Below are 57,671 nucleotides of genomic sequence, written 5' to 3'. Positions count from 1 at the left end.
ACCTCCTAATTGATAAGTTATATTTTACAACATGAGGTTTATTTTGGATATTATTAAAAATATATGGATTTCGATAGAGTTTCTAGGTTTGAGAGGTTAGAAAAACAAATCGCCATTATATAATCATAATGGCGATTTGTTTAATAAAAGAAAGAAGACGTATTGATAATGATATGAAGTAGCATAGCTGGAATGATAGATTTTGTTTGTTTATATAATAATGAGGCAAATAGTCCCGTCACAAATGCACTCACCATAATGCCAACTGAATACGTATGAGCGATGCTAAATAATAGACTGGATAAAAGTGCAGCCGGCCAAAATGTAAATTTCTCTTCAAAGAAACGCAAAAGGAGTCCTCTGCATACAAGTTCTTCATAAAGAGGTGCAAAGATACCGACTGCGAGAACTAATAGGAATTTATAGTTCTCTAAAGTAGCAAAATCTAACGCATCTAGTTGCTCTTGTAAGGATTCAGGGAATAATTTATCTAATATATAGAAATCGATAAAAACCCCAATCGCATAATAAATTAGTACATAGATGTACATGCGAAAAGTTTTTAAACATTGAAAATCAATAGCTGGTAAAATCAATTGTCTAAGTGGCTTATACTTCAGTATGTATAGTACGAAAAAGAGTAAAGCCACGAATTCATAGCTAATATTTTTTATCGACTCAAGTAAAGCTGTATTTGTATTTGGATTAGCTTGTTCATACAGCCAAATTGGAAGTATGGTCAAAGCGGAATTAATGAGTGGGAAACAGAAAAAGAGAACTGACAAAATCCCAAGAAACAGAAGCCATGATGTTTTAATCCGATGATCTAACTGTGTATGTATTTGCAAAGTTATACTCCCTTTTTATTTTATAGGTTAAAGTTTCACGTTATAAAAACGCAAGTGTATTATTCATAATATGAAATAGCATGGCTGGAAGAATGGAGTTTGTTCTTTTGCATAAAATCGCCATCAATAGTCCCATAAGGAAAGTTACAACCATGACTCCAAGTGAGTATGTATGAGCAATTCCAAAGATCAAGCTTGTTCCAATTGCTGCGATCCAAAACGGAAAGCGCTCTGAAAAGAAACGAAGGATGATGCCGCGGAAAATGATTTCTTCAAAGATAGGAGTAAATATCGCAAATCCAACAATTAATAACATTCGATACTGTTTTAAAAGATCTAAATTTAAAGCAGATGATTGCTGCTCGGTCGCGTCTGGAAACAGATGCGTAATGATAAGAGAATTTAAGATGATATTTAAAGCAAAGAATAGAAGTAAGTATACGTAGGTACTCGCTTTTTTGAGTGCTTGAAAGTTGAAAGCGGATAATAATAGTCTTTTCACCGGTTCATATTTATAGATGAATAATAATAAAACGAGTAGTTGTAATAAAGTACTTGCAGCATTTCCAAGTGATTCATATAGAGCGATTGTCTTTTTATTCGTAATGCCTTCACTATAAATCGTAAGCGGGAGTAATATAAATAAGCCGCTTAGTAGTCCTGTTCCAAAAAAGGCAAATAAAGCAGAACCAATAAATTGTAACCAGGACATAGGTTGTTTCTGATCATATGTAAGTTGTGTAGTCGATTGCATATATCGAGTCCTTCCTTTTTATTTGTATATATAATTATACATATTTAGTTGATGAATGTCATTTTTAAATATTACATAAATAGAAGGTTTAAGTTGGGGATTAGTAAGAGATATATGAATTTTGATGGAAATGGATGATTAGGAAGCGAATGAATAAGTGCAGGAAGTGTTTGAAAATAATAAAAGAAGTATCGCTATGTAGCGATGCCTCTTTTTGTAATATGAAATAAAATCGCTGGGGGAACAAAGTTTTATAGTTACCCTAGTTCCATTCACTTACACGTGTTATAGGTGTTGTATCAATTGACAATCCGGGACGTAAAAAAAATGCTACTGTTTAACAAATTCGCCCTGTTTTTTTCCTTTATCTGAAAAAATATGAGTATGGGACGCGGGTTGTTGTTTTTGTAATTCACGATCAACCATTCGATCCAATCGCTTAATTGCTTGCAATGCTTTTTCATAAGAAATCGTCCGGTAGTGATGTGCTCCCCCTGGTTCTTCATCTGCTTCGTCTGCCCACTTAATAATATTTTGTAGAGTCGTTCTTTCAAGTGTTTGTTCTAGTAAAAAGGAATCCGTGTGCAAGAGAATTGCGACAGAAATTTCCTTTGCTTGATTCGGGTGTTCTCCTAATCGGATTAGTAATTTATGAGCTCTTTCCGCTCCTTTAATGGCATGGATATCATTTTTTTTATACAATTCATAGTCCCATTCTCCATTACGATACCATGTGTGATGTCCTATATCATGAAGAAAACCAGCCTTTGTTGCCGCATCGACTGAGGCGTGATGCTTTTTTGCTAGATGAAACGCATGGTAAGCGACAGCGATCGCGTGGACCATTCCAGAACGGTTTACATATTTTTGTGTAATGTGATGCTTAAAAATTTGTTCAAGCGTGATACGGCGCATAAAACATTCACTCCTTTTATTTATTGATGTGTATGATGGAAACAAACAGATAGACATAAATATATTTTGAACATTTTACTCCATCATGCCTGTGTTAGTAAAGTAGAAATGTTTAGGAAAGAGGAAGTAACAGTTTCTAAGAATGGAAGAATAGAGAGGATTATCGCTAACATAAAAGCCACCTTAGCTCAGGCTAAGGTGACTTTCTCATTCTTTATTTTTTTAACCCTTGTTCAAGAGTCTCTAACATCTCATGTTTTCCATTTTCGTCAGCATTTTGCCAAATCACTTCAAATAAAACACCAAGCCCTGGAAGCATTTTTTCTTCACCGCTTTGAATTGCTTCTACAATTGTCTCTTGTAATTCGCCTTGTGTATTTCCAGCAACGTTTGCTAATACAGCGCCGCGTAAATTAAAATTCATTCTTTTCACCTCTTCTTCTGAATTGAAACTGACGTTAGTTTTTGTTCTTTTTTATGTAAATATGTATAAAAAATAGGCTATAATGAGAAGACAAGAAGAGAGGGAAATACATATTATGAAAAACATTGATTCAGTACAAAATCCGCGGGTTAAGCAGTGGAAAAAGCTGCAGACGAAAAAAGAGCGCGATAAAAAAAGTTTATTCTTTGTAGAAGGATTCCACTTAGTTGAGGAAGCTTTAAAGGCTGGAGTTATAACAGAACTTATTGTCTCAGATCAGACAGATCTTCCAAAAGATTGGACGGTTACTGATGTTGAAGTGTATATTGTGCCTGAAGCAATTGTAAAGGTACTTCGCGAGACAGAAACGACGCAAGGAGTGTTTGCTGTTTGTGAGAAGCATGAGAAAGAAATTGCTCTTACAGATGGGAAATTTCTATTATTAGATGGCTTGCAAGACCCAGGTAATTTAGGGACAATTATTCGTACAGCAGATGCAGCCGGTATTCATGCTGTTGTGCTTGGAGAAGGATGCGTGGATGCTTATAATAGTAAAGTGCTCCGCTCTACACAAGGTTCTATCTTCCATTTACCGATTGTAAAAGGAAACTTAGAAGAATGGGTAGATAAGTTAAAAGAAAAGAACGTTCCTGTATACGGAACAGCTCTTGAAAACGGAGTTCCGTATGGAGAAGTAACGCCGACAGGAAGTTTTGCATTAATTGTAGGAAACGAAGGAAATGGTGTACGCCAAGAAATTCTTGCAAAATGTGATCAAAACTTGTATATTCCGATTTACGGCGGGGCAGAATCATTAAATGTTGCGGTTGCTGCTGGGATTTTAACGTATTATTTACAAAGCCCGGTTGCGAATTGATAAAAAACTTCTTATAATAAATTGAAGTACATGTTCATGATGAACATATAATAAAAGTAAAATAATGAAAAACGTTGATAGAGAAGAGTAGCTTGCAAAATCGCCATATAGGGAGAGAATGCCGTAGACTGAAAGCATTCTTATGGTAGACGGAAGTGAATTCACCTCTGGAGTTGACGCCAGGACCATTATATGTAAAGGCGTTCCGGCCTAAGCTGGCCGTTATAACTAATTGAGTGGACAGACTTGTTCTGTCAATTTAGGGTGGTACCGCGAATTTACCTCGTCCCTTTTTAGGGAGCGAGGTTTTTTTATTTTTAAAATTAGGAGGGTTTCAAATGGAAGCACGTTTAAAAGAGCTAAAGCAAAAAGCGTTAGAGCTGATTGAAGAAGCGAAAGAGCTAAAGAGCTTAAACGATGTACGCGTAGCGTATTTAGGAAAAAAAGGCCCAATTACTGAAGTATTACGCGGCATGGGGAAATTATCTCCAGAAGAGCGTCCACGTATGGGAGCATTAGTAAATGAAGTGCGTGAAGCAATTCAAACGCGTTTAGAAGACAAAATTAACAATATCGAAAAAGCAGTAATCGAAGCGAAATTAGCATCTGAAACAATTGATGTTACATTACCAGGTCGTCCTGTCGAAACAGGGTGTCACCATCCATTGACAGCGGTTGTGGAACAAATTGAAGATGTATTTATCGGTATGGGATATGAAGTTGCAGAAGGAACAGAAGTAGAGAAAGACTACTACAACTTCGAAGCATTAAACCTACCGAAAGATCACCCAGCGCGTGATATGCAAGATACTTTCTACATTACAGAAGAAACATTACTACGTACACATACATCTTCTGTGCAGGCAAGAACAATGGAAAATAATAAAGAAAAAGGCCCAATTAAAATTATTTGCCCTGGTAAAGTGTATCGCCGTGATGATGACGATGCGACGCATTCACACCAGTTCATGCAAATTGAAGGTCTTGTAATCGACAAAAACATTCGCATGAGTGATTTAAAAGGTACACTGCAAGTATTCGTGAAAAAGATGTTCGGTGAAGATCGTGAAATCCGTCTTCGTCCAAGTTTCTTCCCGTTCACAGAGCCATCTGTAGAGATGGATATTTCTTGTATGATGTGTCACGGCAAAGGTTGCGGCACTTGTAAAGGAACAGGCTGGATTGAAATTTTAGGTGCAGGTATGGTTCATCCAAACGTACTTGAAATGGCTGGTTACGATTCAAAAGAATATCAAGGTTTCGCATTTGGTATGGGTGCAGAGCGTATTGCAATGTTGAAATACGGCGTTGATGACATTCGTCATTTCTACACAAATGATGTACGTTTCTTACAACAATTCAAACGAGCGTAAGGGAAGGAGAGGATAAATATGTTCGTATCATATCGTTGGTTACAAGAGTATGTAGATATTAAAGATATAACAGCACAAGAGCTAGCAGATAAAATCACAAAAAGTGGTATTGAAGTAGAAGGCGTTGAAGTATTAAATAAAGGTGTAAAAGGTGTTGTAGTTGGTCACGTATTAGAGTGTGAAAAACACCCAGAAGCTGATAAATTAAGCAAATGTTTAATCGACATCGGTGAAGAAGAACCAGTACAAATCATTTGCGGTGCTCCTAACATTGCAAAAGGTTTAAAAGTACCAGTTGCAAAAGTTGGCGCTGTACTTCCTGGTAACTTTAAAATTAAAAAAGCAAAACTACGCGGTGAAGCTTCTCACGGTATGGTTTGTGCACTGCAAGAGCTTGGCATTGAAGGGAAACTAGTTGCGAAAGAATATGCAGATGGTATCTTCATCTTCCCAAGTGATGCAGAAGTTGGTGCGGATGCACTTGAAATTTTAAACTTAAACGATGAAGTACTTGAACTTGGTTTAACACCAAACCGTGCAGATTGCTTAAACATGTTAGGTGTTGCATACGAAGTGGCTGCTATTTACGGCCGTGAAGTGAAACTTCCAGCTGTAGACTTACAAGAAACAGCAGAAAAAACGTCTGACTATATTTCTGTAAGTGTAGAAGCAACAGAGCAAAATCCATTATATATTGCAAAAATGGTGAAGAACGTAAAGGTTGGTCCATCACCAATGTGGATGCAAACTCGTCTTATGGCAGCTGGCATTCGTCCAATTAGCAACGTAGTTGATATTACAAACTATATTTTAATTGAATACGGTCAACCATTACATGCATTTGATTATGATAAATTAGGTTCAAAAGAAATCGTTGTTCGTCTTGCAAAAGAAGGCGAAAAAATTCAAACATTAGATGATCAAGAACGTACATTACAAGCACATCACCTTGCAATTACAAACGGTACAAAAGCATTAGCTGTTGCAGGTGTAATGGGCGGGGCAGAATCTGAAGTTGATAACGATACAGTAAACGTTCTAATTGAATCTGCATACTTTGCAGGTCAAACAGTGCGCCGCGCATCAAAAGACTTAGGTCTTCGCAGTGAATCAAGTGCACGTTTTGAAAAAGGAATCGACCCAACACGTACATTTGAAGCAATTCAACACGCAGCAGCTTTAATGGCGAAATATGCTGGTGGAGAAGCACTTGAAGGCGTGGTAGAAGTTGATAACTTACAAGTACAAGAGCGTACAGTATCCGTTACAGCTGAAAAAGTAAACCGTGTATTAGGTACAGAAATCACTGCTAGTGAAATGGGTACAATCTTTACAAACTTGAAGTTCCCATTCACAGAAGTAGAAGGAACATTCCATGTAAACGTGCCAGCACGTCGTCCTGATATTACAATCGCAGAAGACTTAGTTGAAGAAGTAGGTCGTCTATACGGCTACGATCATATTCCGGTTACCTTACCAACTGGTACAATGACGCGTGGTAAATTAACAGTGGCACAAACAAAACGCCGTAAAGTACGTCGATTCTTAGAAGGCGCTGGTTTATATGAAGCAATTACGTATTCATTAACAAGTGCTGATAAAGCGAAACAATATATGGTTGAGCCAAACGAAAAAGCTCCTGTAAATCTTGCACTTCCAATGAGTGAAGAGCGTAGTCAACTTCGTTTAAGCCTAGTGCCACAATTGTTAGAAGCAGTTTCATATAACAACGCTCGTAAAAACGATAGTGTTGCATTATATGAAGTAGGTTCTATCTTCCTACCAACAGAAGAAGGTGCACTTCCGAAAGAAGAACAACATCTTGCTGGTGTTATGACAGGTCTTGCTCTTCACCATGCATGGCAAGGTGAGAAAAAAGTTGTTGATTTCTTCGTTGCAAAAGGTGTGTTAGAAGGATTATTCGACGTACTTGGTGTCGCAAGCAGCATCACATATGCTCCTGCAAAACGTGAAGGCATGCATCCAGGACGTACAGCTGACATTTTACTAGACGGAGAAGTAATTGGTTTCATCGGTCAATTACACCCTGAAGCGCAAAAACAATTAGATGTGAAGGATACATTCGTATTCGAATTGTCTCTAGTAAAAGTATTTGCTGCTGAGACAGAAGAGACTTACTACTCAGCAATTCCACGTTTCCCATCTATGACACGTGATATGGCAGTTGTGGTAGCGAAAGAAGTAAAAGCTGGCGAAATGAAGCAAGTAATTGCGGAAGCAGGCGGAGAACTGTTAAAAGAAGTAACACTATTCGACTTATACGAAGGTGAAAAAATGGAAGAAGGCAAGAAATCACTTGCATTCTCTATGAACTACTTCGATCCAGAACGTACATTAACAGACGAAGAAGTAACAGAAGCACATAATCGTGTATTAACAGCGGTTGAAGAGAAGTTTGGTGCGGAGTTACGTAAGTAATAAAAAAGAAATGCTGGAATTTTTCCGGCATTTCTTTTTTTGTAGGTAAAATTCGTGTCGTATATTGTAGAAGAGTCGATATATTATAAAAATCGCTGATATATCGAACGACACCTTGCATCTTTCTCATGAATGTAGTACATTAATTTTAGTTTAACAAAATGAAAAACGATGATAAGGAAAAGTAGTATATACTATAATCCATAGCGAGTCAGGGACGGTGAGAGCCTGATGAGGCGGTATATGTGAAGAACACCTTGGAGTTGCTAACCGAAATTGAATCTTATATTCAAGAGTAGACTTAGACGGGAATCCGGCCTGTTACAAACCGGGAAGTATGTATTACATACGAGTTAAAGTTGGTCTTTATGACAAATTGGGTGGTACCGCGAAGTTTAACCTTTCGTCCCTTTATGGATGAAAGGTTTTTTTGTATTCAAATATATCAGCAAAGGAGAATTTCACTATGGAAAACACATTAGTAAAAAGTCTGTATAGAGATACAGATAAATACGTAGATCAAACAGTACAAGTATCAGGTTGGATTCGTAACTTACGTGATTCAAAAGTATTTGGTTTTATCGAATTAAACGATGGTAGCTTCTTCAAAAGCGTGCAAATTGTTTTCGATACAGAGTTAGATAACTTTAAAGAAATTGCGAAGCTTCCGCTTAGCTCTTCAATTAAAGTAGAAGGTAAACTAGTTGCAACGCCAGGGGCAAAACAACCATTTGAAATTAAAGCAGAAAAAATCGACGTTGAGGGCTTATCAGATTCTGATTACCCACTTCAAAAGAAACGTCATACGTTTGAATACTTACGTACAATCGCTCATTTACGTCCAAGAACAAATGCATTCTCTGCAACATTCCGAGTGCGTTCTATCGCAGCGTTTGCGATTCATCAATTCTTCCAAGAGCGTGGTTTCGTACATGTTCACACACCAATTATCACGGGTAGTGATACAGAAGGTGCAGGCGAAATGTTCCGCGTAACAACGCAAGATCTGAATAACTTACCAAAAGGTGAAGACGGACAAGTTGACGAATCAAAAGACTTCTTCGGTAAAGAAACAAACTTAACAGTAAGTGGACAACTTAATGCTGAAGCTTATGCATTAGCGTTCCGTGATGTATACACATTCGGACCTACATTCCGCGCAGAAAACTCAAACACAACTCGCCACGCAGCGGAGTTCTGGATGGTTGAGCCTGAGATTGCATTTGCTGAACTTGAAGATGTAATGGATCTGACAGAAGATATGCTGAAATATGCAATGAAATATGTACTAGAGCATGCACCAGAAGAAATGGAATTCTTCAACAGCTTTGTTGATAAAACAGTTCTAGAGCGTATGAACAACGTAATCAACTCTGACTTTGGTCGCATCACATATACAGAAGCAATTAAAGTACTTCAAGAATCAGGTGCTGACTTCAAATACCCAGTAGAATGGGGTATTGACTTACAAACAGAGCATGAAAGATACTTATCAGAAGAAATCTTCAAACGCCCTGTATTCGTAACAGATTATCCGAAAGACATTAAAGCATTCTACATGCGTATGAACGAAGATGGCAAAACAGTAGCTGCTACTGACCTTCTAGTTCCTGGCATCGGTGAATTAATCGGCGGAAGTCAACGTGAAGAAAGAATGGATGTTTTAGTAGATAGAATTAAAGAATTAGGCATGAACGAAGAAGACTACTGGTGGTACTTAGAACTTAGAAAATACGGCGGTACAAAACACGCTGGATTTGGTCTAGGCTTCGAGCGTTTCCTAATGTACATCACTGGTATGGCAAACATCCGTGACGTAATTCCATTCCCAAGAACTCCAGGTTCTTCGGAGTTTTAAGATATGCAAAAAGCGAGAGGGGAATCCTCTCGCTTTTTTGTGCCGTATACTTTCTTACCTCTAAGTAAAAAGTAACACTAAGGGGTGAGTATAATGGGCAAAAAAGTGAAAAAGGACCCTTCCAGAGCAAGCCTTGGTTCTCCGGAAGTCGAAGGACAGGGAACTACTACGCATGAAACGGGTTCTTATAAAGTACCTTCATCAAATAAGAAGCAAAAACGAAGCTAAACATATAAAGAAGAGTAGCTAAAATAGCTACTCTTCTTTATATGTTATTATTTGGCTTATTTTCAATTAGTTATTACTTCGTAATGATTTCCTCAATCTCTTTACAAAATTGTCCAAGCTTTTTAGGATTGTGAATTAGTTCGTAAGCATCGTACGTACCAATATGTTTACGAACTCGAAATTTGAACAGGAACAATCTACCATACCGTTCTATTAATTCGTTAAATTTAGGTTCATCATTTAATAATCGGATATTTTCTCTAATCCTGCTTTGTTTTTCATGTGGTTTACCCATTAAAACATTCAAAATCATTTGTAGTAATAACAAAGTAATCCCCTCTTTTATATAGTTTTATAATGAGTATGTATAGAATTAAAAATGAATAAAACGAAATTTCTGTATATTTAAATTATAACAAAAAACAAGGCGAAAAGAAATAGGGATTCTTTTCGCCTTGTTTAGTTCATTTATATATTGTCGATACTAAAAAATAGCTATTTTTTCAATAAACGAAATGCCTTTTCTGTATTTGCAAAGTGAAGTTTCACAAACTCAGGAAGTCGTTCTTTGCCTAGCTTTTGAATCAATTTTGCTGCGGCGATATCAACTTGCTTGCCTGCTCCTTTCGGAAGTGGCATACCCGCTTTTTTGCTTAATTCATCAAACTGTTTTACGAATGAGTAGCGAGCTAAAATGGAAGCTGCGGCAACTGCTAAATGGACACTTTCGCCTTTTGTTGCAAAATACACGTTTTCGCGCTGTACCTGTTTTTGTTTTGCTAAGTATTTATAGTATGTATCAGGCTGCGTGAATTGATCGATTAAAATACCTTCTGGCTTTGTCGGCGCAATCTTTGCTAGTAAATTTGTAAGAGCCTTATTATGTAAGAGTGCTTTTAGCTTACCTTGATTGTTTCCTTTTTCGAACAGCTCGTTATATTTTTCATTATGCAAAACAAGAGAGCTATAAGGAACAACAGCAAGGAGTTGTTTTGCAATTTCAGCGATTTGCGTATCATTTAAGTTTTTAGAGTCTTTTACCCCAAGTTCTTTTAACAACGGAATTTGCTTCGCATCGACATATACAGCAACAACTGTCATCGGTCCGAAGTAATCTCCAGTACCTACTTCATCGGATCCGGCTATAGACATTGTTCCAATGGAAGAGGGCGGGGCATAGCGGTGTGAATTTGCCGTTTTCTTAACAGAAGATTTAGGTGCTTGAGAAACATTTTGCCAACGTGCTGATTCTTCCTCTGCACGAATACCTTGAAACATTACTTTGCCTGATTTATAGGCCGTAATTGTACAAGATGGGACTTTTGCCATAAAGACACCGCCCTGTGGGACTTTCGGTGCAATTGCTTGTTTATACTGCTGCCGCATGTCTTCAATTGTTGCAGGATTTGTTTGGATTACGATAGAATTTGACAAAGTAGTCGCTCCTTTTTTATATTGTTATTTTTATCATATCGGATTGTTCTTTCTGTTTCCATATTATGATGGTTCATGGTATGATAAACTTTAGGATTCTGTACGTGATTGGAGGCCGGTGAGTTGTCACAACAAAAGGGAAATAAAAGTCGAATTAATGTAGAAATCTATGGTCAACAATATTCAGTTGTTGGCGATGAAAGTACAAGTCATATCCGCATGGTAGCAGCGATTGTGGATGATAAAATGCGCGAACTCAATGCCAAGAATCCTTCGCTTGATACGAGTAGACTAGCGGTATTGACGGCGGTAAACGTCATACACGATTACATAAAATTAAAAGATGAACATGAAAAATTGAAAGAAAGTATGACAAAAAAAGGAATGGAATAACATGATTGATATTATTATCATTGTACTGCTTGTTATGGGATTTTTCCTCGGTTTAAGAAGAGGGTTTGTCCTGCAACTCGTAAAGTTAACAAGCTTTATTATCGCATACCTTGTTGCATACTGGTACTGCAAAGATTTAGCGCCAGCGCTTGAGAAATTTATTCCGTATCCATTTGATAAGAACGTATCTGTTCCGGAATGGATTGATGCGAATAATATCGAAGCAGTCTTCTATCAAGCAATTGCGTTCATTGTATTATTTATTATTACAAAAATCGCACTTTCATTGCTTGGTAATTTGCTGAATATGTTTACAGAAATCCCAGTTTTAAAGCAGGTAAATGCGTTTGCTGGGGCACTTCTTGGCTTTTTAGAAGTGTATATTATTTTGTTTGTCTTAATTATTATTGGAACAATCCTTCCGATTGAACAAGTACAAACGCCACTGCAAAAATCATCAATTAGCAAAATAATTGTAGACGATACACCGATTCTTTCTGAAAAGGTGAAGGAACTATGGCAGACAGGTAGCAGAGTATAACTTCTCTTTTTTCGGAAAGAGAAGTTTTTTTCTATGAAAGAAAGGCGGGGCAAGAATGAAAGTAAATAAAAAACAAGTGATTAAATTACTGGAGACAATCGGCCTTTTTATGGAGCTTAAAGGCGAAAATCCATTTAAAATATCCGCATTTCGTAAAGCGGCAGCAGCATTAGAAAGCGATGATCGTAGTCTTTCTGAGATTGAAGATTTCACAAAGATTCCAGGCATCGGAAAAGGAACAGCAGCAGTGATTCAAGAATATATTGAAGGCGGAACTTCAGAAGTATTAGAGGAGCTTGAAAAAGAAGTACCAAGCAGCCTATTACCATTATTAAAATTACCAGGGCTTGGCGGTAAAAAAGTAGCAAAGCTGTATAAAGAACTGGGCGTAATTGATATGGAAACATTGCAAAAGGCCTGTGAAGAAAATAAAGTGCAGGCACTCGCAGGATTCGGTAAGAAAACGGAAGAGAAAATATTAGAAGCGATTGCTCAAGTTGGTTCTCGTCCAGAACGTTTACCGATTGCATTGGTCTTGCCTATTGCCGGGGAAATAGAGAAGAAATTGTCGAATATCCAGGAAATTTCTCGATTCTCGCGCGCTGGCAGTTTGCGCCGCGTTCGCGAAACAGTGAAAGATTTAGATTTCATCATCGCAACGACAGAGCCAGCAGTGGTACGTGAGCATTTATTGCAGTTTGATAATATGATTGAAGTCATTGCGAGCGGTGATACAAAGGTATCGGTTCGTCTGCAATATGAATATGATATTTCAATTGATTTCCGTCTTGTAAAACCTGAAGAATTTATTACAACTCTTCACCACTTTACAGGCTCAAAAGATCATAACGTAAGAATGCGCCAAATTGCAAAAGATAAAGGTGAAAAAATTAGTGAGTACGGTGTGGAAAACTTAGAAACAGGTGAAGTGAAAACATTTGAAACAGAAGAAGCATTCTTTGCTCATTTTGGTTTGCCATTCATTCCGCCAGAAGTACGTGAAGACGGAAAAGAGATTGAATTAATTAAAGAATATCCAAATTTAATTCAGTTCTCTGATATACAAGGTGATTTACATATGCATACAACATGGAGTGATGGTGCCTTTTCGATTGAAGAAATGGTACAAGCGTGCCGCGCTCGTGGGTATAAGTTTATGGCAATTACCGACCATTCACAATACTTGAAAGTAGCGAACGGTTTAACGAAAGAGCGCCTTCGTGAACAAGGAAAAGAGATTGAGCGCATTAACGAAAAATACCCAGATATCACAATTTTACGTGGAATCGAAATGGACATTTTACCAGATGCAATGCTAGATTTTGATGATGAAGTATTAGCGGAGCTTGATTATGTCATTGGTGCAATCCACTCTAGTTTCTCACAAGATCGTGAAACGATTATGAAACGCTTGCGCGCAGCAATTGAAAATAAGCATGTTACAATGATTGCCCATCCAACAGGTCGTCTTCTTGGACGCCGCGAAGGGTACGATGTAGATACAGATTTACTCATTGAACTCGCAAAAGAAACAGATACAGTTTTAGAATTAAATGCGAATCCGAACCGCTTAGATTTAAGTGCAAAACTATTAAAGCAAGCACAAGATGCTGGTGTAAAAGTAGCGATTAATACGGATGCTCATACACTTGAAATGTTAGAAGATATGGAAACAGGTGTAGCGGCAGCACGTAAAGGCTGGATTCAAAAAGATACCGTGATTAACACATGGAATATTGAACGTTTATTAGACTATATTAAACGGAATAAGTAACACAAGGGGGACAGGCAACTTATGTTAGAAAGAACGTTGCGTGTATTAGAATATAACAAAGTAAAAGAACAATTACTTGAGCATGTTGCTTCTTCACTTGGTCGTGATAAAGTGAAGAGCCTACTGCCTAGTACAGATTTTGAAGAAATTGTAGAAATGCAAGAAACAACGGATGAAGCAGCGAAAGTCATTCGCTTAAAAGGGCATGTACCGCTCGGAGGGATTTTTGATATTCGTCCGAATGTAAAGCGTGCGAAAATTGGAAGTATGCTGAGCCCACATGAACTTCTTGATATTGCGAGTACGATGTATGGTAGTCGCCAAATGAAGCGATTTATTGAAGATATGATCGATAATGGTGTAGAGCTTCCAATTTTAGAAACGCATGTGGCACAAATTATGTCTTTATATGATTTAGAAAAGAAAATTACAAGCTGCATTGGTGATGGTGGCGAAGTTGTTGATAGTGCAAGTGATAAACTGCGCGGCATTCGTAACCAAATTCGCACTGCAGAAAGTCGTATTCGTGAGAAACTTGAAAATATGACGAGATCTTCTAATGCACAGAAGATGTTATCAGATGCAATTGTAACAATCCGTAACGATCGCTATGTAATTCCTGTAAAACAGGAATACCGTGGTGCATATGGTGGTATTGTCCATGACCAATCCGCGTCTGGACAAACGTTATTTATTGAGCCGCAAGTCATTGTGGAACTAAATAACGCGTTGCAAGAAGCACGTGTGAAGGAAAAACAAGAAGTAGAACGCATTTTAATGATGTTAACAGAAGAGGTAGCAGTAGAAGCTGATACTGTGTTAGCGAACGTAGAGGTTATCGCAAATCTCGATTTCATTTTTGCGAAAGCATTTTATGCGAAACGAATTAAAGCAACGAAGCCAATTGTAAATAATGAGCGATATATGGATTTACGACAAGCTCGTCATCCACTTATCGATCCAGAAGTCATTGTTCCAAACGATATTATGCTTGGTAAAGACTTCACAACAATCGTTATTACAGGACCGAATACAGGTGGTAAGACGGTTACATTAAAAACAGTCGGCATCTGTGTATTAATGGCGCAATCTGGCCTTCATATCCCTGTATTAGATGAATCAGAGATTTGTGTATTTAAAAATATCTTTGCTGATATTGGTGATGAACAATCGATTGAACAAAGCTTAAGTACGTTCTCCTCACATATGGTGAACATTGTAGATATTTTAGAAAAAGCTGATTTTGAAAGCTTAGTGTTATTCGATGAATTAGGTGCTGGAACAGACCCACAAGAAGGGGCAGCACTTGCGATTTCCATCTTAGATGAAGTATATAACCGCGGAGCACGCGTTGTCGCAACGACGCATTACCCAGAGCTAAAAGCATATGGTTACAATCGTGAACAAGTGATTAACGCGAGTGTGGAGTTTGATGTAAACACATTAAGCCCAACTTATAAGTTATTAATCGGTGTACCAGGACGCAGTAACGCCTTTGAAATTTCAAAACGCCTTGGTTTATCTGATCGCGTGATTGATCGTGCTCGTAATCATATTAGTACGGATACAAATAAAATTGAAAATATGATTGCAAAGCTTGAAGAAAGCCAAAAAAGTGCAGAGCGCGAATGGAATGAAGCAGAAGAGCATCGTAAACAATCTGAAAAACTTCATCGCGAATTACAACGTCAAATTATTGAATTTAATGATGAACGCGATGAGAGGTTATTAAAAGCGCAAAAAGAAGGGGAAGAAAAAGTCGAAGCTGCGAAGAAAGAAGCAGAAGGCATCATTCACGAACTTCGTCAATTACGTAAAGCTCAGCTTGCAAACGTGAAAGATCACGAGTTAATCGAAGCGAAAAGCCGCCTAGAAGGGGCAGCGCCAGAACTTGTGAAAAAACAAAAAGTAAAAGTGAAAAACACAGCGCCAAAACAACAATTACGAGCAGGTGATGAAGTAAAAGTATTAACGTTCGGTCAAAAAGGACAGCTGCTGAAAAAAGTAAGCGATAATGAGTGGAACGTTCAAATTGGTATTCTGAAGATGAAAGTGAAAGAATCCGATATGGAGTACATTAATACGCCACAACAAACTGAGAAAAAGGCAGTCGCGACTGTTAAAGGAAGAGACTACCACGTTTCCTTAGAGCTTGATCTTCGTGGTGAACGCTTTGAAAATGCAATGATGCGTGTAGAAAAATATTTAGATGATGCACAGCTTGCAAATTACCCGCGCGTATCCATTATTCACGGAAAAGGAACAGGAGCACTTCGCCAAGGTGTACAAGATTACTTGAAAAAACATCGCGGCGTAAAAAACTACCGCTATGGTGATATGGGCGAGGGAGGCCTCGGCGTAACAGTTGTCGAATTAAAATAGCAAAAAACCAAGCAAAAGGGGTAAACACTATGTTTATGGACAAACTTGCAAAAGTATTGTTAGCTTGTTGCGGCATATTTTTTGTGATTGGGGTTATTTATTTAGTGGTTTTTGCGAAGTAAGAGAGCGTCAATCTCGGCATAAGTATACCGCCTGAGATTGACGCTTTTTCTTTTCGGATAATCTATAAGAAAAAGGAATACGACATGAAAATTAACCAATTTATAAGCGAAGCATTATCCTGCTCAAGGCGAGAAACAGACCGTCTTATTAAAGCGGAACGTGTGGCAATTAACGGTGAAGTTTGTGCGCATGGTACGATTGTTACACCTAATGATACTGTAACGGTTGATGGAAAAGTGATTGAAAAGGAAAATAAAGAAAAAATCTATATTGCCTTCCACAAACCAGTGGGAATCACTTGTACCGCTGCAGAACATATTGAAGGGAACATCATTGATTATATCAATCATCCAGAGAGAATCTTTCCAGTTGGTCGTTTAGATAAGGCGTCAGAAGGACTGATTTTGTTAACAAATGACGGAGCGATTGCCAATCAAATTTTACACGGAGATCATGAGCATGAAAAAGAATATGTAGTGACAGTTGATAAGCCATTTACAGATTGGTTTATTGACGGAATGTCTCGTGGCGTGAAGATTAAAGATGGGATGACGAAGCCGTGTAAAGTAACAAGGGTAGATGGCAGTACATTTCGAATTATTTTAACGCAAGGAATGAATAGGCAAATTCGCCGGATGAGCCGGGCTTTTGGATATACAGTAACGAAGCTAAAACGCGTGCGCATTATAAATATTAAGCTTGATGGATTAGAAGCTGGGAAGTGGCGAAATGTTACAGAGCAGGAGTTACAGGAATTATTGAAGCAGTTGTAAGGAGAGGAGGAGCTATCGCTTTCTCTCTTTTTATTTTTTTGTCAGAAAAAATAAAACTATTGATTTTTTAAAAAATAGCCCATATAATAAAAAACAACAAGATTCGACAATATATTTTATAAAAGTAATGATGAGGACATGAGTTATTTTTTACGATTCTCAGAGAGGGGAGCCTTAGGCTGTGAGCTTCCTAATACGAAAAGATATACTTACCACCTCTAAACTTCAAGAGTGAACTGCATGATGCATTGTAATTCTTGGCGGATAAAACCGTTATCAATTTGCACGAGCTATAAAATGAGTTTATTTTATTATACATTCATTTTATTAGAATAAGGGTGGAACCACGATTTCAACACTCGTCCCTTTATTAGGGACGGGTGTTTTTTGCGTTCTTTTGTAAGGGAAGTAGGATTGAAAGAGGAAATGTAACGGGCTTTTATTTCTGAATATTTTGTCTATTTATAAATTTTTTAGGAGGTAAATGAAAGTGAAATCATCTTTAAAGTTATCTGAGATGTTTGCAATAAGTTTAATGTTATTTGCGCTATTCTTCGGTGCAGGAAACATGATTTTCCCGCCAGCATTAGGACAAGGTGCTGGAACGGATGTATGGATTGCGTTGTTTGGTTTTATTATTACAGGAGTAGGTCTTCCTTTACTGGGGGTTATTGCCATTGCCTTAAAAGGAGATATTAATGAATTAGCAGGTCGTGTGCATCCGTTATTTGCACTTGTTTTCATCGTTGCGATTTATTTATGCTTAGGTGTATTTGTAAGTGTACCGCGTACAGGAACTGTTGCTTATGAAATGGCGGCTGCTCCATTTTTATCAAGTTCAGTAGCGGGCCAAGCATATTCACTTGTTATCTTTACATTTATTTTCTTTGCAGTTACTTTCTACTTAGCGTTAAATCCTTCGAAATTAGTAGAACGCATTGGGAAAGTATTAACACCAATTTTATTAGCTGTCATTGCAATTATTGTTATTAAAGCACTTATTACACCAATTGGAGAGTTCGGTGCACCAACAGAAACGTACAAAGATCCACTTTTCAAAGGATTTATTGATGGATATTTAACATTAGATGGATTAGCGGCACTTGTTTTCGGAAATGTGGTTATCAATGCTTTAAAAGGGAAAGGGATTACAAATAAGAAAAGTATTGCAAAAGTAACAATCTTTGCAGGAATTATTGCAGCACTTGGCTTACTTATTGTTTACTTAGCGCTTGCTTATCTGGGGGCTTCTAGTGTATCTCTTGGAATGGGAGAAAACGGTGGTGTTATTTTAACAAACGTTGTTCATCATTTATTTGGTAGCTCCGGTACTTTATTACTTGGTGTAGCAATTGCGGCTGCATGTTTGACAACTTCTGTTGGGATTGTCGCAGCTTGTGGAGAGTTTTTCTCAGCATTATTACCGAAGTTTTCTTATCAAAAAGTTGTTTTCATTTTCTGTGTGCTAGCATTTATGGTAGCAAACCTTGGCTTAACACAGCTAAATGCATTAGCATTACCAATCTTAATTGCAATCTATCCAATTGGAATCGTGCTAATCGTATTATCATTAGCTGAAAATTATATTCGTATTCCGTTATCGATGTATGTAGGTGGAATTATTGGAGCATTTGTTATTAGCTTCTTCGATGGATTAAATCATGCACACATTCAAATTGCAGCACTAGCACCTATTTTAGAAAAAATTCCATTCTATAGTGTTGGCATTGGATGGTTGATTCCAGGATTGATAGGTATGTTTGTTGGATATATCGTTTCTATCTTTCAGAAACAAGAAGTTGTTATTGAAAAATAAATTAGAAAGGCTTTCCTAAAAGAGGAAAGCCTTTTTGTTTTTTAGCCAGGTGATGAGCTGGTTGTACTAGCAAAGCAATAATATGGTATAGTGAAACGAGGCTGTTTTTTCAGTCTCGTTTTTTAAATGCTTCCTATAGATAGAAAGCATTCAAATGGAAAGGAAGACATTGCATGCGAGCAGAAGTAATTGTAAAGATAAAACCGAAATTTATAAAAGAAATTAAAAGTGGTTATCCACTTATTTTAAAAGATGCAATTCAAAATTTAAACGATGTGCGTGAAGAAGGATCAATCATCAAAATTGCTGATGAGAAGAACCAATTTCTTGGAAAAGGATACTATGGAAAACAAAATAAAGGATACGGCTGGATTTTGACGAGAAAAGAGCAGGAGCATATTGACCAAGCTTTTTTTGAGAGAAAAATCAAATCGGCATTACATAAACGAAAAGGCTTTTATAAATCGAATGATACAACGGCATTCCGCGTCGTAAATGGTGAAGGTGATGGCCTTGGTGGTTTAATCATTGATTATTATGATGGTTATTATGTAATAAGCTGGTATAGCGAAGGGATTTATTCATTCAAAGATGAAATCATTGGAGCTCTTCAAAAAGTAGCAAACTTCAAAGGAATCTATCAAAAGAAACGCTTTGATACAAAAGGAAAATATATTGAAGAGGATGACTTTGTGACGGGAGAACGCGGTGAGTTCCCAATCATCGTGAAAGAAAATGGAGTAAACTTTGCGGTGTATTTAAATGACGGGGCGATGGTCGGTGTATTCTTAGATCAACGTAACGTTCGAAAACAAATTCGCGATACATATGCGAAAGGGAGAACGGTATTAAATATGTTCTCTTACACAGGTGCATTTTCTGTATTTGCAGCGCTTGGCGGAGCAACAAAAACAACAAGTGTTGATTTGGCCAATCGTAGCTTAAGTAAAACAATTGAACAATTCAGTGTAAATGGAATTGATTACGAAGCACAAGACATTATCGTAGAAGACGTATTCCATTATTTTAAATATGCAGCGAAGAAACAAATGAAATTTGATATGGTTGTACTAGACCCACCAAGTTTCGCGCGTTCGAAAAAATATACATTTAGTGCGGCAAAAGACTATAAAAACTTATTAAAAGAAACAATCGCAATTACAGAAAACAACGGTATTATCGTTGCTTCTACAAACTGCAGCACATTCGATATGAAAAAATTTAAAGGCTTTATCAGTGCAGCATTTAAAGAAATGAATGGGAAATATAAAATATTGGAAGAACATTCCTTACCAGAAGATTTCCGTACAATTGACCAATTTAAAGAAGGCGACTATTTAAAAGTAGTCTTCATCGAAAAAATCAAAGGGTAATCACAATTATCGGTGTTTCGACAAAGAATATCGACTTACAGAAAAAACGACATGAATTATGAATAAAAAAAGGAGCTCAATTTCAAATGAGCTCCTTTTTCTATTCCACAATGTGCTGTACTCTGCCAACTTGTCCATCTTGCAGTCGCACTTTAATGCCGTGCGGATGAGACGGTGAGTTTGTCAAAATATCTTTTACAATCCCTCGAGTGAGTGTGCCAGTACGTTGATCTTTCTTTAGTACGATATCAACTTCCAGGCCTGGTGAAATATTAGCTCTTTTTTGCCCGTTCATTTACACACCTGTACGTCTACGTTGGTTGTTTGTTTTCTTTGTTTGCTGACTTTGTAGTTTCTTCGTTGCTTGATTTTGGTTTTTAGCATTTGCGCCATTTCCATTTCCTTGCTTTTTCTTCGCAAGTTGCTCACGCATTAAATCAGCTAAACTTACTTTTTTATTTTCTGACATGGTAAATCTCCTTTATATAAAGTGAATTGTGAACAATAGTAGTGAATTCCATCATAACATTGTTGTGGAAAGAAATGAAGTCAGATTGAATTTTCATATAATTCTTTTCAGTTTTATCTACTTCAGTTACAATTGAATTGTTAATGATTGTAAAAAAAGGGGATAGAAACATGTCACATCATATTTTACTAGTAGAAGACGACATTTCGATTCAAGAGATGGTTGAAAAATATTTAACGAAAGAAGGCTTTCAAGTTACAATCGCACCTGATGGAGAAGAAGGAGTTCTAGCGTTTTTAAAAGGTTCATTTGATTTAATTATTTTAGATATTATGATGCCAAAGCTAGATGGTTTAGAAGTGGTGAGAATTATTCGAGAAAAAAGTGCTGTTCCGATATTAATGATGTCTGCGAAGGATACGGATGTTGATAAGGCGGTCGGTTTAGGCCTTGGGGCAGATGATTACATTTGTAAGCCATTTTCTATGATTGAGCTATCAGCGCGAGTAAAGGCAAGTATTCGAAGATCAACCAAGTATTCAGCCACGGAGAAGAAAGAAGAAATGATTGAGATTGGTGATTTGAAAATCGATCCAATCAACTTTACTGTGCAAAAAAACGAAAAACAGCTAAAACTTACTTTGAAAGAATTCGAGATTTTAAAGCTATTTGTGAAGAATCAAAATCGTGTATTTACAAAAGCACAAATATATAATCTCATTTGGAATGAAGAATACTATGGCGATGATAACGTGATTAATGTTCATATGAGACGGTTGCGTGAGAAAATTGAAGATGATCCTTCTAATCCGGAATATATTAAAACACTATGGGGAATTGGCTATAAGTTGGAAGTGATATAGTATGGTCCCTCTTTTAACAATTGTTATTGTTATGTTATTAGGTATTATTTATTTTCAATATCGAATACAGAAAAGTAAAAGTGCAAATGTGCGCTATACATATGAAAAGTTACAGGATATTGTAAAGCAGCAAACAGGTGAGAAATTATTAGTTGTAACGGATGATAAAGAACTGCAAAAATTATTAGTAGCGATTAATCATTTATTAGATGCGAAGCAAAAAACGAATGCCAATCATGCGAAGGTTGAGATTTCCATGAGGAAGATGCTTTCTAACATCTCACATGATTTAAAAACGCCGCTTACTGTTATTCTTGGGTATATAGAAATGTTAAATGCAGATAAAACGATGAGTAAAGAAGAGCAACAAGCATTGCTAGAAAAGGTGCATTTGAAAACACTGGAAGTAATGGAACTGATTCATAAGTTTTTTGATTTGGCGAAATTAGAATCTGGAGATAAAGCAATCGAAATGACGAAGGTGAATATGAATGAAGTGTGCCGGGAAAAGATTTTATCATTTTATGATTTAGTAACGACGAAAGGGTTTGAGGTTCATATTGATATACCGGAGAAAAATGTATATGCACTCGGAAATGCAGAAGTGTTGGGTAGGGTATTAAATAATTTAATATCAAATGCAATTGCGTATGGATATGATGGGAAAACACTCGGTATTACATTAAGAGATGATGATAGGTGCATATATGTTGATGTATGGGACCGCGGCAAAGGAATTGATGAATCTCATATTGATAAAGTATTCGAACGCATGTATACGTTAGAAGATTCGAGGAACCGATTGTATCAAGGAAGCGGTCTTGGACTTACGATTACAAAACGACTTGTGGAAGCGTTAGGCGGAGAAATTCATCTTTCTAGTACGCCATATGAGAAAACGGTATTTACAATTATGCTGAAAAAAATGGAGTTTTAGCTTGTAGAAAAGGATGTTCTACAAGCTTTTTTTTGAACGTAAGAAATTTGTAAGGAATGGGTAAGAAAAAAGAGACGTTCATTGTCTATGATAGAAATATAAACTGGAAGCGAAAGGGGAAATTGATATGTCATATATATTAAAAACAAATGGGTTAACAAAAGTATTTGGGGGAAAAGAAGTGATTTCAGGGGTCAACATGCACGTGAAAAAAGGAGAAATTTACGGCTTTTTAGGACCCAATGGTGCTGGTAAAACAACAATTATGAAGATGATTACAAATTTAATAAAACCAACGAGTGGGGATATTGAAATTTTCGGTGAGAGATTAACAGATACATCATATGACGTGTTAAAACGAATGGGAACAATTATCGAATATCCAATTTTTTATGACAAATTAACAGCTAAGGAAAATTTATATCTACATTGCGAATATATGGGTTACTACGACAAGAAGGGGATTGAGCATGCATTAGATCTTGTTAATTTACACAACGTGGAGAATAAAAAAGTAAAAGATTTTTCGCTTGGGATGAAACAAAGATTAGGAATTGCCAGAGCGATTTTGACAAAGCCAGAGCTATTAATTTTAGATGAACCAATCAACGGTCTAGATCCAATCGGGATTAGAGAATTGCGCGACCTATTTAAAATGCTTTGCAAAGAATACGGAATTACCCTATTAGTCTCTAGCCATATTTTAGGAGAAATGGAGCAAATGGCAGATACGATCGGCGTTATTCAAAATGGGAAATTGATAAAAGAAGTTTCAATGAAGAGCATTAATGGAAAACAAACAGAGTACATTGAAATTCATGTTCAAGATGTGAAACGTGCGGCTTATATTTTAGAAAATAAACTTAGCATAACAAATTACAAAATTATGAGTGAAAGTATGATTCGCGTGTATGAAATGACAGCTACACAGCAAGCAATTTCTAAAACGCTGATCATGAATGACATAGAAATTGAAAGTATAAACAAAAAGCATAGTTCGTTAGAAGAGTATTTCTTAAATCTTGTAAATGGAGAGGGAATTCATGCTTAATTTAATGAGGCTTGAGCTTATGAAATTTAAGTTGTGGCCGACTATTAGAGGGGCACTCATTGCAATCTTTATCGTTTCTATATTTATTCCAGTGATTATTTTTGATGGGGAACTTGATAGTTATGATAGTGCATTTCAATTTATTGATCATTTTTCACGAGGGGTATTTATGATTTTTGCAGCAAGTTTAATTGCAAAATTTATTATTCAAGAGTTTCAAAATAAGACGATGACAGTCATGTTCATGTATCCGATTAATCGTAAAAGAATGATGGCAGCAAAAATGCTCATCATTATACTGTTTACGCTATGCGCTATTATCATTTCAGAGATTATTATGTTTAGCTTCGTCTATGTTTTAAATTTATATCATCCAGTAATCATGGAACCGTTAACGGTGGCGATTCTAACTCAGAACGCAGCGGAACTATTTGTGAATGCTTTAGCATCAACAGGAATCAGTTTAATCCCACTTTACTTTGGAATGAAAAAGTACTCAGTGCGGACAACATTCGTATCTGCAATTATTATTACGTGTTTATTTGCTTCTAGTTTGAATGGTGAAATTTCGTTATTCAGCTTTATTGTGATACCTATCATGATAGCGTGCGTTGGTCTATTTATTGCTTATATGGCCATAAGAAAAATCGAACAAGTGGATTTGTTTAAATAAGGACAAACAAGTACAGCAAAAAATGTAGTAGATGGGGGAGAAGCACCATGCTTAAATTGATGAAATTAGAATGGAAAAAACATCGCTTATCTAGGTATTTTAAAGGAGTAGTAATTTGTATCATAGCAATTTTCGCTTCTGTTGGTCTTATGGCATGGGGTTCTAAAGCAGAGAGTGAGCAAATGTTTTTAGATTATGCAGGGTTCATGTCTTTAACAAATATTTTTATTCGAACAACGTTTATGATTTTTTCAGCTGTCATTTTATCACGTTTAGTTATTGATGAATACAAGAACAAAACGATGCAATTATTGTTTAGCTATCCATTAGAGCGAAAAAAAATAATGCAGGCTAAGTTAGCAATTGTCTTTGGATTTTGTTTTGTGAGTATCATTATCTCTACTTTTATTATTAGCACGTTAACGTTCTTCTTAAATCCAATGATAGGATTCTTTGAAACAAGTGTTACTATGGGACAAATCATTGCCACCATTCCAGCTACTTTTCTTACTGCATTTATGATGGCTGGAATTAGCTTAGTTCCTTTATATTTTGGCATGAGAAAAAAGTCAACTCCTACAACGATTACCTCGTCTATAGTAATTGGATTATTGATTAACTCAACTGTTTCTAATGGGGGAGGACAGATGAGTTTGTTTGACTTCATTATAGTACCAATTGCGTTTTGTCTATTAGGTCTTGCAATTGGCTATCTGTCTTATTATAAAGTGAATAAAATGGATGTGGCTTAAATACAGATACAATTTTGAATGAGATGTAGATTTCAAATGAACTGGGGAGTAAAAAATGAAGAAAACGATGTTAGCTTCTATTTTAATAGTTCTAGTTGCAGGAGTAGTTTTTGGTCTCAAGGAAGTAGGGGCAAAGAGTTTTGAAAAAGAAACTTCTTTTACAGTAGATAGCGTAGAAGAAATAGAAATAAATAACGAAAATTGGGATGTTGCGTTCAAAAGTGCGGAATCAAACAAAGTAACAATCGCAGCTGAGGGAAAGCAGGAAGATAAGAAGAATGATCCTGTAACAATGAAAAAGGATGGAAAGAAAATTGTCGTGGATCAGAAAGAGCAAAAGGAAGGTTTTGCGGGAGGATTCAGTTTTGGAAAGAAAGGTACTATTTATATTTCCATCCCAAAAAATGGAGTAGATACGATTACATTGAATAATAGCTCTGGTGATATAAAAATGAATGATGTAACGACTAAAAATATTGTATTTTCAAACGGATCTGGTGCTGAAAAGATTGAAGGACTATCAGCAAAAAAAGGTAATTTTACATCAAAAGGTGGGGAACTAAGTTTGAAAAATAGTTCGTTACAGGAACTATCTGTAGCTTCTACTACCGGTGATAACTACCTTACAAATGTAAGGAGCCCTAAGACAAAAGTTACTTCGACAGATGGTGAAGTATTGATTAAAGAGACGATAGAAGGAAAGGCATTACTTGTAGAAACAAAATCAGGAGATATTGGTGTCTCTTATAAAGAAGCTCCAACTTCATTACAGCCTGCTGCTAACAGCGACTCATCCGATATAGTAGTGCGTTTAAATGGATTTAAGAAAAGAACGAATATGGAAAAAACAAAAGAAGGCGTAATTGGTGATGCATCAAATAAGGTGGAGCTTTTAAGTAAAAAAGGTACTATATATATCAAATAATAATCAGAAGAGGTGAATATATCATGCAGAAAAAATCAACTCGTTCCGTCAGTGACGTATTGGCTATGCTGTTTTTTTATTGTACGACGGGACTATTAAGCGTTATTGTTGTTCCAGTTTTGGCAACGATTGCGTACGGTTTCGGTTTTTGCACTGTACTTATATTTATTGCGGGTATTATTCGTTCCTTTGGAGCTACATGGGTACAAATGGATATTGGCCCTGGTTTATCAATCCCTCAGGAGTGGAGCATGGTTTGGGCTCTGGGTATAGGTGGAATCGTGGGAAGTATCGCCTATTTTAGTTGGAAGTATCTTCGTATTTATTTGAATTTTCTATCTAGAAGTTATCGTAAAGTATTACCAGCGAATAAGCAATAAAATCGAACAGGAGGATTTATTTAAATAAAACAGATGAACTAGGGAGGAAAATAAAATGTTGCAACTCATGAAGCTAGAAATGAAGAAATTTAAGCTTGGATGGTATGTGAAAGGTGCGATTATCGCAAATATATTGATGGTTGCAATGTTGTTTTGTGTAAGCTATGTGTCACAGATTGAAGGGGATATAGAACTAAGAAATTCTCAAGGGATTCTTTTAATGGCTAGTGCAATGGTGCGAGGGACATTTATTGTCTTTGCGGGAGTATTAATTGCGAAGTTAGTAATCGAAGAATATAAAAACAAAACAATATTGCTCATGTTTTCGTATCCGATTAATCGAAAAACAATCATTGCTAGTAAGTTATTAATTACAGCAATGCTAACATTTATAACAGTCTTATTATCTAACATTTTTGTAGTGGGTGTCTTCTTTACATTAAATAGCTATATGTTAGTTATTCCGAATACAATAACGATAGATGAGTTGATTCAAGAAGGTATAAAATTGGTTCCTTTTGCCGTTGCAGCTGCAGGGGCAGGGTTAATCCCGTTATACTTTGGTATGCGTAAATACTCTGTTCCAACAACGATTGTTTCTTCCTTAATTGTTGTGATGATTGCATGTCAAAGTCAGCCAGAGTTCTCATTAGCAACCTTTTTACCACTTCAATTAGCGCTTGCGGCTATTGGTATTATGATTGCTTATTATGGAATTAGAAATATTGAGAATGAAGATGCACTATAAAGTTTCACATGAAACAAGTTACAGAGAAAGACAAGGTGGTAAATCACCTTGTCTTTTTTGTTATTACATTTTCGGAGCTTCCATCCCTGCAGCTGCCCATTCTTCTTTAGCAGGTCCATAAATACCTGGAACCTTGAGACCAGCTTGACGCATTAAAACAGTCATTTGGCCGCGATGGTGATTTTGGTGATTAATAAGGGTCATTAAAAATATAGAATTCGGCATTGGACGTCCAAAGAAGTCATTGATTGTTGCTAAATCTTTATCAGTCCACTCTGTTTGAAGTGCTTCAACAAAATCCGTATTTACTTTACGATAGCCTTCCGCAATCGTCTTCGCGGAAGTTGGAACAGGATAATCTTTTGTTTCCCCCTCAAATTGTAAACCTGTTCCTGACAGCATCACAGGAATTGCAGTAACGATATGCCAAGCAACTCTGCCTAAAGTCCAATGACCAGGAGCAATTTCTTGCTTCAATGATTCATCAGTTAATGCATCCAATACCTTTTGTGTAGACTCAGACTCGTATTTCCACGTTGTTAGAAAGCCTTCAATGGTTTGGTACATGTTATCCCCCCAATGGTTATATTCATAGAGTAAATTCGTGAGAGTAGGTGTTTGTCCTGCTTTTTTATTTTGTATATTTACATTGATATAATATGAAATATACATAAGTAAATTTTGTATTTGTGTCAGAAAACTAACATTATAATTCGTATATTAAGTAAATAGAGAATGAAGCAAAGAGTGGTGATAGGGATGCGAGAAACTGAAATAGTAGAAGGATTGCGAAAGAAAGATATGAAGGCACTACATGCTGCAATTGATCAATATGGGGATTTAATTTATAAAGTAGTTCACAGTATATTGGATACATCGCACAGTAAAGTATTAGTAGATGAATGTGTGGACGATATTTTATTAATCATTTGGTACAACATTGAAAGTTATGAAGAGAAGCGCGGGAAGTTTAGAAATTGGCTTATATCTGTTGCGAAGTTTAAAGCGATTGATTTTAAGAGAAAGAGTAATCAGGCTTATCGATTACAAGAATTTCAGCAGGATATATATGAAGAGATAAAAGATACAAATCAAACAAATGAGGAACAAGAGGAAACCTTCTACCTTTTAATTGAAGCTTTAAATAATAAAGATAGAAAAATCTTTATAAAGAGGTATTTAGATGAATATAGTGTGCAAGAGATTGCTTCTGAATTAGGGCTGACAACAGATAATGTTTATAGCAGACTCTCAAGAGGACGGAAAAAACTAAAAAAGATAATAGGAGGGGAAAAGGATGCGCAAAGAGGAGCTGTTGCAGGGATTAAATAATTTACAATATAGCGATGAAGATTTGGCGGAATATACTGATGAAATAAAAGTTGATAAACAGAAAATAAAACGTGCCAAAAAGGTAGTCACAAGAACTATTTTAATGCAGCGTTGTTATCAGGAAGTACACAGTGATTTACAGAAAAATGAAGAGATCTTATATAGTATGATTGCATCTAATCCTCGTGTAAAGGGATCACAAACAGGAACAGCAACTATGTTAGGAATAGGCGCTCTCGCTATGCATTTTGGCATTAATAGCGTTTTGGTTGTTACAAATGAAAGATTATATGTTTTCTTTGTAGACCGGTATTATAATGATGTTGATTTAAAAGTATATCAATTAGATGAAATTGTTTCTATGAAAACAGTATTAGATCGTAAGGGAGGAAGTGAGTTTTTATATATAAAATATACAAATGGTAAAGAGTACTTATTATTAGGAATTGATGATGAATATCGTGAATTGTTTCAAGTGTTACGTCAAGTGAAAAAGGCAAGTGGAATAGAACTATCATTACAAGATAAGAAATTAACATGGGCATTAAGAGGGAAAAGAATGGTATTTTATGTATTGATGTATTCATGTGTAATATATTTCTTTTATAAAGCTTATATTAATTTTATGCCGCACTATTGAACTACCCCCACCTTCACTTCGTTTAGAGGAGGGGGTCTTCTCGGTTAAAATGATAAAAAGCGAGGGCTTCCAAACAAAAGAAGCCTTCGCTTTTTTAATTAACTTTCTTCCCACTCTTTCTCATCAACCAAAGGAAGTAGGGCGCGCCAAGTACAGCAACGACAAGCCCAGAAGGAATTTCTTTCGGATAGGCAATTGTCCGTCCAAGTAAGTCAGCGATGCAAAGAAGAATCGCTCCAAACAGTGCTGAGCAAATAAACAATCTTTGGTGATTCATCCCGGCAACAATGCGTGCTAAGTGCGGTGCAACGAGTCCTAAGAAGGCGATTGTACCAACAGCGGCGATGTTTACTGATGCGAGCAATGTCGCTAGGATAATAAGCGCAAAACGTGTTTTGTTTACACGTTGTCCAAGACCTGTTGCTAGGTCATCTCCGAGCACGAGAACATCAAGCTGTTTCATTAAGAAGAAGATGATTGGTACGAGAATAAGAGATGGATATAAAATTATATTTTCTAAGTGATTCCAGCCTCTTGCGTAAGTACTACCCGATAACCAAGTTAAGGCAGCGGCTACGTTTAAGTTTGCTCTCACGATAAAGATTTGAATAATCGCTGAGCCGAGTGCTGATACACCAATTCCGATTAATGCAAGTGCCGTTGGGCTAAATCCTGACTTCCATGAAAAGAAGAGGACGATTCCAACTGCAAGTAATCCACCAATAAATGCACCGATTGGTAGGAAGATTCCTGGAAGTGCAGGGAAGACATACATAATGGTTAAAGCACCAACACCTGCACCAGATGAAATTCCAATGATAGATGGATCAGCAAGTGGATTACGTAGTATCCCTTGAAAGACTAGTCCACTAATTGCAAGACATGCTCCCGCTACAGCAGCAACGAGCATTCTTGGTAGACGAAGGTTCATCATCATGTTTTGATCAAATTGTGTAAGCTGCCCTGTTATTACATTTGTTATACTCTCGATATAGGAATTACTGCCGATTGCAATGCCAAGAGCAATTGTTATAATGCACAGCATCGTAGATATGATGATTACTTTTGTATAAGAGAAATAGCGTGAGCTAGCGCCAGCTGTATTCGCTCCGCTATCGTTCATATATTGCTTGGATTTCATCATGCGATAAACTAAGTAAATGAGCCATGGTGAACCAATCATTGCAGTGACAGCACCAACAGGAAGTTCAGCGCCAGTTGGGTCTATTAATCTACCAACGACATCTGCTCCAAGTAATAAAATAGCTCCCCATAAGAAAGAGGAGAGAAGCAGAGGGAAATGTTGACGATAGCCAATAAGGCGCATTAAATGAGGTGCAACTAAGCCAATAAAACCGATTGGTCCAACAACTGTTACAACAACCGCAGTTAAAAAGATTGCGGCAATAAAGGCAATAAAACGTGTTACTCCTGTTTTTTCTCCAAGTGAAACAGCAACGTCATCACCTAAAAGAAGTATATTTAATTTACGTGACATGAACAATGCAGCAAGAAAAGCACAGAGAACAAATGGTACTGTAAATTGCACGCCATTCCAGTTATTTTGAACCAGTGATCCTGCGCCCCATAGGAACAATCCAGCTGTTTCATTTTCATAAAAAAGTTGCATCGTTCCGGTAAACGCAGAAAGCATTAATGTAACAACCATACCCGCTAGTGCCATACGTAGCGGAGTTCCTTTTTTACCACCAGAAATACGATATACGAACAAAGCTGTTACCGCTCCTCCAATAAATGTGAAAAGGAGAGAGTGTACTTGTAAGTATTTAGGTAAAAAAATGGTAGCAGCGATTAGAAAAAAATATGCCCCTGAATGAATTCCCATTGAACTTGCCTCAGCAAGGGGATTTTTCGTTAACGTTTGTAAAATAACCCCTGATACAGCAAGGGCTCCGCCAGCTAAAATCGCAATAGTAGCTCTTGGCAGGCGTAGAATAATTAATGTTTGATGTTCAAGAGATTGATTTGGAGAAAAGAGAGCATCCATAATCATGCTGTAAGAAATATTTGCTTGCCCTTGTCCGATATGAATAAAGAAAAGGAGGAGCAAGAGAGTCGCTCCTCCTCCGAATATAAGACTCGCTCGAAGTGTATGTTGTAAGTTATTCATTGTGAAATCACTTCTTCGCTGTCATTATATCTGCAACTTGTTTTGCTAATGATTTTGCAGATTCAGGGCCACCGAAGATCCAAGTGTCACCTTTTAGTTTATACAGTCTATTTTCTTTTTTGAATTTTAACTCTTCCCATGCTGGGTTACCCTTTAGCTGTTTGTCGAAGATGTTATCGTCATCAGCTACGATGTATAAGAAGTTTGCATCTTGTACACCTTGTAGTGCTTCTACAGTTGTTTGCTTGAAGCCGTCTGGCTCAGATTTACCAGGTTCAAATGCATTTGTTAAACCTAATTTTTTCGTGATTTGCATCGCTGTAGAGTTATCTGTCATTAGACGGAATGTTGGAACATTCTTTGCTGTAAATGATTGTGTCATTACGATATTTTTATCTTTTAAGTTTGCTTTTTCAATTTTTTCTTTTGCATCAGCAAATGTTTTGTCCATATCTGCTAATACTTTTTTGCCTTGCTCTTCTTTTCCAACTGCTTTTGCAATTTGTTTAAATGTTTCTGTCATTTCCGCAAGGTGGTCGTTATTGCTTGTTGATGGATCGAACATAATTGTTGGTGCAATTTGTTCTAACTCATTTTTAATAGCTTTACTACGGAATGAAGCTGTAATAATTAAGTCAGGTTTTAAGCGATTAATTTCTTCTAAGTTTGGTTGTTGACGTGTACCTACATCTACAACATCTTTATTTGGTTTTGTTTCTGTATTTACCCATTTATTATAGTTCTTAATATCAGCCATCCCGACAGGTTGAACGCCAAGTGCTAATAAATCTTCTGCATATACCCACTCAAGTACAACAACTTTTTTCGCTGGTTTATCTAACTTTGTTTCACCTTCAGCGTGTTTAATTGTTATAGCTTGTTTTTTATCATCTGTTTTTACTTCCTTCTTCTCTTCTTTTTGCTGGCCACATCCGACAACGAATAGAAGGATGACCATAAAAATACTAACAACTTTTTTCATCTTTTTCCCCCAAATGAATTATTTTGAAATGATATATAATCTTTCTGCAATTGCAGTAGGATTCATCCCTTTAATTGAAAAGGATTATCAGTTTCAACACGGAAATCATACTATGAAGGTTTTTGCGGTGTCAATTATTTTCTTTCTATTCTGACAAAAAAATCTCTTTAGAACATTATGGTATTTTTCACCGCTATAACGCTTTCGAAATGTGAATTTGTTAATAAACCTTTAAGAGGAGCAGGAGAAGAAACAGAAAGTATAAGCCAATTAGGATGTTGTTATATATAGGATAGGTTTCATTCATATGTAAATTTAAATTAAAAAAACGACATAAACCCTTTCTTTTTAGGCGGGAGAGAGCATCCGGCTATGCATAGAAGCGGTCAGATCCTTTTCCTGTCCCATGCCAAGTTAAAACAGAGAGAGAAAACGAATGCAAGTTACCTTTTCTTCTTCATAGCAGCGACTTATATGTTGAAAAGTCAAAATGGAAGGGTGAACAGAATTTTACAAGAGAAGGAAAGGAAACGACATGTCTCAATGGCACAATAATAAAAACGTTTATGGAGTTGCAATGGAATAGTTATACAAAAGTCAGAATATTATGATTGTAACGCGATTACGACTATAATATAATGAAAACAATCATCATGAATGGACATTCATTTTATTCTTGTAAGAACAGGGAGGAGGAATGAAGATGGAAAAGCCTTGGCTACAAAGTTATCCAGAGGAAATTCCAGATACAATTTCTTATGATATTCAGCCGCTCCATGTGTATTTACAGCAGATGTCTTCTCGGTATCCAGAAAAGAAAGCGCTTCACTTTATGGGGAAGGATATTATATTTTCAGAGCTGAATTGTAAGGTGAATCAATTTGCAAATTATCTTCGTAAGCTTGGTGTGAAAAAAGGTGATCGAGTTGCGATTATGTTACCAAATTGCCCGCAGTCTGTAATTGGATATTATGGTACATTGCTCGCAGGTGGTATTGTCGTGCAAACAAATCCTCTTTATACAGAGAGGGAACTAGAATATCAACTCCATGACTCTGGAGCGAAAGTTATTCTATGTCTGGATCTCGTTTTCCCGAAAGTTACGAATGTTCAATCTACAACAAAGCTCGAGCATGTTATTGTAACCCGCATTGCAGATTTTTTACCATTTCCAAAAAATTTACTATATCCACTTGTACAAAAGAAGCAAACGAATCTTGTTGTAAAAGTAGCCGAAAGTGATACGATTCATGTTTGGAAATCGGTAGAAAGAGAAAGTGATGAAATGGTAGAGGTGCCTTGTGATCCTGAAAATGATTTAGCGCTCTTACAATATACAGGAGGTACGACAGGATTTCCGAAAGGAGTTATGTTAACGCACAAAAATCTTGTATCGAATACATTGATGGGTGTGCATTGGCTATATAACTGTAAAGAAGGAGAAGAAGTGGTTCTCGGTGTCCTTCCATTTTTCCATGTGTACGGGATGACAGCTGTGATGAATTTAACCGTTATGCAAGGATACAAAATGGTAATTGTTCCGAAGTTTGATATGAAAATGGTGTTTGAAGCGATTAAAAAGCATAAAGTTACACTGTTTCCGGGAGCTCCGACGATTTATATTGCCCTTTTAAATAGTCCTCTGCTTCAGGAATATGATATTTCTTCGATTCGTGCTTGTATTAGTGGTTCTGCTCCTCTTCCAGTAGAGGTGCAAGAGAAATTTGAAAAGATTACAGGTGGTAAGCTCGTAGAAGGATATGGACTGACAGAGTCATCTCCAGTCACACATAGCAATTTCTTATGGGAAAAACGTGTGCCAGGAAGCATTGGCGTCCCGTGGCCAGATACAGATGCCCGCATTATGTCACTTGAAACAGGAGAATCGTTACCTCCAGGGGAAATTGGTGAAATTGTTGTGAGAGGTCCGCAAGTAATGAAGGGATACTGGAATAAGCCTGAGGAAACAGCAGCTGTATTACAGGATGGTTGGTTACACACAGGTGATGTTGGCTATATGGATGAAGATGGATTTTTCTATATAAAAGATCGCAAGAAAGACATGATTGTTGCTAGCGGATTCAATGTTTATCCGCGCGAAGTGGAAGAAGTATTATATGAACATGAAAAGGTGCAGGAAGTGGTTGCGATTGGTGTCCCAGATCCATATCGTGGTGAAACCGTGAAAGTTTTTGTTGTACTAAAAGAAGATGAAGTTTGTTCTGAAGAAGAGTTAGATCAGTTTGCTCGTAAATATTTGGCTGCTTATAAAGTTCCAAAAGTATATGAGTTTCGGAGCGAATTGCCAAAAACAACTGTTGGGAAGATTTTACGACGCGTCCTTATAGATGAAGAGAAGAAAAAGAAAGAGGATGAGCAGACGGGCTAAAGGCCCTTTCTTTTTGAAAATATATGATTGACAATATTGTAAATAGTCAGTATTATTAAAATATGAATGATTATTCATTCAGTCATCTTCTTGAAGGGGACAGTAAAGTGAAAAAAAATCGACCAAAATATAACCAAATTATTGATGCGGCGGTTATTGTGATTGCAGAAAATGGATACCATCAAGCGCAGGTTTCTAAAATTGCAAAGCAAGCTGGCGTTGCTGATGGAACTATTTATTTATACTTTAAAAATAAAGAAGATATATTGATATCCTTATTCCAGGAGAAGATGGGAGAATTTGTCGAAACAATTCGTCAAAAAACAGCAGGAATTGAAAGCGCTGTAGAGAAGTTATTTATGTTGGTAGAAACGCACTTCTTGCTGTTGTCACAAAATGATCCTCTTGCTATCGTCACTCAACTAGAGCTTCGCCAATCCAATCAAGACTTACGCCTCAAGATAAACGAAGTATTAAAAGGATACTTACAAGTCATCGATGAAATTTTGGAAACAGGTATAGGACAAGGAGAATTCCAAGCGGATTTAAATGTTCGCGTAGCAAGACAAATGATCTTCGGAACAGTAGATGAAGTTGTGACCAATTGGGTAATGAGCGATCATAAATATGATTTGGTCGCACTTTCAAAAACGGTACATGGGCTGCTTATTTCAGCTTGTGGTTATCGTCAATAATGGGAGGGATCTTGTTGAAATTCCTATCTGTAACAGTGGAAGACCATATCGCGGTGGCGACATTAAATCATCCGCCAGCTAACGCTATGTCTTCACAAGTTATGCATGACGTTACTGAGTTAATTGATCAAGTCGAAAGGGATGAAAGTATCCGCGTCGTCGTTCTTCATGGCGAAGGACGCTTCTTCTCAGCAGGAGCAGATATTAAAGAGTTTACTTCTGTTGAGGAAGCAAAACAGGCGACAGAGCTAGCACAGCTTGGACAAGTTACTTTTGAGCGTGTAGAAAAATGCTCAAAACCAGTTATTGCGGCAATTCATGGAGCGGCACTTGGCGGTGGCCTTGAATTCGCTATGTCTTGCCACATGCGCTTTGTAACTGAAAGTGCAAAGCTTGGTTTACCAGAGTTAACGCTTGGATTGATCCCTGGTTTTGCAGGTACACAGCGTTTGCCACGCTACGTTGGCAAAGCGAAGGCTTGTGAAATGATGTTAACAAGTACACCGATTACAGGTGCACAAGCATTAGAATGGGGACTTGTTAATGGTGTGTTCTCTGAAGAGTCGCTCTTAGAGGATACTCTTCAAATTGCAAAACAAATTGCTAGTAAAAGTCCAGCGACAACTCGTGCTGTGTTAGAGCTATTACAAACAACAAAATCATCTCATTATTATGAAGGTGTACAACGTGAGGCACAAATATTTGGTGAAGTGTTTACGAGTGAAGATGGAAGAGAAGGTGTAGCGGCATTCTTAGAAAAACGCAAACCTTCATTTAGTGGTAGGTAGTTCGAATTATTTTTTTAATATAAATTAACAGAATATTAAAATTGGTGGAATCTTTCTGAAAAACAAGGGGGTAAATGGAATGAACATCTACGTACTCATGAAACGAACATTTGATACAGAAGAGAAGATCGTAATTAAAAACGGTGCAATTTACGATGGCGAAGCGGAATTCATCATCAACCCTTACGATGAATATGCGATTGAAGAAGCAATTCAAGTAAGAGACGCACAAGGCGGTGAAATTACGGTTGTAACAGTTGGCGGCGTAGACAGTGAAAAAGAACTTCGCACTGCGCTAGCGATGGGCTGTGATAAAGCGGTATTAATCAATATTGAAGATGATATTGAGAATGGTGACCAATTTACAACAGCGAAAGTGCTTGTTGAATATTTAAAAGATAAAGAAGTAGATTTAATTTTAGGTGGAAACGTAGCGATTGATGGTGCGTCTGGACAAGTTGGACCTCGCGTAGCTGAAGCGTTAAATATTCCATATGTAACAACAATTACGAAGCTTGAAATTAACGGCACAAGCGTGAAAATTGAGCGCGATGTTGAAGGAGATACGGAAGTGATTGAAACATCACTACCGCTTTTAGTAACAGCGCAACAAGGTTTAAATGAACCACGTTATCCATCGCTTCCAGGTATTATGAAAGCGAAGAAAAAACCGCTTGAAGAATTAGAATTAGATGATTTAGATTTAGCGGAAGATGATGTGGAAGCAAAGACAAAAACAATCGAAATCTATTTGCCTCCTAAGAAAGATGCAGGAAAAGTGTTACAAGGCGAGCTGCAAGATCAAGTAAAAGAACTTGTATCGTTGCTCCATACAGAAGCGAAAGTAATCTAATAAAATACGAAATTATATATGCAGGAGGGAAAATCTATGGCTCGTAAAGTATTAGTAATGGGTGAAGTTCGTGACGGATCACTACGTAACGTTTCGTTTGAAGCAGTAGCAGCAGCGAAAACAATTGCAGAAGGCGGTGAAGTGGTTGGCCTTCTAGTTGGAGAGAGCATTGCATCTTTAGCAAATGAATTGATTCATTACGGTGCAGATCGCGTTGTGACAGTTGAAAATGATAAATTAAAATCATATACATCCGATGGCTATGCACAAGCGTTTCTTGCTGTATATGCTGAGGAAAAGCCTGAAGGAATCGTATTTGGACACACAGCGCTTGGTAAAGATTTATCACCAAAGCTAGCTGCAAAACTTGAAGCTGGTCTTGTTTCCGACGTCACTGCACTAGAAGTAACGGGTGGTAATGTTGTATTTACACGCCCAATTTACTCTGGTAAAGCGTTTGAGAAGAAGATTGTAACAGATGGCATTCTGTTTGCGACAGTACGTCCAAATAACATTACGCCATTAGAAAAAGATGAAGCGCGTACAGGTGATGTGTCTTCTATTACAGTTGATGTAAAAGATTTACGTACAATCATTCAAGATGTTGTGCGTAAAACAGCAGAAGGTGTAGACCTTTCAGAAGCGAAAGTCATTATTGCTGGCGGACGCGGCGTGAAAAGTGAAGACGGTTTTAAACCGTTAAAAGAATTAGCAGATGTATTAGGCGGCGCTGTTGGAGCATCACGTGGTGCATGTGACGCAGAGTATTGCGATTATTCATTACAAATTGGACAAACGGGTAAAGTTGTTACGCCAGATTTATATATTGCATGTGGTATTTCTGGCGCGATTCAGCATTTAGCAGGTATGTCTAATTCGAAAGTAATCGTTGCAATTAATAAAGATCCTGAAGCAAGTATCTTTAAAGTAGCTGATTATGGTATTGTTGGCGACTTATTTGAAGTTGTTCCTTTATTAACAGAAGAATTTAAAAAATTAAAAGTACATTCTTAATTTGAGTAACCCTTGAGTTCCAAGTGAAATACCCCTATATATAGAAAAACGAGAGGTCCCCTGCCTCTCGTTTTTTAGCATATACCTTATATTTTTGTATAGTATAAAGGTACATTTTTTTGTTACAATACATAACGATACATAATATTCGCCACGTATATAAGTTAATGATATACTTTTGGTAGAATACACTTGAAGGAGGAAATAAAATGGCAATTGTAAACGCAACTGACCAAAACTTCGCAGCTGAAACAAGCGAAGGTATTGTATTATTAGATTTTTGGGCACCATGGTGTGGACCTTGTAAAATGATCGCTCCTGTATTAGAGGAAATCGATGCAGAATTAGGCGAAAAAGTAAAAGTTGTAAAAGTGGACGTTGATGAAAACCAAGAAACTGCTCGCAGTTTTGAAGTAATGAGTATTCCATCCCTTTTCGTATTAAAAGATGGTAAAGTGGTTGACCAAGCGTTAGGTTACAAACCAAAAGAAGCGTTAGTTGAATTAGTTTCTAAACACTTCTAATCCGAAAAAGCTGCCGTAGGGCAGCTTTTTTATTTTAAGGATTAATTAGACGATAGTGATACTCGTAAAAAACTGATTAGTGATGGAAGTTTCACTTTATTTAATCAAACCATCTTTGATGCATTCCTTTTAGAAAGGTTTCTGTAATTTTAAATCCAGAATTCTCTCCGATAATAGAGTCAATACCACAATAGGGACAAACTGCTGTATCATCGTCATCCCACCATTCAGTAATTTTACTAGGGTTAAAAATTTTTAAACAATAAAAACAACCACATATGGTTTCCTTTTCTAAGTGGATTCTATTACGAGAACCGAAACGGTGTGTGTCTTCAAAATATTTCTCCATTGTTATCCTCCTTTTTACGCTTTTCTTTGATTGTTATATTTGAATAGATTTTTTGGGTGTTTCATGCGCAAATCGTTTGCAGAGCACATCATGATTAAAGGTTAAAAAACAAAATCAAGAATTCTATTTTGTTAGTTTAGCATGAAAAAAATAGTGAAATTCTATTTGAAAAGACAAAAATACGTATAATGTTTTCATTTTTTTGCGCTTTCCGTTACAATTAAAGAACGTATGTTGGGGATTTAACGATTGTATGTTTTTGCTTGGAAACAACAATGATAAACATGTAAGAAACGGAGGTTTGCGAGTGCACGAGCATTTAAAAGAAAAATTATCAATTTTACCAGATCAACCAGGCTGTTACTTAATGAAAGATAAGCAAGGAACGGTTATATATGTCGGGAAGGCAAAGGTATTAAAAAATCGTGTGCGCTCGTATTTTACTGGTTCACATGATGGGAAGACACTCCGTCTTGTCGGAGAAATTGTTGATTTTGAATATATTGTTACCTCCTCGAATTTGGAGGCTCTCATTTTAGAATTAAATTTAATCAAAAAATATGATCCAAAATATAATATCCAATTAAAAGACGATAAAACATACCCGTTTATTAAAATTACAGCTGAAAAACAGCCACGTTTGCTTATTACGAGAAATGTAAAAAAGGATAAAGGAAAGTATTTTGGTCCGTATCCTAATGCGCAATCAGCTCATGAAACAAAAAAGCTGTTAGATCGTATGTATCCGCTTCGGAAATGTACAAATATACCAGATAAAGTTTGTTTATATTATCATATGGGACAATGCTTAGCACCTTGTGTACAAGAGGTAACGGATAAACAAAATCAAGAAATTGTAGATGGAATTGTTAAGTTTTTGAACGGTGGACATAAAGAAGTTCGTTCAGAATTGGAAGCGAAAATGTATGAAGCATCAGAAAAATTAGAGTTTGAGCGTGCAAAAGAATTGCGTGATCAAATTGCTCATATAGATGCGATTATGGAAAAGCAAAAGATGATTATGAGCGATTTAGTTGACCGCGATGTGTTTGGTTATGCGGTTGATAAAGGCTGGATGTGCGTGCAAGTTTTCTTTGTTCGAAAAGGTAAGTTAATCGAGCGCGATGTCTCCATGTTTCCAATTTATGATGAGCCTGAAGAAGGATTTTTAACATTTATCGGTCAATTTTATGAACAAAACAACCATTTTAAACCAAAGGAAATCGTAGTGCCAGGAAATATTGACCCTGAATTAGTAGAGCGTTTTTTAGAAGTGGATGCAACGCAGCCGAAACGCGGAAAGAAAAAAGACCTCGTTGAATTAGCAAACAAGAATGCGAAGATCGCTTTAGAAGAAAAGTTTTATTTAATTGAACGTGATGAGGAGCGGACGATAAAGGCTGTTGAAAATTTAGGTAAGCAGCTTGGTATTGAAACGCCATATCGTATTGAAGCATTTGATAACTCAAATATTCAAGGGACGAATCCAGTTTCAGCAATGATTGTCTTTATTGATGGAAAGCCAGCGAAAAAAGAGTATCGAAAATATAAAATAAAGACAGTTCAAGGGCCGGATGATTATGAATCGATGCGAGAGGTTGTACGCCGGCGTTATACACGTGCTTTAAAAGAGAATTTGCCACTACCTGATTTAATTGTGATTGATGGTGGGAAAGGACATCTTGCAGCTGCTAGTGATGTGCTTGAAAATGAACTTGGATTGTATATTCCGATGGCTGGACTTGTTAAGGATGATAAGCACCGTACGTCGCATTTAATGATTGGTGATCCTCCTGAGCCAGTTATGCTTGAAAGAAATAGCCAAGAATTTTATTTATTGCAGCGTATTCAAGATGAGGTACACCGATTTGCGATTACGTTCCACCGTCAGCTTCACGGGAAATCTGTTATTCAATCTGCTTTAGATGGAATTCCTGGAGTAGGAGAGAAACGAAAAAAGGTATTGTTAAAACATTTTGGTTCGTTAAAAAAAATGAAGGAAGCTTCTGTGACCGAATTTGTCGAAGCGGGAATGCCGCAAAATGTCGCAGAAACTATTTATTCCTATTTAACAGATAAGAAGACGTTGTAGTTTACAATGTCTTCTATTTTTTGTTATAATTTCAGAATGTTAAAAACATAAAAACGAATGAATATACCAAAATAAAAAGTCAACTAAACCTATATGTCTAGTTGACTGTTAATGTAGATTCTACACTTCGACAGGATCTTTTACGTCCCATTTTACAAGAAATGTGATAGAATCCGAACGTTTTTTTTGCTCTTCATATGACTCTGCAACAACATTTCGCTGCTTTTGAATTTGCTCTGCAACAAATCCAGTTTCTAATTGGTAAGAAGAATGTCTATTTTGCTTTTGGCGCTCTGTAATGAGCGGGCTTGTTAGCTGAAAATGCATTTCACGGCGTTTATGCTCGATGATGTTCAAGCGGCCCCAACCAGCTTTTTCAAAAAAATGAATGACTTCTTCAATCGTTTCTAGCGGATATTTTCGTGCTAGGTTTCTGCCAGCCCAGTATAAGATGTCATCTAATTCTTTTCCAATTAGGTCAGGTAATACTTCTTCACGCAGCAGTTCATAAGCGAAGGCGTTCAATGAAACATCTTCAAAAGATGCTATATCAATTGTATTTTTGCTCACAATATTCCCCTCTTTCTATAGGGATTATTATATAACATTTCCCATTTATAAAAACAGAACTTTCTTTGGGAAAATCTGAATATAAGGGAAGAAAAAAAGAATTGGCAAATTATATGCAAATTATGTACAAATTATGTATACGTTTTCTTGACGCTTCGACAAAAATAGGAGTAAAATGAACTTGTTATCAAATTATGCTGAAATATTGCGAATAATTTTTTCAGTTTTTCTTATAGCAATAGTGAAAAAACATTATTGTTATAAACTAATACTGAAAGCAGCAGTCAAACACTCAAGGGGGGTAATGGGGACATGAAAGGCCGCGAGTATACGTTTCGCAAGTGGCACTCATTAATGGGGGTCATTCCGGTTGGTGTCTTTTTGACGCAACATTTAGTAGTAAACAATTTTGCAACAAGAGGGGCAGAGGCTTTTAACAAAGCTGCTCATTTTATGGAGCTCCTTCCATTCCGGTATGCGCTAGAAATTTTCGTCATCTTTTTACCGATACTGTACCATGCTATATATGGATTATATATTGCATTTACAGCTAAGAACAATGCGACATCTTATAGTTATTTCCGTAACTGGATGTTTGTCTTCCAACGAATCTCAGGTATCGTTACGCTGATTTTCATAGCTTGGCATGTTTGGGAAACTCGTATTCAAGCATTGTTAGGTAAACAGGTAAATTATGACATGATGGCAGATATTTTAAATAATCCAGCTATGTTTGGTTTCTATTTAGTTGGGGTTGTATCAACAATTTTCCACTTTGCGAATGGACTATGGACATTCTGCATTAGCTGGGGAATTACAGTATCGCCACGTTCACAACGTATCTCTACTTATGTAACATTAGCTATTTTCTTAGGTTTATCTTATGTAGGTGTGAGTGCATTATTAGCGTTCATCGATCCACAGCTAGCAAATCAGTAAGGAGTGGGAGAGCATGAAAGGGAAACTTATAGTAGTCGGCGGTGGCTTAGCCGGCTTAATGGCAACGATTAAGGCAGCGGAAGCAGGAGTAAATGTTGAACTGTTCTCTTTAGTACCAGTAAAACGTTCACATTCTGTATGCGCACAGGGTGGCATTAACGGTGCCGTAAATACGAAAGGTGAAGGGGATTCTCCATGGATCCACTTTGACGATACAATTTATGGTGGTGACTTCTTAGCGAACCAACCGCCAGTTAAAGCGATGTGTGAAGCAGCGCCTGGTATTATTCATTTAATGGACCGCATGGGTGTTATGTTTAACCGTACAGAAGAAGGACTTCTTGACTTCCGTCGCTTCGGAGGAACACAACATCACCGTACAGCATTCGCTGGTGCAACAACTGGCCAACAATTATTGTACGCATTAGATGAGCAAGTACGCCGTCATGAAGTAGCAGGACTTGTAACGAAATATGAAGGTTGGGATTTCTTACGTGCTGTTGTAGATGACGAAGGTGTGTGCCGTGGAATCGTCGCACAAGACTTACAATCTATGGAGATTAAGAGTTTCCAAGCTGATGCCGTGATTATGGCAACAGGGGGCCCTGGTATCATCTTTGGAAAATCAACAAACTCTATTATTAATACAGGTACGGCAGCATCTGCTGTATATCAACAAGGTGCATATTATGCGAATGGTGAGTTCATTCAAATTCACCCAACTGCAATTCCTGGAGACGACAAATTACGTCTGATGAGTGAATCTGCACGTGGTGAAGGTGGGCGCGTTTGGACGTATAAAGATGGTAAGCCATGGTACTTCTTAGAAGAGAAATATCCTGCATACGGAAACCTTGTACCTCGTGATATTGCAACACGTGAAATCTTTGATGTATGTGTAGAGCAAAAGCTTGGTATTAATGGTGAAAACATGGTATATCTAGATCTTTCTCATAAAGATCCGAAAGAATTAGATATTAAACTTGGTGGGATTATTGAAATCTATGAAAAATTCACAGGTGATGATCCTCGTAAACTACCGATGAAAATCTTCCCTGCTGTTCACTATTCAATGGGTGGACTATGGGTTGATTATAAGCAAATGACAAGTATCCCAGGGCTGTTTGCAGCAGGTGAGTGTGATTACTCTATGCACGGTGGTAACAGACTAGGTGCTAACTCATTATTATCAGCAATTTATGGCGGTATGGTAGCGGGACCAAATGCAATTGAATATATGAAAGGTCTTTCAAAATCATCTGATGCTGTTTCATCTGCTTTATACGAGCAAAATGAATTAATCGAAACAGAGAAATTTAACAATATTTTAACGTTAGATGGTAATGAAAATGCATATGTTCTTCATAAAGAGCTTGGAGAATGGATGACAGATAACGTAACAGTAGTTCGTGAAAATAAAAAGTTATTAGAAACAGATGCGAAAATCGAAGAGTTAATGGAGCGTTATAAACGCATTAACATTAACGATACGGCGAAATGGAGTAACCAAGGTGCTTCGTTTACACGTCAACTGGCAAATATGTTTGAATTAGCTCGTGTTATTACAATAGGTGCATATAACCGTAATGAAAGCCGCGGTGCACACTATAAACCAGAATTCCCAAATCGTGATGATGCGAACTTCTTAAAAACTACAATGGCGAAATTTGAGGGAGCAGGAAATGCACCAGCATTCCATTACGAAGACGTTGATATTTCATTAATTAAACCACGTAAACGTGATTATTCTTCAAAACATGATGTAGCTGCTAAGAATGAAGAGAAGGGGGATAAACAACATGTCTGAGAAAACAATCCGCCTCATCATTACGAGACAAGATGGACCAGATGCACAATCGTTTGACCAGGAATTTGAAATTCCATACCGTCCAAATATGAATATTATTTCGGCTCTTATGGAAATTCGTCGTAATCCTGTCGATGCAAAAGGAAACCATACAACTCCTGTTGCATGGGATATGAACTGTTTAGAAGAAGTATGTGGTGCTTGTTCTATGGTAATTAACGGTAAACCGCGTCAATCATGTACAGCGCTTATCGATAAATTAGAACAACCAGTTCGTATAAAACCGATGAAGACATTCCCGGTAGTGCGTGATTTACAAGTTGATCGTAGTCGTATGTTTGATGCTTTAAAACGTGTGAAAGCTTGGGTTCCAATCGATGGTACGTATGACTTAGGACCAGGACCAAGAATGCCAGAGAAAAAGCGTCAATGGGCATATGAACTTTCAAAATGTATGACATGTGGTGTTTGCTTAGAATCATGTCCAAACGTAAACAGTAAATCTGACTTTATCGGACCAGCACCGCTTTCGCAAGCTCGTTTGTTTAACTCACATCCAACTGGTGAAATGCATAAAGCAGATCGCTTACGTGCAATCATGGGTGATGGTGGACTTGCAAACTGTGGTAACTCACAAAACTGCGTACAATCATGTCCAAAAGGTATTCCATTAACAACATCAATTGCAGCATTAAACCGTGATACAACAATTCAGTCGTTTAAAGATTTCTTTGGTAGCGACAATAACTACTAATCTATATTGCCTCTTCGAATCGAAGAGGCAATATTTATATAAATACAAATTGAAAAACTGACATAAAACCTTTCTTTTTATGTGGGAGAGAGCATCCGGCCATGCATAGAAGCGGTCAGACCCTCTTCCTGCCTCATGCCAAGTGAAAACAAAGAGAGAAAACGAGTGCAGGTCACCTTTTGTTCTTCATAGCAGCGATTTATATGTTGAAAAATCAAAATAAATATATATGGGTTTCTATCGTTTTAATTTTTTGTTTATTCTGAAATGTAGTATATTACTTATTAGAATAAGAGAAAAAGGAGAGAAAAGCATGAAGAAGATTTCTTACATTGAAGACTTTGAGAGATGGGAAAAAGGTTTTTCATTTTACATTCCTGTGAAAGTTCGATTTTGTGAAACAGATATGTTTGGACACATGAATAATGGTGTTGCATTTACATATTTTGAAGAAGCACGTATTGAGTTTTTTAAAGAGCTAGGTTTTATGCAAGAATGGACTCATGAAGCGTCAGAAACGATGATCGTGGTTGCTGATTTACAATGTAACTTTTTGAAACAAATTTTCTTCGATGAACATTTAAAGGTATATGTAAAAGCTGAAACAATTGGGAATTCCTCTTTAGATTTACACTATATGGTAAAAAATGAAGCCGGAGAAGTTTGTTTAGTAGGGCGTGGTGCAATGGTGCAAGCCTCAAAGAAAACGGGAAAAGGTGCACCTTGGCTCGAAGAATGGAAGCGAAAGTTACTGCAATAAAAATAAAAGAGCCATTTAGCTCTCTTATTTTTTTGCACCCATTGCTTCTTCTAATGTTAAGTGATGTTTATGTAAGTATGTAGCGTATGGGTTGCCAACGTAGCGAAGATGCCATGGCTCGTATGAATATTCCGTTGTATCTGTTTTATCTTCTAAATAACGAATGACGAAACCAAATTCATGAGCATGTGCTGCTACCCATTTTCCTTCTTCTGTTTCGCCAAAAATAGGTTCTAATTGATATTTTGCAGATTTAGAACTAATATCCATTGCAAGGCCTGTTTGATGTTCACTTGTTCCAGGAACAGCGCTAACAGAATCAGCTTCAGCTTTACCTTGACGTTTTACGTATATGTTATGTAATGACTGTTGCCGTTTATAAGAGCGAAATCCTGATACGGCTGTAAGCTCGAGTCCTTCTTGTTTTGCTGCGAGGAACATCTTTTCAAGAGCTGTCGCAGCATCTTTACGCAGCAACGTTTTTTCTTTATCTTTTGGGGATGTAAATGGAACGTCTGGTCTTATGAGATCATCTGGTGTATAACCATCTGGCAATTTTCGATGTTTATTTACTAACACTAGTAGTGAGTCTGGATTCGTAACAAGTGAAAAGTTCTCATCTATTTTTTCTGCTGTATGAGTTGCTTTTGGAAATGATGGAATCTCTTCTTTTGGATGTTCTAGTGTTTCTACAGCTTTCGCTTCATTTTGGAGTGGAGATTTTGAGCCGAAGTAAGCGAAGGATGTGATACCGATTGCAATAGTGGCGACAGAAATAACAATTACCTTTTTCATAAAGCTGTGTAATCTCAGTCCTTTCTTATTGTTTGTCTATTCTTTTTATTATAAGTCTACTTACTATAAAAAGAAATATAAGAGTCATAACGTAATAGAATTGCAAAGAAAATGTCAAAAAATGTTTGATTTTGTTGGTTTATATATGTAATGTTCAGATATACGTATAATTGGATTAGGATGAATTAGGAGGGGGGAGAATAGTAAAAGGATGGCTTATGCCATCCTTTTACTTGTTTACTTCAAATGATTTTAAGTTATCGCGACGAAGTTTATCTTTTTCTGTATCAGATTTTTTGAAGTTGTAATCATATAGAGCACCTTCCCAATCGCCGTACATTGGGTTAGGGAAAATAATAAATTTTTCGCCAAATTGTGCTTTTGTTTCTTCGACTGTTTGATTGCGATCTTTTACAGATTTTCCATCAAATCCAGTGAAGTCGGATAAGTTGTCACCGAAGAATAGGACGATATCGTGCGATTGTGAAACAAGTTCACGACGCTTTTCTTTCCCTTTTTCTTTCGGATCTTGTAGTAAAATATGTTCCTTTGTTGCTTGCGGAGCACCAACGCGCTCAAGATTTTTAATTGTTGCATCTAATTGATTTGTTTTACGGTTTGAAACGTAGTAAATGTCTACACCTTTAGACTCCGTATATTTTAAGAAATCAATTGCACCAGGAAGAGCTTCTGCTTCTGCTTTATTAATCCACTCATCCCATTTATAAGGATAACCCTTTCCTTCTTTCACAGTCATCGCTTGGTGAGGGCTGTTATCTAAAACAGTTTCATCTAAATCTAGTACAATTGCTGGTTTTTTGCTTGTACCTTTTGCAAGAGCTGCATCAAGTTTTAACTGACCAATATTGTATCCTTGATAGTATAACGCTTTTGTTTCACCAGCTGTTTGGAACCATAAATCAGCCATTAGCTGCTGGTCTGTTAATTTTACTTTCTCTTCTTTTGCCACAGTTTTTTCAGCTGCTCCTGAACATGCTACAAGCGATGTAGAGAGAACGGCTACAGATAATAAAGTGGTAATGCCCCTTTTCATCTTCATATGTATCCTCCTTGATGTAATTAAATCTTTTAATATTATATATTAAAAGATAATGTTTTTTATAATATTTTTTATGCATTTTTGCATATTGTTCTTTGTATATACAGTAGTATGCCCTATTTCAGTATAATGAGTAAGGGACATGCTGGTTGTTTTGTCAATTATATTTGTCAAATCGACAATTATAATTGACAAAAAGTTTTTTGTAATTTACAATTTTAACTAAATGAAACAAATGGTGGATGGAAGGGTAGCATAATATATAATATTAATTTTAAAATCTCATTATAAAAATTAATGAATTTATATGTGTTACAATATTTTGCCTATATTCAACATACCATTTAGAAGATTGTAAGAATGGTGAAAAAAGGGAGGGATTGTATTTGAGTTTACAAATTCAAAACTTAACGAAAATATTCGGCGAATCAAAGGCAGTCAATCAATTGCAAATTTCATTACCAAAAGGTGAAGTGTTAGGACTACTTGGTCGAAATGGTGCAGGGAAAACGACAACAATTAAAATGCTCCTTGGGTTATTAACTCCTAATAAAGGTTCTATTACATGGGACGGAAAAGCAATTTCTCAGAGCGGTGTAACAATTGGTTACCTTCCAGAAGAAAGAGGATTGTATACAAAAAGTAGAGTGATAGATCAACTTCGCTATTTCGGTAGATTAGAAGGAATGACGAAAAAAGAAGTAGACCGTGCGATTGATCGTTGGTTAGAAAAACTAGCAATCCCGGAATATAAATATAAATCGGCGGGAGAGCTTTCAAAAGGAAATCAGCAAAAAATCCAATTAATTGCTGCGCTTCTTCACGATCCAGAGCTTCTTATTTTAGATGAGCCATTTAGCGGACTTGATCCTGTTAATGCTGGTATGTTAGCGAATATTATTGAAGAACAAGTCCAAAAAGGAAAAACAATTATTTTATCAAGCCACCGTATGGAACAAGTGGAAGCATTTTGCCAGCACGTTTGCATTTTAAAGAAAGGTGAAGCAGTTGTAGAAGGGCAGCTAAGCGACATTAAGAAAGAATACGGTTTTCGTAATTTAACAATTGAAGATGTGGTAGAAAATGAACAGGCATTGCAAGCCTTAAATATTTCGTATGAAAAACAACAAGGACTGCTATATGTAAAAGTCCATGATGATGCAGAAGCCTTAACGATTTTACAGAAGTTACAAGGACAAGGTGTGAACTTAAGGCAATTTAAAATGCTAGAGCCAACGCTAAACGAAATATTTGTGGAAAGGGCGAAATAACAATGCGTAAATTTTCTCATGTATTTTCATTTTATTTTAGGGAATCATTTTTATCTAAAAAATCTTTGATTACGAGTGCCGTTTTATTTTTAATTGTGTTTGGGATCGTAGCGTTTACCCATTTTACTGCTGATAAAGATAAAGGGAAAGATAAAATCGCAGTGGTAACAGAAAGTACTATATATAAAGTACAAGAAAGTGATTTAACTAAATTAATCCCGTCAGCTAAAGTAACTGTGGCAAAAAAAGATGAATTTAATGCGTTACGTAAGCAAGTGGAAGAGGGAGACTTAGACGGTTTATTCCGTATTACAGAAAAGAATGGCATTCCCGAAGTTACGTATATGTATAGTGGCTTTCCAAGTCAGTCAACATCTACGCTTATAGCAAGTTATTTGAAGGAGCAGTACACGGCAGTAATGATTGAAAAAAATAATGTATCTCCGGAAGTAGCGAAACAATTACAAATAGAAATTCCTATGAAGCAAGAGGCGATAAAAGATCGGGCATCTTCCTTTGGTATCGGTTATGCATTTTCGTTTGCGTTGTATATGTTTATTATCTCGTTTGGAAATGCGATTGGGACAACAATTGCATCTGAAAAAGCATCACGTGTTATGGAACTTATGCTTCCAAAAGTAAAACCGCTTACGATGATGTATGCGAAAATTTTAGCTGTTGTAGCTACAGCTTTATTACAAATTGCTGTACTTGCTTGTGGATTTATCATTCCGTATTTATTAGGATGGATTGATTTAAATAATGCTTCAATATTTGGACTTTCTTTAGATTTTTCAACTTTAGATACATTAGTGATCAGTATGTTTATTATCTACTTTATTACAGGATATTTACTATATGCGATGTTATATGCAGCGGCTGGAGCAGTTGTATCTAAGTTAGAAGATTTACAATCAGTTGCATTGCCGATTACATTTTTAGGTATGGGAGCATTCTTCATTAGTATGAAGTCGCTATTTGATCCAAATAGTACACTGGTTTTAATCAGTTCCTATATTCCATTCTTTACACCGATGGTTACGTTCTCGCGCGTTGTAGCTGGTGAAGCAGGAGCGTTAGAGATTAGCGTTACATTAGCAATTTTAGTTGTAACAATTTTAATTATTAATTGGATTGCCAGCCGCATTTTCGTCAATGGTGTTATGAATTACTCTGATAAAGTGAAATTTAAAGATTTAGCTAAGTTTATAAAGCGTCAATAAGAAGAAAAAGCATGATTTTCTAAGGGAATCATGCTTTTTCTTTATGCACAAATAAGAAATAGTATATAATAGTATGTATCGTCTTTTGATAGAATGAACGTAAAGGAGGGTGTGCAGATGGGAATTAGTAGCCGTTTTACAGTAGGTGTTCATATGTTAACGTTACTTGCGATAGATCGAAACTCTCGCTGTACCTCTGAATGGATTGCTGGTAGTGTGAATACAAATCCAGTTGTGATTCGCCGCATTACAGGAATGTTGAAGAGAGCGGGGCTTGTTGATGTCCAGGCCGGAAAAGGTGGTACATCACTTGCTCGTGATTTAGATGAAATTACATTACTTGATGTATATAAAGCAGTGGAAGTAGTGGAAGAAGGACATTTATTTTCTTTCCATGAGAATCCCAACATTGAATGTCCAGTAGGAGCTAATATTCAATCAGTATTAGAAATTATATTGATGCAAGCGCAGGAAGCAATGGAAAATGTACTTGCGAACGTAACAGTCCAGCAGCTTGTTACAAACTTACAATCGAAAATTCAAAAATAAAAAAGCGAGCCTCATATAAAAAGGCTCGCTTTTTTATTTTCAGAAAGGATGAAAAATCTATTTTTCAGTATTTAATACGAATTTCCCAACAATGGCAGCAACGATACCACCAAGAATTGGAGCAACAATAAATACCCATAATTGAGATACAGCTTCTCCGCCAGCAAATAAAGCTGGTGCTAGGCTACGTGCAGGGTTAACTGAAGTTCCTGTTAATGGAATACCTAGTAGGTGAACTAGCACTAATGTGAAACCAATCACTAATCCAGCTAACTGTGCATTACCCTTTTTACCTGTTACAGCAATAATTACTAAAATAAAGACGAATGTTAAAACAAATTCAACTAAGAAAGATCCTGATAATCCAAGTTTTCCAAAACCATTTTGCCCTAAGTTATCTAAAGACATATTAGAAGATTTTAAAATCGTTACTAATGTTGCAGTTCCTAATAAACCACCTAAAACTTGAGCTAATAAATAACAGCTAAGCTCCATAGCATTCATTCGTTTGTTTACAAACATGGCAATTGATACTGCCGGGTTTACATGACATCCAGAAATTGTTCCAATGCTATATGCCATAGCAACAATTGATAATCCGAAAGCCATTGCGATTCCTAAAATTCCAATTCCTTCAATTCCGCCGCCTAAAACAGCAGTTCCAGTTCCGAATAATACAAGTACAAAAGTACCAATAAACTCAGCAATTCCTTTTTTTAGCATAATTTTCCTCCTTAAAATGTGCATGAGAACGTATTATAACATAGAATGATGCTGTTCTAATTATAAATAAGGAATAAAAAATATTCTGATTAAATGAACAATAAAGGTTTGTGCAATTTCGATTGTATGAAAAAAACATGGTTCTCCTTTAAGAACCATGCTTTTTCAACTTTCTGCTATGCTGTTTTCTTCTGCCGTGCAACCGGAACAGACCGATTCAAAATACTATTTGCGACCATTCCAACCATAATGATAATCATCCCAATAAGAGAGAGTCCGCTAGGGAACGAACCATTTAAGAAAATGATTTCACCAAGAACAGTAAATACCATTGTTCCAGCTTGTGTTGCTTCGACAGCTCCTAGTAATGCGAGATTATTTTTCGCTAAATCTGTAGCAAAGAAAAATGTCATTGTCGCAATAACGCCTGAGCATAGCGCTAATAAAAAACCTTGGAGAATTTGACTAGATGTTGGAATGCCTGTTGCCACAAAACCGTATATTCCAAGAATAATTGCTATAGGCAGACTACCGATTGCCATTCCTAATACACGCTGGAATGTATCAAGGCGTCCTCCTACAACCTCCATCATTTTTCGATTACCAAATGGATATAAGAAAGCTGCGAGGACAACAGGAAGAACCCCAGATATAAATTGAGTAGCTGTAATATGTCCAGCTTCTGTTGCCTGCATGCAAATGACACCGATTAAAATGAAAAGTGATACGTATAAACCGCGAAGTGGGATTTTTCCCCGCACGCGTTTTGTACCTGTTTTTGTTTCAATCGTAATAAAAAATAATGGCGATAGTAGCAAGCCAGCGAGTACTGTAACTTGCCAAGTTCCTGCAACAAGCCAAGCTGGAGAGAAGACAGCAGTAAAGCTTAATAAAGAATAAAAGCCGATGCCTGCTAGAGATCCCCATCCTAGCCATGCAAAAGGATGTTTTCGCATTTCTGACCATAAGGGCCCGAGGTTTTTGCGAAATAAAACGATAAGGAATAAAATAGGAAGAGCGAATAAAAAGCGGAAAGAAGCAGTCCAAGCCCAGCTTGTTCCGGATACATTCATCGCTCTGTTAATAATAAAGGTTGCAGAAAAAAAGGCTGATGATAAAATACCTAATAATATTGCACGCATGATGTAGCGCTCCTTTCAAAAACTGAACATTTATGTATAGTATGATATACTTAAAATAAATAAAAGTAAACTATTTTATACTTTAAGGTGGTTTTGTTACTTATGAAAGAAAAAGAGGATATGCAAACAAAAGAAGTTATTCAGCAAGTTGGTCAGTTATTACGGCAAATTCGTAATGAACAAAAACTAAGTTTAGAAGAATTGGCACAAAAAACAGGGGTCAGTAAATTAACATTAGGAAAAATTGAAAGAGGTGAAACGAATCCAACATTAGCTGTCATTTGGAAAATTACGAAAGGGCTATCTATTCCTTTATCTAGGCTAATGGTTGTTGGAGAACCGGTAGCTATTTCACGATCTGGGGCAGGTTTTGCGGTAGACGCAGGACAGGCATGGCGGTTAGAAACAATGTTTCGGTATACGAAAGAAACTGGCATGGAGATGCATCGTGCTTGTTTAAGACCACAAAGTATTTATGAGCCAGAGTCTCACCATGAAGGGGCAATTGAACTAGTTACAGTTATGAAAGGACAAGTTGCTATTCAAGTTGAAAATGATGTGTATGAATTAAATGAATTTGATTCGATTCAGTTTGAGGCAAATAAAAAGCATAGTTACAAAAATGCTGGAGATGAGATTGCTGTTTTACATTTAACGATGAAGTATTCTTCATGAGTATAAAAGAAGGGAGGGCTTGTAGAGAAGTGCTCCTTTTTTCTATGGGTTTAGAGCTGCATTTAGAAAACTGTATGTTTCGAATCACTACCATTGTGTTATTTAGTGTTTGTGTATTTTAATAAATACTCATTAGAAAAAGTTCTTTATAAAATAGAAATAAGATGAAAGAAAGGCACCGATTGGGCAACGGTGCCTTTTAGTAAGAGCGTGGCATAAGCAATAAACAAACAAGGTAAGCTAAAAAACCTGTTCCGAAACATAGAATCGCAATAACCCAAAGAATACGAATCATACTAGCGCTTATATCGAAATATTCTCCTAAACCACCGCATACACCAAATAAAACCTTATCTGTTTCAGATCTACGTAGCTTTTTTTCCATTATAAAATTCTCTCCTTTTTAATCACCATGTTGTTTTTTATGTATTGGTGATTCTTTATACTTTTATCTTACATGGAAAAGAATATGGAAACTATCGAATTATATTACATTTTTCTGAAAGGAGATTACATTTTTGTAAGACATTTTTGATGAATGTGCACCTAAAAGAAAGAGGGAAAGCAGATTTTTATCGTTTTAACCGAGAAAACCTCCTCCTCTAAACGAAGTGAAGGAGGGGGTAGTTCAATTAGGTGCAAAGTGTTTTTATTTTCGAAATCGATAAGGAACAGTTGTGACAATGACGTTTTTCTTATACAAAAGATAAACGCGTAGTAATACGCTTGATTGATTGTGCAAAATGTTATGCCAGTTCTTTTTGGTAATGAATTGAGGAATTAAAACTGTAACAAAACGGTTGTTCTCTAGCGCTTTATGTTGAATAATCGTAATTAATTTTGCAATAGGTCTCATTAAGCTTCGGTAAGATGAGACAAATGTAACAAGACGAATGTTCGGTTGCCATTCTTTCCATTTTTCTTGCATGCGTAGTTCACTTTCTTTATCAAAAGCGACATATACAGCAATAACTTGATCGCTAATCGTTTCTGCGTAGTTAATTGATTGTCCGACTACCTTCGTAATGCCAGCAATAGGAACAATCACGACATTACCAGTTAGCTTCTCAGGAATTTCATTAAAACTGACCCTTAACTGTTCTCCTACAGCAACATAATGATTATGTATGCGATGGAATATGAAAACAATGATGGGTAGGAAGATAAGGATAGACCATACTTGTGCAAATTTTGTAATAAAGAAAATAAAAAGCACAGTTAATGAAATAAGGGCACCTAATAAGTTTGTTAGTAATCTTGGCCCCCAACCTTTTGGTTTTTCCCGTATCCATTTTATAATCATCCCTGTTTGTGACAATGTAAAAGGAATAAAAACGCCCACTGCATATAGCGGAATTAATTGTTCGGTCTTACCTTGAAAGGCCATAATTAAAAAGATAGAACTGATGCCTAATGTAATAATTCCATTCGAATATCCTAAGCGATCTCCACGCATTAAATACATACGCGGCATATATTTATCTGATGCTAAATTAAATGCTAACAGTGGAAATGCTGAAAAACCTGTATTGGCAGCTAATACTAAAATAAGTGCCGTTGTTCCTTGAATAAAGTAGTATACAAAGTTTCTTCCAAAAATATTAGAAGCAATTTGAGAAACCACTGTTTCATTATGTTTTGGGGAAATTCCGTACCAATACGCTAAAAATGTAATACCGGTAAATAAAATGGCTAGAATTATACCCATGATGACGAGTGTTTTTGCTGCATTTTTCGCAGCAGGTTCTTTAAAGTTTGGAATTGCATTCGAGATAGCTTCTACTCCTGTTAAGGCAGAACAACCAGATGAAAATGCTTTTAACAACAAGAACAGTGTAATGCCAGGTACGACAGTCCCGATTGGTGTATGTAAATTGACAGGAACTTGTCCAGAAGTAATTTTAAAAATACCAACAATAATTAAAACAACAAGTGCGAAAACAAAGAGATAGACAGGATACGCTAAAACCGATGCTGATTCAGTTACACCTCGTAGGTTTAAAATTGTAATAAACAAAACAAGTATGACTGCAATTGGAACGGTATATGTGTGCAACGCCGGAAATGCTGATGTAATAGCATCGGTTCCAGCAGAAACACTTACGGCTACAGTAAGGATGTAATCAACAAGTAGTGATCCTCCCGCAATGAGCCCGGCATTTGTACCTAAATTTGTTTTTGAAACAACATAAGCACCGCCCCCATGGGGATAGGAATAAATGATTTGCCTGTACGATAGAATAAGCGCTGTTAATAAGACTAAAACCCCAATTGCGATGGGAATGGAATACCAAAAAGCAATTGCTCCAAAAGTAGCAAGAACAATTAAAATTTGTTCAGTTCCGTAAGCGACAGAAGAAAGGGCATCAGAAGACAGGATAGCGAGTGCCTTAAGTTTATTTAATTTTTGTTCTCCTAGTGCTGTTGATTTGAGTGGCCTACCGATTAAAAATCGTTTGAAGGTCGAAAACATAATGACACCACCAATACATAAAATTTTGTGTACAAAGCGGAGTGTTATGAATACATACATTCCTACCTGGTAGTATTGGCGGCTTTATGAATAATCTCTCTAAAAAGAAGGAGGTAATAAATGGAGTGAGAAAATGATCCTGAGAACTATATTGTGTGAGTCGTCTAAAACAATCAAATGAATCCATTGTATAAAAAATACTAAACCCTTGCAGTATGTCTATCAAAATGACAATTCCCATTGTGGAACATAACAAAATTATGAAAGTTAATGTTTGTTTCATATTACCATTACATTGTTTATTCCTTATATATGAGTGGGTAGTTATCTTCGTTAGATAAGTGGGGGGAAATCTTACCTTCTGTGCATGAAAAATAAAAAATGTACTCGAGTATTAAGAGTCTAATGAGAAGAAACAGGCTAGTTATGAGGTAAATAGTTATATATATTATAAGCGTTTTCGCGTTTAGTATTTAATAATTTTTTTGATGAATAGCAAGTATTATTTGAAAAAGGTTTTTTGCAGTTCTTAAATACATATAAATCGTAAATAACGTTCCGAAATTAGCCCATTTTCATTCACCTCCTGCACATTTTGTTCATACAATATCTTGACTAAATAAACACCCAACTTACACATATACAGCTCTGGCTTAAGCAAGGAGGGTTATACCAGTTGAAGGAAAAAGCGTATCAATCTAAACCTTTACTCACAAAGAGAGAGAGAGAAGTATTTGAATTACTGGTTCAAGATAAAACGACGAAGGAAATTGCAGGTGAACTTTTTATTAGTGAAAAAACTGTACGCAACCATATATCAAATGCAATGCAAAAGCTAGGGGTTAAAGGACGTTCACAAGCGGTTGTTGAGCTTCTTCGTATGGGAGAACTCGAGTTATAAACAGATGAAGTCGACTTTTTTATAAAAGGTCGGCTATTTTTCTGTCTTGCAAATTACGAAGAAAAGGAGCAAAATAAAAAAGTCCCTGGTCTATACAGGTACATATTTAGAAATCTATTAAAAAGGATACTTTAGTTTTATAAAAGCTAAAGTATGTACGATATATTTGTATGCAAAAAAGATGATGAATGAGAAAATGGGTGATTATGTTGAATAGAGCGATTGGTGTTATTGATTCGGGAGTAGGAGGATTAACAGTAGCGAAAGAGTTAATTCGTCAGCTGCCAAAAGAGCGTATTATATATTTAGGAGATACAGCACGTTGCCCTTATGGTCCGCGTTCTCGCGAGGAAGTGCGTCAATTTACATGGGAAATGACGGAACATTTATTGGCACTTGATATTAAGATGTTAGTCATTGCTTGTAATACTGCAACTGCGGTTGTATTAGAAGAGATGCAAAAACAATTACCAATTCCAGTGGTGGGTGTGATTCATCCAGGCTCGCGTACAGCCTTGAAAGTGACGAATACGTATCATGTTGGTATCATTGGAACAATTGGAACGGTAAAAAGCGGTGCGTATGAAGAGGCGCTGAAGTCCATTAATAACCGTGTTATGGTAGAGAGTTTAGCGTGTCCGCCGTTTGTTGAACTTGTAGAAAGTGGAAACTTTGAGAGTGAGATGGCTTATGAGGTTGTTAGAGAAACGTTGCAACCACTGAAAACTACTGAAATCGATACATTGATTTTAGGGTGTACGCATTATCCGATTTTAGGTCCAGTTATTAAGCGGGTAATGGGGGGAAAGGTGCAGTTAATTAGTTCTGGAGACGAAACAGCTCGTGAAGTGAGTACGATTTTATATCATAGTAAGATGTTAAATGAAGGGGAAGAGCAAAGCGATCATCTCTTTTTAACAACAGGAAAGATCGGTTTATTTAAAGAAATTGCATCTAAATGGTTTGGACAACCAATTGAAAATGTAAAGCATATTAATTTGTAAGTAAAATAGTATATTCGTAAAAAAACTCCTGAGAAGTTGAAGTGAACCCAAAAAGTTAGACAAATATTCTAAGCAGCTAATAAGGATTGGATTCTGTATTCCACAGGGCTCAA

The 57,671-nt window shown here is 36.6% G+C and carries 58 protein-coding genes and 3 other annotated features; of the genes, 39 read left to right on the top strand and 19 right to left on the bottom strand.

Translation table 11 applies throughout. The features are described from left to right. Window positions 1-140: 140 nt before the first annotated feature. The 4 genes from J4P91_RS14465 to sspI all read right to left on the bottom strand — a co-directional run bounded on the left by J4P91_RS14465 (window position 141) and on the right by sspI (window position 2,941). The gene (locus J4P91_RS14465) at window positions 141-848 is read right to left on the bottom strand and encodes a CPBP family intramembrane glutamic endopeptidase (RefSeq protein WP_207994695.1); all 708 of its coding nucleotides are present in this window, start codon (window positions 846-848) and stop codon (window positions 141-143) included. A gap of 40 nt (window positions 849-888) precedes the next feature. Then, complete coding sequence (locus J4P91_RS14460) at window positions 889-1,602, bottom strand: CPBP family intramembrane glutamic endopeptidase (protein ID WP_017153964.1); 714 nt, start codon at window positions 1,600-1,602, stop codon at window positions 889-891. A 330-nt stretch (window positions 1,603-1,932) separates the two neighbouring features. Continuing rightward, window positions 1,933-2,517 carry an HD domain-containing protein gene (locus J4P91_RS14455; RefSeq protein ID WP_017153965.1) on the bottom strand — a complete coding sequence of 195 codons (585 nt, stop codon included), beginning with the start codon at window positions 2,515-2,517 and terminating at the stop codon, window positions 1,933-1,935. Window positions 2,518-2,731: 214 nt separating this feature from the next. After that, window positions 2,732-2,941 carry a small acid-soluble spore protein SspI gene (gene sspI / locus J4P91_RS14450; RefSeq protein WP_017153966.1) on the bottom strand — a complete coding sequence of 70 codons (210 nt, stop codon included), beginning with the start codon at window positions 2,939-2,941 and terminating at the stop codon, window positions 2,732-2,734. Between the two features lie 82 nt (window positions 2,942-3,023). On the opposite strand from sspI, the gene J4P91_RS14445 reads away from it, so the two are divergent. From J4P91_RS14445 to J4P91_RS14425, 5 genes are all read left to right on the top strand, one after another. Next, window positions 3,024-3,818, top strand: coding sequence for a TrmH family RNA methyltransferase (locus J4P91_RS14445; protein ID WP_207994694.1), 795 nt, complete (start codon window positions 3,024-3,026; stop codon window positions 3,816-3,818). Between the two features lie 65 nt (window positions 3,819-3,883). After that, window positions 3,884-4,112 (top strand) — a binding site (T-box leader). 44 nt (window positions 4,113-4,156) lie between these two features. Then, a complete protein-coding gene (gene pheS, locus J4P91_RS14440) occupies window positions 4,157-5,191 on the top strand; it encodes a phenylalanine--tRNA ligase subunit alpha (RefSeq protein ID WP_098719341.1) in 1,035 nt (344 codons plus the stop codon). A gap of 18 nt (window positions 5,192-5,209) precedes the next feature. Continuing rightward, window positions 5,210-7,630: a phenylalanine--tRNA ligase subunit beta gene (gene pheT / locus J4P91_RS14435; protein WP_207994693.1), complete on the top strand. Its 2,421-nt coding sequence runs from the start codon at window positions 5,210-5,212 to the stop codon at window positions 7,628-7,630. 162 nt (window positions 7,631-7,792) lie between these two features. Beyond that, window positions 7,793-8,044: a binding site (T-box leader), on the top strand. 52 nt (window positions 8,045-8,096) lie between these two features. Next, entirely contained in the window at window positions 8,097-9,488 is a 1,392-nt protein-coding gene (gene asnS, locus J4P91_RS14430; RefSeq protein ID WP_207994692.1) for an asparagine--tRNA ligase, read from the top strand. Between the two features lie 93 nt (window positions 9,489-9,581). After that, complete coding sequence (locus J4P91_RS14425; RefSeq protein WP_017150564.1) at window positions 9,582-9,716, top strand: YuzL family protein; 135 nt, start codon at window positions 9,582-9,584, stop codon at window positions 9,714-9,716. A 73-nt stretch (window positions 9,717-9,789) separates the two neighbouring features. Here the strand turns inward: J4P91_RS14425 and J4P91_RS14420 are convergent, their stop codons facing one another. After that, window positions 9,790-10,044, bottom strand: coding sequence for a hypothetical protein (locus J4P91_RS14420; RefSeq protein ID WP_207994691.1), 255 nt, complete (start codon window positions 10,042-10,044; stop codon window positions 9,790-9,792). A 167-nt stretch (window positions 10,045-10,211) separates the two neighbouring features. Beyond that, window positions 10,212-11,150, bottom strand: coding sequence for a ribonuclease HIII (gene rnhC, locus J4P91_RS14415; protein ID WP_207994690.1), 939 nt, complete (start codon window positions 11,148-11,150; stop codon window positions 10,212-10,214). Between the two features lie 123 nt (window positions 11,151-11,273). On the opposite strand from rnhC, the gene zapA reads away from it, so the two are divergent. From zapA to J4P91_RS14380, 7 genes are all read left to right on the top strand, one after another. Further along, window positions 11,274-11,543 (top strand): cell division protein ZapA, encoded by a 270-nt coding sequence (gene zapA, locus J4P91_RS14410; protein WP_000082702.1) that lies wholly within the window; start codon window positions 11,274-11,276, stop codon window positions 11,541-11,543. A gap of 1 nt (window position 11,544) precedes the next feature. Next, window positions 11,545-12,084 carry a CvpA family protein gene (locus tag J4P91_RS14405; protein WP_017150567.1) on the top strand — a complete coding sequence of 180 codons (540 nt, stop codon included), beginning with the start codon at window positions 11,545-11,547 and terminating at the stop codon, window positions 12,082-12,084. Window positions 12,085-12,139: 55 nt separating this feature from the next. Then, window positions 12,140-13,858 (top strand): DNA polymerase/3'-5' exonuclease PolX, encoded by a 1,719-nt coding sequence (polX, locus tag J4P91_RS14400; protein ID WP_207994689.1) that lies wholly within the window; start codon window positions 12,140-12,142, stop codon window positions 13,856-13,858. Between the two features lie 21 nt (window positions 13,859-13,879). Further along, complete coding sequence (locus J4P91_RS14395; protein ID WP_207994688.1) at window positions 13,880-16,240, top strand: endonuclease MutS2; 2,361 nt, start codon at window positions 13,880-13,882, stop codon at window positions 16,238-16,240. Between the two features lie 206 nt (window positions 16,241-16,446). Further along, on the top strand, window positions 16,447-17,136 hold the full coding sequence (locus tag J4P91_RS14390) for a 23S rRNA pseudouridine(2604) synthase RluF (RefSeq protein WP_207994687.1): 690 nt from the start codon (window positions 16,447-16,449) through the stop codon (window positions 17,134-17,136). A 118-nt stretch (window positions 17,137-17,254) separates the two neighbouring features. Further along, window positions 17,255-17,506, top strand: a binding site (T-box leader). Between the two features lie 120 nt (window positions 17,507-17,626). Further along, a complete protein-coding gene (gene brnQ6, locus J4P91_RS14385; protein ID WP_207994686.1) occupies window positions 17,627-18,952 on the top strand; it encodes a branched-chain amino acid transport system II carrier protein BrnQ6 in 1,326 nt (441 codons plus the stop codon). 173 nt (window positions 18,953-19,125) lie between these two features. Then, window positions 19,126-20,325, top strand: coding sequence for a class I SAM-dependent rRNA methyltransferase (locus tag J4P91_RS14380; protein WP_207994685.1), 1,200 nt, complete (start codon window positions 19,126-19,128; stop codon window positions 20,323-20,325). A 100-nt stretch (window positions 20,326-20,425) separates the two neighbouring features. Here the strand turns inward: J4P91_RS14380 and J4P91_RS14375 are convergent, their stop codons facing one another. Next, a complete protein-coding gene (locus J4P91_RS14375) occupies window positions 20,426-20,620 on the bottom strand; it encodes a YwbE family protein (protein WP_017150573.1) in 195 nt (64 codons plus the stop codon). Then, window positions 20,621-20,794, bottom strand: a complete 174-nt coding sequence (locus tag J4P91_RS14370) for a hypothetical protein (protein ID WP_207994684.1) — start codon at window positions 20,792-20,794, stop codon at window positions 20,621-20,623. 170 nt (window positions 20,795-20,964) lie between these two features. Between J4P91_RS14370 and J4P91_RS14365 the strand changes: the two genes are divergently transcribed. The 8 genes from J4P91_RS14365 (at window position 20,965) to J4P91_RS14330 (ending at window position 27,123) form a co-directional block, all read left to right on the top strand. After that, window positions 20,965-21,657 carry a response regulator transcription factor gene (locus J4P91_RS14365; RefSeq protein WP_207994683.1) on the top strand — a complete coding sequence of 231 codons (693 nt, stop codon included), beginning with the start codon at window positions 20,965-20,967 and terminating at the stop codon, window positions 21,655-21,657. Between the two features lies 1 nt (window position 21,658). Then, complete coding sequence (locus tag J4P91_RS14360; RefSeq protein ID WP_207994682.1) at window positions 21,659-22,594, top strand: sensor histidine kinase; 936 nt, start codon at window positions 21,659-21,661, stop codon at window positions 22,592-22,594. A gap of 127 nt (window positions 22,595-22,721) precedes the next feature. Continuing rightward, window positions 22,722-23,645, top strand: a complete 924-nt coding sequence (locus J4P91_RS14355) for an ABC transporter ATP-binding protein (RefSeq protein WP_207994681.1) — start codon at window positions 22,722-22,724, stop codon at window positions 23,643-23,645. Beyond that, window positions 23,638-24,318, top strand: coding sequence for an ABC transporter permease (locus J4P91_RS14350; RefSeq protein WP_207994680.1), 681 nt, complete (start codon window positions 23,638-23,640; stop codon window positions 24,316-24,318). The genes J4P91_RS14355 and J4P91_RS14350 overlap by 8 nt, the downstream gene beginning before the upstream one ends. A gap of 47 nt (window positions 24,319-24,365) precedes the next feature. After that, window positions 24,366-25,070: an ABC transporter permease gene (locus J4P91_RS14345; RefSeq protein ID WP_207994679.1), complete on the top strand. Its 705-nt coding sequence runs from the start codon at window positions 24,366-24,368 to the stop codon at window positions 25,068-25,070. Window positions 25,071-25,125: 55 nt separating this feature from the next. Then, window positions 25,126-25,995 carry a DUF4097 family beta strand repeat-containing protein gene (locus tag J4P91_RS14340; RefSeq protein ID WP_207994678.1) on the top strand — a complete coding sequence of 290 codons (870 nt, stop codon included), beginning with the start codon at window positions 25,126-25,128 and terminating at the stop codon, window positions 25,993-25,995. 23 nt (window positions 25,996-26,018) lie between these two features. Beyond that, entirely contained in the window at window positions 26,019-26,375 is a 357-nt protein-coding gene (locus J4P91_RS14335) for a hypothetical protein (RefSeq protein WP_207994677.1), read from the top strand. Window positions 26,376-26,430: 55 nt separating this feature from the next. Then, entirely contained in the window at window positions 26,431-27,123 is a 693-nt protein-coding gene (locus tag J4P91_RS14330) for an ABC transporter permease (RefSeq protein ID WP_207994676.1), read from the top strand. Between the two features lie 63 nt (window positions 27,124-27,186). Here J4P91_RS14330 and J4P91_RS14325 read toward each other — a convergent pair whose 3' ends face one another. Next, complete coding sequence (locus J4P91_RS14325; RefSeq protein ID WP_207994675.1) at window positions 27,187-27,690, bottom strand: DinB family protein; 504 nt, start codon at window positions 27,688-27,690, stop codon at window positions 27,187-27,189. Window positions 27,691-27,882: 192 nt separating this feature from the next. Here J4P91_RS14325 and J4P91_RS14320 point away from each other — a divergent pair, with 192 nt between their 5' ends. Further along, entirely contained in the window at window positions 27,883-28,455 is a 573-nt protein-coding gene (locus tag J4P91_RS14320) for a sigma-70 family RNA polymerase sigma factor (RefSeq protein ID WP_207994674.1), read from the top strand. Next, window positions 28,421-29,095, top strand: a complete 675-nt coding sequence (locus J4P91_RS14315) for a septation ring formation regulator EzrA (protein ID WP_207994673.1) — start codon at window positions 28,421-28,423, stop codon at window positions 29,093-29,095. The genes J4P91_RS14320 and J4P91_RS14315 overlap by 35 nt, the downstream gene beginning before the upstream one ends. A 94-nt stretch (window positions 29,096-29,189) precedes the next feature. Here J4P91_RS14315 and fhuB read toward each other — a convergent pair whose 3' ends face one another. Continuing rightward, window positions 29,190-31,226, bottom strand: a complete 2,037-nt coding sequence (fhuB, locus tag J4P91_RS14310; RefSeq protein WP_207994672.1) for a Fe(3+)-hydroxamate ABC transporter permease FhuB — start codon at window positions 31,224-31,226, stop codon at window positions 29,190-29,192. A 7-nt stretch (window positions 31,227-31,233) separates the two neighbouring features. Then, window positions 31,234-32,208 carry an ABC transporter substrate-binding protein gene (locus J4P91_RS14305; protein WP_207994671.1) on the bottom strand — a complete coding sequence of 325 codons (975 nt, stop codon included), beginning with the start codon at window positions 32,206-32,208 and terminating at the stop codon, window positions 31,234-31,236. Between the two features lie 703 nt (window positions 32,209-32,911). Between J4P91_RS14305 and J4P91_RS14300 the strand changes: the two genes are divergently transcribed. From J4P91_RS14300 to trxA, 6 genes are all read left to right on the top strand, one after another. Further along, entirely contained in the window at window positions 32,912-34,597 is a 1,686-nt protein-coding gene (locus J4P91_RS14300) for a long-chain-fatty-acid--CoA ligase (RefSeq protein ID WP_207994670.1), read from the top strand. Window positions 34,598-34,704: 107 nt separating this feature from the next. Beyond that, window positions 34,705-35,292 (top strand): fatty acid metabolism transcriptional regulator FadR, encoded by a 588-nt coding sequence (locus J4P91_RS14295; protein ID WP_017150588.1) that lies wholly within the window; start codon window positions 34,705-34,707, stop codon window positions 35,290-35,292. Window positions 35,293-35,303: 11 nt separating this feature from the next. Next, on the top strand, window positions 35,304-36,080 hold the full coding sequence (locus J4P91_RS14290; RefSeq protein WP_207994669.1) for an enoyl-CoA hydratase: 777 nt from the start codon (window positions 35,304-35,306) through the stop codon (window positions 36,078-36,080). A gap of 79 nt (window positions 36,081-36,159) precedes the next feature. Continuing rightward, entirely contained in the window at window positions 36,160-36,933 is a 774-nt protein-coding gene (etfB, locus tag J4P91_RS14285) for an electron transfer flavoprotein subunit beta (protein WP_017150590.1), read from the top strand. A 36-nt stretch (window positions 36,934-36,969) separates the two neighbouring features. Then, the gene (gene etfA / locus J4P91_RS14280; RefSeq protein WP_017150591.1) at window positions 36,970-37,947 is read left to right on the top strand and encodes an electron transfer flavoprotein subunit alpha; all 978 of its coding nucleotides are present in this window, start codon (window positions 36,970-36,972) and stop codon (window positions 37,945-37,947) included. A 209-nt stretch (window positions 37,948-38,156) separates the two neighbouring features. Continuing rightward, window positions 38,157-38,471: a thioredoxin gene (gene trxA, locus J4P91_RS14275; RefSeq protein WP_003200692.1), complete on the top strand. Its 315-nt coding sequence runs from the start codon at window positions 38,157-38,159 to the stop codon at window positions 38,469-38,471. Between the two features lie 100 nt (window positions 38,472-38,571). Here trxA and J4P91_RS14270 read toward each other — a convergent pair whose 3' ends face one another. Then, entirely contained in the window at window positions 38,572-38,820 is a 249-nt protein-coding gene (locus J4P91_RS14270) for a cytoplasmic protein (protein WP_207994668.1), read from the bottom strand. 307 nt (window positions 38,821-39,127) lie between these two features. On the opposite strand from J4P91_RS14270, the gene uvrC reads away from it, so the two are divergent. Continuing rightward, window positions 39,128-40,912 (top strand): excinuclease ABC subunit C, encoded by a 1,785-nt coding sequence (uvrC, locus tag J4P91_RS14265; protein WP_207994667.1) that lies wholly within the window; start codon window positions 39,128-39,130, stop codon window positions 40,910-40,912. Between the two features lie 120 nt (window positions 40,913-41,032). Here uvrC and J4P91_RS14260 read toward each other — a convergent pair whose 3' ends face one another. Further along, a complete protein-coding gene (locus J4P91_RS14260; RefSeq protein WP_017150595.1) occupies window positions 41,033-41,482 on the bottom strand; it encodes a YslB family protein in 450 nt (149 codons plus the stop codon). 312 nt (window positions 41,483-41,794) lie between these two features. Here J4P91_RS14260 and sdhC point away from each other — a divergent pair, with 312 nt between their 5' ends. From sdhC to J4P91_RS14240, 4 genes are all read left to right on the top strand, one after another. Then, complete coding sequence (gene sdhC / locus J4P91_RS14255; protein ID WP_017150597.1) at window positions 41,795-42,421, top strand: succinate dehydrogenase cytochrome B558; 627 nt, start codon at window positions 41,795-41,797, stop codon at window positions 42,419-42,421. A 13-nt stretch (window positions 42,422-42,434) separates the two neighbouring features. Further along, the gene (gene sdhA, locus J4P91_RS14250) at window positions 42,435-44,228 is read left to right on the top strand and encodes a succinate dehydrogenase flavoprotein subunit (RefSeq protein ID WP_207994666.1); all 1,794 of its coding nucleotides are present in this window, start codon (window positions 42,435-42,437) and stop codon (window positions 44,226-44,228) included. Next, window positions 44,221-44,982: a succinate dehydrogenase iron-sulfur subunit gene (gene sdhB, locus J4P91_RS14245; RefSeq protein ID WP_017150599.1), complete on the top strand. Its 762-nt coding sequence runs from the start codon at window positions 44,221-44,223 to the stop codon at window positions 44,980-44,982. Before sdhA ends, sdhB begins: the two co-directional genes overlap by 8 nt. A 313-nt stretch (window positions 44,983-45,295) precedes the next feature. After that, entirely contained in the window at window positions 45,296-45,742 is a 447-nt protein-coding gene (locus J4P91_RS14240) for an acyl-CoA thioesterase (protein ID WP_017150600.1), read from the top strand. A gap of 24 nt (window positions 45,743-45,766) precedes the next feature. Here J4P91_RS14240 and J4P91_RS14235 read toward each other — a convergent pair whose 3' ends face one another. Both J4P91_RS14235 and J4P91_RS14230 read right to left on the bottom strand, forming a co-directional pair. Then, a complete protein-coding gene (locus tag J4P91_RS14235) occupies window positions 45,767-46,537 on the bottom strand; it encodes a M15 family metallopeptidase (RefSeq protein ID WP_207994665.1) in 771 nt (256 codons plus the stop codon). A 229-nt stretch (window positions 46,538-46,766) separates the two neighbouring features. Further along, the gene (locus J4P91_RS14230; protein ID WP_207994664.1) at window positions 46,767-47,597 is read right to left on the bottom strand and encodes a 5'-nucleotidase, lipoprotein e(P4) family; all 831 of its coding nucleotides are present in this window, start codon (window positions 47,595-47,597) and stop codon (window positions 46,767-46,769) included. 386 nt (window positions 47,598-47,983) lie between these two features. Here J4P91_RS14230 and J4P91_RS14225 point away from each other — a divergent pair, with 386 nt between their 5' ends. From J4P91_RS14225 to J4P91_RS14215, 3 genes are all read left to right on the top strand, one after another. Continuing rightward, window positions 47,984-48,868 (top strand): ABC transporter ATP-binding protein, encoded by an 885-nt coding sequence (locus J4P91_RS14225; RefSeq protein WP_207994663.1) that lies wholly within the window; start codon window positions 47,984-47,986, stop codon window positions 48,866-48,868. A gap of 2 nt (window positions 48,869-48,870) precedes the next feature. Then, window positions 48,871-50,091 (top strand): ABC transporter permease, encoded by a 1,221-nt coding sequence (locus tag J4P91_RS14220; RefSeq protein ID WP_207994662.1) that lies wholly within the window; start codon window positions 48,871-48,873, stop codon window positions 50,089-50,091. 117 nt (window positions 50,092-50,208) lie between these two features. Continuing rightward, entirely contained in the window at window positions 50,209-50,640 is a 432-nt protein-coding gene (locus tag J4P91_RS14215; protein WP_017150605.1) for an Rrf2 family transcriptional regulator, read from the top strand. A gap of 57 nt (window positions 50,641-50,697) precedes the next feature. Here J4P91_RS14215 and J4P91_RS14210 read toward each other — a convergent pair whose 3' ends face one another. Both J4P91_RS14210 and J4P91_RS14205 read right to left on the bottom strand, forming a co-directional pair. Beyond that, a complete protein-coding gene (locus tag J4P91_RS14210; RefSeq protein WP_017150606.1) occupies window positions 50,698-51,363 on the bottom strand; it encodes an aquaporin in 666 nt (221 codons plus the stop codon). 176 nt (window positions 51,364-51,539) lie between these two features. Beyond that, window positions 51,540-52,505: a DMT family transporter gene (locus J4P91_RS14205; protein WP_207994661.1), complete on the bottom strand. Its 966-nt coding sequence runs from the start codon at window positions 52,503-52,505 to the stop codon at window positions 51,540-51,542. 102 nt (window positions 52,506-52,607) lie between these two features. Here J4P91_RS14205 and J4P91_RS14200 point away from each other — a divergent pair, with 102 nt between their 5' ends. After that, the gene (locus J4P91_RS14200; protein ID WP_207994660.1) at window positions 52,608-53,180 is read left to right on the top strand and encodes a helix-turn-helix domain-containing protein; all 573 of its coding nucleotides are present in this window, start codon (window positions 52,608-52,610) and stop codon (window positions 53,178-53,180) included. A gap of 199 nt (window positions 53,181-53,379) precedes the next feature. Here J4P91_RS14200 and J4P91_RS14195 read toward each other — a convergent pair whose 3' ends face one another. Next, window positions 53,380-53,565 (bottom strand): PspC domain-containing protein, encoded by a 186-nt coding sequence (locus J4P91_RS14195; protein WP_017150609.1) that lies wholly within the window; start codon window positions 53,563-53,565, stop codon window positions 53,380-53,382. Between the two features lie 264 nt (window positions 53,566-53,829). Next, on the bottom strand, window positions 53,830-55,653 hold the full coding sequence (locus J4P91_RS14190) for an APC family permease (protein WP_207994659.1): 1,824 nt from the start codon (window positions 55,651-55,653) through the stop codon (window positions 53,830-53,832). Between the two features lie 676 nt (window positions 55,654-56,329). Here J4P91_RS14190 and gerE point away from each other — a divergent pair. Both gerE and racE read left to right on the top strand, forming a co-directional pair. Continuing rightward, a complete protein-coding gene (gene gerE / locus J4P91_RS14185) occupies window positions 56,330-56,554 on the top strand; it encodes a spore germination transcription factor GerE (protein ID WP_000659484.1) in 225 nt (74 codons plus the stop codon). Window positions 56,555-56,742: 188 nt separating this feature from the next. Next, entirely contained in the window at window positions 56,743-57,558 is an 816-nt protein-coding gene (gene racE, locus J4P91_RS14180; RefSeq protein ID WP_154652019.1) for a glutamate racemase, read from the top strand. Window positions 57,559-57,671 lie beyond the last annotated feature (113 nt).

It is taken from the genome of Bacillus sp. XF8 (assembly GCF_017498755.1).
GTDB lineage: Bacteria > Bacillota > Bacilli > Bacillales > Bacillaceae_G > Bacillus_A > Bacillus_A bingmayongensis.
The sequence above is the reverse complement of the archived record's forward strand: the minus strand, read 5'-3'. Positions and strand labels throughout refer to the sequence as shown.

Bases quoted from the DNA above. Each gene is read 5' to 3' on its own strand.
- sdhA (WP_207994666.1), top strand. From the start codon at position 42,435: ATGAAAGGGAAACTTATAGTAGTCGGCGGTGGCTTAGCCGGCTTAATG.
- J4P91_RS14445 (WP_207994694.1), top strand. From the start codon at position 3,024: ATGAGAAGACAAGAAGAGAGGGAAATACATATTATGAAAAACATTGAT.
- J4P91_RS14425 (WP_017150564.1), top strand. From the start codon at position 9,582: ATGGGCAAAAAAGTGAAAAAGGACCCTTCCAGAGCAAGCCTTGGTTCT.
- J4P91_RS14220 (WP_207994662.1), top strand. From the start codon at position 48,871: ATGCGTAAATTTTCTCATGTATTTTCATTTTATTTTAGGGAATCATTT.
- polX (WP_207994689.1), top strand. From the start codon at position 12,140: ATGAAAGTAAATAAAAAACAAGTGATTAAATTACTGGAGACAATCGGC.
- etfA (WP_017150591.1), top strand. From the start codon at position 36,970: ATGGCTCGTAAAGTATTAGTAATGGGTGAAGTTCGTGACGGATCACTA.
- sdhC (WP_017150597.1), top strand. From the start codon at position 41,795: ATGAAAGGCCGCGAGTATACGTTTCGCAAGTGGCACTCATTAATGGGG.
- trxA (WP_003200692.1), top strand. From the start codon at position 38,157: ATGGCAATTGTAAACGCAACTGACCAAAACTTCGCAGCTGAAACAAGC.
- J4P91_RS14320 (WP_207994674.1), top strand. From the start codon at position 27,883: ATGCGAGAAACTGAAATAGTAGAAGGATTGCGAAAGAAAGATATGAAG.
- J4P91_RS14300 (WP_207994670.1), top strand. From the start codon at position 32,912: ATGGAAAAGCCTTGGCTACAAAGTTATCCAGAGGAAATTCCAGATACA.
- pheS (WP_098719341.1), top strand. From the start codon at position 4,157: ATGGAAGCACGTTTAAAAGAGCTAAAGCAAAAAGCGTTAGAGCTGATT.
- J4P91_RS14390 (WP_207994687.1), top strand. From the start codon at position 16,447: ATGAAAATTAACCAATTTATAAGCGAAGCATTATCCTGCTCAAGGCGA.
- asnS (WP_207994692.1), top strand. From the start codon at position 8,097: ATGGAAAACACATTAGTAAAAAGTCTGTATAGAGATACAGATAAATAC.
- J4P91_RS14205 (WP_207994661.1), bottom strand. From the start codon at position 52,505: ATGCGTGCAATATTATTAGGTATTTTATCATCAGCCTTTTTTTCTGCA.
- J4P91_RS14405 (WP_017150567.1), top strand. From the start codon at position 11,545: ATGATTGATATTATTATCATTGTACTGCTTGTTATGGGATTTTTCCTC.
- J4P91_RS14305 (WP_207994671.1), bottom strand. From the start codon at position 32,208: ATGAAAAAAGTTGTTAGTATTTTTATGGTCATCCTTCTATTCGTTGTC.
- J4P91_RS14350 (WP_207994680.1), top strand. From the start codon at position 23,638: ATGCTTAATTTAATGAGGCTTGAGCTTATGAAATTTAAGTTGTGGCCG.
- J4P91_RS14360 (WP_207994682.1), top strand. From the start codon at position 21,659: ATGGTCCCTCTTTTAACAATTGTTATTGTTATGTTATTAGGTATTATT.
- J4P91_RS14380 (WP_207994685.1), top strand. From the start codon at position 19,126: ATGCGAGCAGAAGTAATTGTAAAGATAAAACCGAAATTTATAAAAGAA.
- sdhB (WP_017150599.1), top strand. From the start codon at position 44,221: ATGTCTGAGAAAACAATCCGCCTCATCATTACGAGACAAGATGGACCA.
- J4P91_RS14395 (WP_207994688.1), top strand. From the start codon at position 13,880: ATGTTAGAAAGAACGTTGCGTGTATTAGAATATAACAAAGTAAAAGAA.
- J4P91_RS14190 (WP_207994659.1), bottom strand. From the start codon at position 55,653: ATGTTTTCGACCTTCAAACGATTTTTAATCGGTAGGCCACTCAAATCA.
- racE (WP_154652019.1), top strand. From the start codon at position 56,743: ATGAGAAAATGGGTGATTATGTTGAATAGAGCGATTGGTGTTATTGAT.
- J4P91_RS14340 (WP_207994678.1), top strand. From the start codon at position 25,126: ATGAAGAAAACGATGTTAGCTTCTATTTTAATAGTTCTAGTTGCAGGA.
- J4P91_RS14365 (WP_207994683.1), top strand. From the start codon at position 20,965: ATGTCACATCATATTTTACTAGTAGAAGACGACATTTCGATTCAAGAG.
- etfB (WP_017150590.1), top strand. From the start codon at position 36,160: ATGAACATCTACGTACTCATGAAACGAACATTTGATACAGAAGAGAAG.
- J4P91_RS14270 (WP_207994668.1), bottom strand. From the start codon at position 38,820: ATGGAGAAATATTTTGAAGACACACACCGTTTCGGTTCTCGTAATAGA.
- pheT (WP_207994693.1), top strand. From the start codon at position 5,210: ATGTTCGTATCATATCGTTGGTTACAAGAGTATGTAGATATTAAAGAT.
- J4P91_RS14370 (WP_207994684.1), bottom strand. From the start codon at position 20,794: ATGTCAGAAAATAAAAAAGTAAGTTTAGCTGATTTAATGCGTGAGCAA.
- J4P91_RS14345 (WP_207994679.1), top strand. From the start codon at position 24,366: ATGCTTAAATTGATGAAATTAGAATGGAAAAAACATCGCTTATCTAGG.
- J4P91_RS14325 (WP_207994675.1), bottom strand. From the start codon at position 27,690: ATGTACCAAACCATTGAAGGCTTTCTAACAACGTGGAAATACGAGTCT.
- J4P91_RS14195 (WP_017150609.1), bottom strand. From the start codon at position 53,565: ATGGAAAAAAAGCTACGTAGATCTGAAACAGATAAGGTTTTATTTGGT.
- J4P91_RS14230 (WP_207994664.1), bottom strand. From the start codon at position 47,597: ATGAAGATGAAAAGGGGCATTACCACTTTATTATCTGTAGCCGTTCTC.
- J4P91_RS14335 (WP_207994677.1), top strand. From the start codon at position 26,019: ATGCAGAAAAAATCAACTCGTTCCGTCAGTGACGTATTGGCTATGCTG.
- fhuB (WP_207994672.1), bottom strand. From the start codon at position 31,226: ATGAATAACTTACAACATACACTTCGAGCGAGTCTTATATTCGGAGGA.
- J4P91_RS14455 (WP_017153965.1), bottom strand. From the start codon at position 2,517: ATGCGCCGTATCACGCTTGAACAAATTTTTAAGCATCACATTACACAA.
- J4P91_RS14460 (WP_017153964.1), bottom strand. From the start codon at position 1,602: ATGCAATCGACTACACAACTTACATATGATCAGAAACAACCTATGTCC.
- sspI (WP_017153966.1), bottom strand. From the start codon at position 2,941: ATGAATTTTAATTTACGCGGCGCTGTATTAGCAAACGTTGCTGGAAAT.
- J4P91_RS14315 (WP_207994673.1), top strand. From the start codon at position 28,421: ATGCGCAAAGAGGAGCTGTTGCAGGGATTAAATAATTTACAATATAGC.
- J4P91_RS14235 (WP_207994665.1), bottom strand. From the start codon at position 46,537: ATGAAAAAGGTAATTGTTATTTCTGTCGCCACTATTGCAATCGGTATC.
- J4P91_RS14375 (WP_017150573.1), bottom strand. From the start codon at position 20,620: ATGAACGGGCAAAAAAGAGCTAATATTTCACCAGGCCTGGAAGTTGAT.
- J4P91_RS14200 (WP_207994660.1), top strand. From the start codon at position 52,608: ATGAAAGAAAAAGAGGATATGCAAACAAAAGAAGTTATTCAGCAAGTT.
- J4P91_RS14330 (WP_207994676.1), top strand. From the start codon at position 26,431: ATGTTGCAACTCATGAAGCTAGAAATGAAGAAATTTAAGCTTGGATGG.
- J4P91_RS14215 (WP_017150605.1), top strand. From the start codon at position 50,209: ATGGGAATTAGTAGCCGTTTTACAGTAGGTGTTCATATGTTAACGTTA.
- J4P91_RS14355 (WP_207994681.1), top strand. From the start codon at position 22,722: ATGTCATATATATTAAAAACAAATGGGTTAACAAAAGTATTTGGGGGA.
- J4P91_RS14210 (WP_017150606.1), bottom strand. From the start codon at position 51,363: ATGCTAAAAAAAGGAATTGCTGAGTTTATTGGTACTTTTGTACTTGTA.
- J4P91_RS14240 (WP_017150600.1), top strand. From the start codon at position 45,296: ATGAAGAAGATTTCTTACATTGAAGACTTTGAGAGATGGGAAAAAGGT.